Annotated in this window: 49 protein-coding genes, 1 tRNA gene, 1 pseudogene and 1 riboswitch (1 of these 52 running past the window's edge); of the genes and pseudogenes, 20 read left to right on the top strand and 31 right to left on the bottom strand. The window is 63.4% G+C overall.

Going from position 1 to position 57,671, the window contains the following annotated elements; genetic code table 11:
* From ACN0YL_RS13680 to ACN0YL_RS13645, 8 genes are all read right to left on the bottom strand, one after another.
* On the bottom strand, window positions 1–125 hold the start of the coding sequence (locus ACN0YL_RS13680) for a cytidylyltransferase domain-containing protein (protein ID WP_417498354.1). Its footprint begins 559 nt before the window's first position; only the first 125 of its 684 coding nucleotides appear in the window; it begins with the start codon at window positions 123–125; the stop codon falls past the left edge of the window.
* 110 nt (window positions 126–235) lie between these two features.
* Window positions 236–415 carry a hypothetical protein gene (locus ACN0YL_RS13675; protein WP_417490898.1) on the bottom strand — a complete coding sequence of 60 codons (180 nt, stop codon included), beginning with the start codon at window positions 413–415 and terminating at the stop codon, window positions 236–238.
* A gap of 150 nt (window positions 416–565) precedes the next feature.
* On the bottom strand, window positions 566–1,264 hold the full coding sequence (locus ACN0YL_RS13670) for a sulfotransferase family 2 domain-containing protein (protein WP_417498353.1): 699 nt from the start codon (window positions 1,262–1,264) through the stop codon (window positions 566–568).
* A gap of 159 nt (window positions 1,265–1,423) precedes the next feature.
* On the bottom strand, window positions 1,424–2,155 hold the full coding sequence (locus tag ACN0YL_RS13665) for a sulfotransferase domain-containing protein (RefSeq protein WP_417498352.1): 732 nt from the start codon (window positions 2,153–2,155) through the stop codon (window positions 1,424–1,426).
* Between the two features lie 109 nt (window positions 2,156–2,264).
* The gene (gene pgl / locus ACN0YL_RS13660; RefSeq protein WP_417498351.1) at window positions 2,265–2,966 is read right to left on the bottom strand and encodes a 6-phosphogluconolactonase; all 702 of its coding nucleotides are present in this window, start codon (window positions 2,964–2,966) and stop codon (window positions 2,265–2,267) included.
* Window positions 2,944–4,158 (bottom strand): glycosyltransferase, encoded by a 1,215-nt coding sequence (locus ACN0YL_RS13655; protein WP_417498350.1) that lies wholly within the window; start codon window positions 4,156–4,158, stop codon window positions 2,944–2,946. The genes pgl and ACN0YL_RS13655 overlap by 23 nt, the downstream gene beginning before the upstream one ends.
* 39 nt (window positions 4,159–4,197) lie before the next feature.
* The gene (locus tag ACN0YL_RS13650; protein ID WP_417490893.1) at window positions 4,198–5,661 is read right to left on the bottom strand and encodes an ABC transporter ATP-binding protein; all 1,464 of its coding nucleotides are present in this window, start codon (window positions 5,659–5,661) and stop codon (window positions 4,198–4,200) included.
* A gap of 12 nt (window positions 5,662–5,673) precedes the next feature.
* A complete protein-coding gene (locus ACN0YL_RS13645) occupies window positions 5,674–6,387 on the bottom strand; it encodes an ABC transporter permease (RefSeq protein ID WP_417490892.1) in 714 nt (237 codons plus the stop codon).
* Between the two features lie 503 nt (window positions 6,388–6,890).
* Here ACN0YL_RS13645 and gmd point away from each other — a divergent pair.
* The 3 genes from gmd to ACN0YL_RS13630 are packed head-to-tail and all read left to right on the top strand — an operon-like array spanning window position 6,891 to window position 10,488.
* Window positions 6,891–7,961, top strand: a complete 1,071-nt coding sequence (gene gmd, locus ACN0YL_RS13640) for a GDP-mannose 4,6-dehydratase (RefSeq protein WP_417490891.1) — start codon at window positions 6,891–6,893, stop codon at window positions 7,959–7,961.
* Entirely contained in the window at window positions 7,945–8,946 is a 1,002-nt protein-coding gene (gene fcl / locus ACN0YL_RS13635) for a GDP-L-fucose synthase (protein WP_417490890.1), read from the top strand. Before gmd ends, fcl begins: the two co-directional genes overlap by 17 nt.
* 57 nt (window positions 8,947–9,003) lie before the next feature.
* Window positions 9,004–10,488 (top strand): glycosyltransferase, encoded by a 1,485-nt coding sequence (locus ACN0YL_RS13630; RefSeq protein ID WP_417490889.1) that lies wholly within the window; start codon window positions 9,004–9,006, stop codon window positions 10,486–10,488.
* Here ACN0YL_RS13630 and ACN0YL_RS13625 read toward each other — a convergent pair.
* The 4 genes from ACN0YL_RS13625 to ACN0YL_RS13610 form a co-directional block, all read right to left on the bottom strand.
* On the bottom strand, window positions 10,424–11,713 hold the full coding sequence (locus ACN0YL_RS13625; RefSeq protein WP_417490888.1) for a glycosyltransferase: 1,290 nt from the start codon (window positions 11,711–11,713) through the stop codon (window positions 10,424–10,426). The genes ACN0YL_RS13630 and ACN0YL_RS13625 overlap by 65 nt on opposite strands.
* A gap of 18 nt (window positions 11,714–11,731) precedes the next feature.
* Entirely contained in the window at window positions 11,732–12,571 is an 840-nt protein-coding gene (locus tag ACN0YL_RS13620; RefSeq protein ID WP_417498349.1) for a 6-hydroxymethylpterin diphosphokinase MptE-like protein, read from the bottom strand.
* Window positions 12,572–12,668: 97 nt separating this feature from the next.
* A complete protein-coding gene (locus ACN0YL_RS13615; protein ID WP_417490886.1) occupies window positions 12,669–13,238 on the bottom strand; it encodes a D-sedoheptulose-7-phosphate isomerase in 570 nt (189 codons plus the stop codon).
* A 141-nt stretch (window positions 13,239–13,379) separates the two neighbouring features.
* Window positions 13,380–16,562 (bottom strand): FkbM family methyltransferase, encoded by a 3,183-nt coding sequence (locus ACN0YL_RS13610; protein WP_417498348.1) that lies wholly within the window; start codon window positions 16,560–16,562, stop codon window positions 13,380–13,382.
* A 412-nt stretch (window positions 16,563–16,974) separates the two neighbouring features.
* Between ACN0YL_RS13610 and ACN0YL_RS13605 the strand changes: the two genes are divergently transcribed.
* On the top strand, window positions 16,975–19,491 hold the full coding sequence (locus tag ACN0YL_RS13605) for an acyltransferase family protein (protein ID WP_417490884.1): 2,517 nt from the start codon (window positions 16,975–16,977) through the stop codon (window positions 19,489–19,491).
* 75 nt (window positions 19,492–19,566) lie between these two features.
* Window positions 19,567–22,089 carry an acyltransferase family protein gene (locus ACN0YL_RS13600; RefSeq protein WP_417498347.1) on the top strand — a complete coding sequence of 841 codons (2,523 nt, stop codon included), beginning with the start codon at window positions 19,567–19,569 and terminating at the stop codon, window positions 22,087–22,089.
* 37 nt (window positions 22,090–22,126) lie between these two features.
* Here ACN0YL_RS13600 and ACN0YL_RS13595 read toward each other — a convergent pair whose 3' ends face one another.
* From ACN0YL_RS13595 to glmM, 3 genes are all read right to left on the bottom strand, one after another.
* On the bottom strand, window positions 22,127–23,647 hold the full coding sequence (locus ACN0YL_RS13595) for a phosphomannomutase/phosphoglucomutase (protein ID WP_417490882.1): 1,521 nt from the start codon (window positions 23,645–23,647) through the stop codon (window positions 22,127–22,129).
* Between the two features lie 124 nt (window positions 23,648–23,771).
* On the bottom strand, window positions 23,772–25,082 hold the full coding sequence (locus tag ACN0YL_RS13590) for a UDP-glucose dehydrogenase family protein (RefSeq protein WP_417498346.1): 1,311 nt from the start codon (window positions 25,080–25,082) through the stop codon (window positions 23,772–23,774).
* Between the two features lie 334 nt (window positions 25,083–25,416).
* Window positions 25,417–26,787 (bottom strand): phosphoglucosamine mutase, encoded by a 1,371-nt coding sequence (glmM, locus tag ACN0YL_RS13585; RefSeq protein ID WP_417498368.1) that lies wholly within the window; start codon window positions 26,785–26,787, stop codon window positions 25,417–25,419.
* Window positions 26,788–26,897: 110 nt separating this feature from the next.
* Between glmM and galU the strand changes: the two genes are divergently transcribed.
* Window positions 26,898–27,785 (top strand): UTP--glucose-1-phosphate uridylyltransferase GalU, encoded by an 888-nt coding sequence (gene galU, locus ACN0YL_RS13580; RefSeq protein ID WP_417490880.1) that lies wholly within the window; start codon window positions 26,898–26,900, stop codon window positions 27,783–27,785.
* On the opposite strand, the gene ACN0YL_RS13575 is transcribed toward galU, so the two are convergent.
* Window positions 27,782–28,756, bottom strand: a complete 975-nt coding sequence (locus tag ACN0YL_RS13575) for an NAD-dependent epimerase/dehydratase family protein (protein WP_417498345.1) — start codon at window positions 28,754–28,756, stop codon at window positions 27,782–27,784. The genes galU and ACN0YL_RS13575 overlap by 4 nt on opposite strands.
* Before the next feature lie 48 nt (window positions 28,757–28,804).
* Complete coding sequence (rfbA, locus tag ACN0YL_RS13570) at window positions 28,805–29,680, bottom strand: glucose-1-phosphate thymidylyltransferase RfbA (RefSeq protein WP_417498344.1); 876 nt, start codon at window positions 29,678–29,680, stop codon at window positions 28,805–28,807.
* 159 nt (window positions 29,681–29,839) lie between these two features.
* On the opposite strand from rfbA, the gene rfbC reads away from it, so the two are divergent.
* The 4 genes from rfbC (at window position 29,840) to ACN0YL_RS13550 (ending at window position 32,639) form a co-directional block, all read left to right on the top strand.
* Window positions 29,840–30,424, top strand: coding sequence for a dTDP-4-dehydrorhamnose 3,5-epimerase (gene rfbC / locus ACN0YL_RS13565; RefSeq protein ID WP_417498343.1), 585 nt, complete (start codon window positions 29,840–29,842; stop codon window positions 30,422–30,424).
* Complete coding sequence (gene rfbB, locus ACN0YL_RS13560; RefSeq protein WP_417498342.1) at window positions 30,421–31,482, top strand: dTDP-glucose 4,6-dehydratase; 1,062 nt, start codon at window positions 30,421–30,423, stop codon at window positions 31,480–31,482. The genes rfbC and rfbB overlap by 4 nt, the downstream gene beginning before the upstream one ends.
* A complete protein-coding gene (gene rfbD, locus ACN0YL_RS13555) occupies window positions 31,479–32,372 on the top strand; it encodes a dTDP-4-dehydrorhamnose reductase (protein WP_417498341.1) in 894 nt (297 codons plus the stop codon). Before rfbB ends, rfbD begins: the two co-directional genes overlap by 4 nt.
* A 105-nt stretch (window positions 32,373–32,477) precedes the next feature.
* The gene (locus tag ACN0YL_RS13550) at window positions 32,478–32,639 is read left to right on the top strand and encodes a hypothetical protein (RefSeq protein WP_417490874.1); all 162 of its coding nucleotides are present in this window, start codon (window positions 32,478–32,480) and stop codon (window positions 32,637–32,639) included.
* A 145-nt stretch (window positions 32,640–32,784) separates the two neighbouring features.
* On the opposite strand, the gene ACN0YL_RS13545 is transcribed toward ACN0YL_RS13550, so the two are convergent.
* Complete coding sequence (locus ACN0YL_RS13545) at window positions 32,785–33,753, bottom strand: KpsF/GutQ family sugar-phosphate isomerase (RefSeq protein ID WP_417498340.1); 969 nt, start codon at window positions 33,751–33,753, stop codon at window positions 32,785–32,787.
* Between the two features lie 346 nt (window positions 33,754–34,099).
* On the opposite strand from ACN0YL_RS13545, the gene gpmA reads away from it, so the two are divergent.
* From gpmA to ACN0YL_RS13530, 3 genes are all read left to right on the top strand, one after another.
* Complete coding sequence (gpmA, locus tag ACN0YL_RS13540) at window positions 34,100–34,825, top strand: 2,3-diphosphoglycerate-dependent phosphoglycerate mutase (RefSeq protein WP_417498339.1); 726 nt, start codon at window positions 34,100–34,102, stop codon at window positions 34,823–34,825.
* 3 nt (window positions 34,826–34,828) lie between these two features.
* Complete coding sequence (gene ribD, locus ACN0YL_RS13535) at window positions 34,829–35,482, top strand: bifunctional diaminohydroxyphosphoribosylaminopyrimidine deaminase/5-amino-6-(5-phosphoribosylamino)uracil reductase RibD (RefSeq protein ID WP_417498338.1); 654 nt, start codon at window positions 34,829–34,831, stop codon at window positions 35,480–35,482.
* Between the two features lie 64 nt (window positions 35,483–35,546).
* Window positions 35,547–36,848, top strand: a complete 1,302-nt coding sequence (locus ACN0YL_RS13530) for a pentapeptide repeat-containing protein (RefSeq protein ID WP_417467379.1) — start codon at window positions 35,547–35,549, stop codon at window positions 36,846–36,848.
* Window positions 36,849–36,921: 73 nt separating this feature from the next.
* On the opposite strand, the gene ACN0YL_RS13525 is transcribed toward ACN0YL_RS13530, so the two are convergent.
* Complete coding sequence (locus ACN0YL_RS13525) at window positions 36,922–37,398, bottom strand: Hsp20 family protein (protein WP_417467381.1); 477 nt, start codon at window positions 37,396–37,398, stop codon at window positions 36,922–36,924.
* A 232-nt stretch (window positions 37,399–37,630) separates the two neighbouring features.
* On the opposite strand from ACN0YL_RS13525, the gene ACN0YL_RS13520 reads away from it, so the two are divergent.
* Both ACN0YL_RS13520 and ACN0YL_RS13515 read left to right on the top strand, forming a co-directional pair.
* Window positions 37,631–38,593 carry a class I SAM-dependent methyltransferase gene (locus ACN0YL_RS13520; protein ID WP_417498337.1) on the top strand — a complete coding sequence of 321 codons (963 nt, stop codon included), beginning with the start codon at window positions 37,631–37,633 and terminating at the stop codon, window positions 38,591–38,593.
* 5 nt (window positions 38,594–38,598) lie between these two features.
* Window positions 38,599–39,261, top strand: coding sequence for a hypothetical protein (locus ACN0YL_RS13515; protein WP_417498336.1), 663 nt, complete (start codon window positions 38,599–38,601; stop codon window positions 39,259–39,261).
* On the opposite strand, the gene hisN is transcribed toward ACN0YL_RS13515, so the two are convergent.
* The 3 genes from hisN to ACN0YL_RS13500 all read right to left on the bottom strand — a co-directional run bounded on the left by hisN (window position 39,258) and on the right by ACN0YL_RS13500 (window position 41,523).
* On the bottom strand, window positions 39,258–40,058 hold the full coding sequence (gene hisN, locus ACN0YL_RS13510) for a histidinol-phosphatase (protein ID WP_417498335.1): 801 nt from the start codon (window positions 40,056–40,058) through the stop codon (window positions 39,258–39,260). The two genes, ACN0YL_RS13515 and hisN, sit on opposite strands and share 4 nt — an antisense overlap.
* Before the next feature lie 60 nt (window positions 40,059–40,118).
* On the bottom strand, window positions 40,119–40,505 hold the full coding sequence (locus ACN0YL_RS13505) for a helix-turn-helix domain-containing protein (protein ID WP_417467388.1): 387 nt from the start codon (window positions 40,503–40,505) through the stop codon (window positions 40,119–40,121).
* A gap of 121 nt (window positions 40,506–40,626) precedes the next feature.
* Complete coding sequence (locus tag ACN0YL_RS13500) at window positions 40,627–41,523, bottom strand: N-formylglutamate amidohydrolase (RefSeq protein ID WP_417498334.1); 897 nt, start codon at window positions 41,521–41,523, stop codon at window positions 40,627–40,629.
* 116 nt (window positions 41,524–41,639) lie between these two features.
* Here ACN0YL_RS13500 and cpdR point away from each other — a divergent pair, with 116 nt between their 5' ends.
* Complete coding sequence (cpdR, locus tag ACN0YL_RS13495) at window positions 41,640–42,005, top strand: cell cycle two-component system response regulator CpdR (protein WP_417467391.1); 366 nt, start codon at window positions 41,640–41,642, stop codon at window positions 42,003–42,005.
* 141 nt (window positions 42,006–42,146) lie between these two features.
* On the opposite strand, the gene ACN0YL_RS13490 is transcribed toward cpdR, so the two are convergent.
* Window positions 42,147–44,027, bottom strand: a complete 1,881-nt coding sequence (locus tag ACN0YL_RS13490) for an alpha/beta hydrolase family protein (protein ID WP_417498333.1) — start codon at window positions 44,025–44,027, stop codon at window positions 42,147–42,149.
* Between ACN0YL_RS13490 and ACN0YL_RS13485 the strand changes: the two genes are divergently transcribed.
* Window positions 44,011–44,238 carry a hypothetical protein gene (locus ACN0YL_RS13485; protein WP_417490865.1) on the top strand — a complete coding sequence of 76 codons (228 nt, stop codon included), beginning with the start codon at window positions 44,011–44,013 and terminating at the stop codon, window positions 44,236–44,238. The two genes, ACN0YL_RS13490 and ACN0YL_RS13485, sit on opposite strands and share 17 nt — an antisense overlap.
* A gap of 130 nt (window positions 44,239–44,368) precedes the next feature.
* Here ACN0YL_RS13485 and ACN0YL_RS13480 read toward each other — a convergent pair whose 3' ends face one another.
* Entirely contained in the window at window positions 44,369–47,290 is a 2,922-nt protein-coding gene (locus ACN0YL_RS13480) for a TonB-dependent receptor plug domain-containing protein (RefSeq protein WP_417498332.1), read from the bottom strand.
* A 360-nt stretch (window positions 47,291–47,650) separates the two neighbouring features.
* Between ACN0YL_RS13480 and ACN0YL_RS13475 the strand changes: the two genes are divergently transcribed.
* Together ACN0YL_RS13475 and ACN0YL_RS13470 are read left to right on the top strand one after the other, a co-directional pair.
* A tRNA-Val gene (locus tag ACN0YL_RS13475) sits at window positions 47,651–47,725 on the top strand.
* A 150-nt stretch (window positions 47,726–47,875) separates the two neighbouring features.
* Window positions 47,876–48,958: an Mrp/NBP35 family ATP-binding protein gene (locus ACN0YL_RS13470; RefSeq protein WP_417498331.1), complete on the top strand. Its 1,083-nt coding sequence runs from the start codon at window positions 47,876–47,878 to the stop codon at window positions 48,956–48,958.
* Here ACN0YL_RS13470 and ACN0YL_RS13465 read toward each other — a convergent pair.
* The 5 genes and pseudogenes from ACN0YL_RS13465 to ACN0YL_RS13445 form a co-directional block, all read right to left on the bottom strand.
* Window positions 48,955–49,641 (bottom strand): annotated as a pseudogene (locus ACN0YL_RS13465) (ABC transporter ATP-binding protein); the annotation flags it as partial. The gene ACN0YL_RS13470 and the pseudogene ACN0YL_RS13465 overlap by 4 nt on opposite strands.
* Window positions 49,642–49,712: 71 nt before the next feature.
* Window positions 49,713–50,702, bottom strand: coding sequence for a FecCD family ABC transporter permease (locus ACN0YL_RS13460; RefSeq protein WP_417498330.1), 990 nt, complete (start codon window positions 50,700–50,702; stop codon window positions 49,713–49,715).
* Entirely contained in the window at window positions 50,699–51,517 is an 819-nt protein-coding gene (locus tag ACN0YL_RS13455) for an ABC transporter substrate-binding protein (protein ID WP_417498329.1), read from the bottom strand. The genes ACN0YL_RS13460 and ACN0YL_RS13455 overlap by 4 nt, the downstream gene beginning before the upstream one ends.
* Window positions 51,510–53,321, bottom strand: coding sequence for a TonB-dependent receptor plug domain-containing protein (locus tag ACN0YL_RS13450; RefSeq protein ID WP_417498328.1), 1,812 nt, complete (start codon window positions 53,319–53,321; stop codon window positions 51,510–51,512). The genes ACN0YL_RS13455 and ACN0YL_RS13450 overlap by 8 nt, the downstream gene beginning before the upstream one ends.
* Before the next feature lie 202 nt (window positions 53,322–53,523).
* Window positions 53,524–53,719: riboswitch (cobalamin riboswitch) on the bottom strand.
* A gap of 37 nt (window positions 53,720–53,756) precedes the next feature.
* Window positions 53,757–54,650, bottom strand: coding sequence for a WecB/TagA/CpsF family glycosyltransferase (locus tag ACN0YL_RS13445; protein ID WP_417498327.1), 894 nt, complete (start codon window positions 54,648–54,650; stop codon window positions 53,757–53,759).
* A gap of 142 nt (window positions 54,651–54,792) precedes the next feature.
* On the opposite strand from ACN0YL_RS13445, the gene ACN0YL_RS13440 reads away from it, so the two are divergent.
* A complete protein-coding gene (locus tag ACN0YL_RS13440; protein ID WP_417498326.1) occupies window positions 54,793–55,032 on the top strand; it encodes a hypothetical protein in 240 nt (79 codons plus the stop codon).
* Here ACN0YL_RS13440 and mnmD read toward each other — a convergent pair.
* Together mnmD and ACN0YL_RS13430 are read right to left on the bottom strand one after the other, a co-directional pair.
* Window positions 55,029–56,879 (bottom strand): tRNA (5-methylaminomethyl-2-thiouridine)(34)-methyltransferase MnmD, encoded by a 1,851-nt coding sequence (mnmD, locus tag ACN0YL_RS13435; protein WP_417498325.1) that lies wholly within the window; start codon window positions 56,877–56,879, stop codon window positions 55,029–55,031. The two genes, ACN0YL_RS13440 and mnmD, sit on opposite strands and share 4 nt — an antisense overlap.
* The gene (locus ACN0YL_RS13430; protein ID WP_417490856.1) at window positions 56,876–57,445 is read right to left on the bottom strand and encodes an RBBP9/YdeN family alpha/beta hydrolase; all 570 of its coding nucleotides are present in this window, start codon (window positions 57,443–57,445) and stop codon (window positions 56,876–56,878) included. Before ACN0YL_RS13430 ends, mnmD begins: the two co-directional genes overlap by 4 nt.
* Window positions 57,446–57,671: the final 226 nt, after the last annotated feature.

Below are 57,671 nucleotides of genomic sequence, written 5' to 3'. Positions count from 1 at the left end.
CAACCGGCCGCCTGGCAGCGCCGGACCGCACGGCGGATCAGCGGGATGCCGGCCAGCGGCGCAAGGTTCTTCTTCTTGAGCCGCTGGCTGCCCATCCGGGCCGGGATCATGGCAATGATAGTCACTGGAACACTTCACCCGGGCTAAGTTTCTGGGATGTCACTGAAAACTCATCGACAACCGAAAACTGGGCGCCCCTTTTGACAAGGGCAATACACAGCGTCGAGGCGGGATGTCAGGACGCAGGCTGCTGCTTCACGAGCTCGAGGCACTTGGCGTAGGTATTCATGATCCACTTCTTGCTGGCGGAGTTTTCGCCACCGGACAGCGACACGCCTTCAACGGCGGCCATGTGAAGCATCAGGGCATAGGCGACGGCTTCCGGGCAACCCAGACCGTTTGGTTCAAAGCTCATAATTTTCCTCTCTCAGGACCAGAAATTAGTGTTCAGGGACGATCCGGACTGATTAGCGCAATCGCGCCTGAAATCAACCGGAATCATGGCTGAAAAACCAGCCCACACACCAAATAACCTGGTTAACGGCAGCGCCGGAATCCGGATTTGTTATGAAACTACAGACGCCAACAGGGCATCGCGGTAACGATCATACAGCTCGATATCCAGCCGGTTCTTTTCGGTCAGGATCCGCGTGGCCTCGGCGACACGCTCACCGTCGACATCGAATTCGGAAAACTCCTTTGAAACATTCGCGCGCGGGACTTCAAGCTGGGCGAAACCCGTCGCCTCGGCGATCGCCGCCATCGTCGCGTTCATCTCTTCGGTGATCCCGACCACCAGCTTGTCCTGTTCGAGGAATGCCGTCGCCGCCTCAATCGAACCACCGCCAAAGCGCCGCGTGTAATATTCCGACAATTGCCGGTCGAGCGCGTCGTCACGCGCAAAGTCCAGGATATCCATGCGCGAGATGGTCTCGTACAGGGCGTGGGACTTCTTGTTGCGGACAAAGCGGTACAGCGACATGCCGCGCTGAACCGGGTGACGCAGCATGGTAACGATTTTCAACGGCCGGCCGTCAGACTGGCGCAGCCCCTCGATCTGGTTCTTGTGAAAATTGGCGCAAATCCAGCTCAGCTCGCCGGTATTCGTGACCGCCAGGGTCTCGTCGATCTTCGCCTTGTCCGGATGGATGATGTCCAGAAAGCGCTGTTCACCCACATTCTTCAGGATGAACTTCTTGAACGCCGTCCCGGCTGTTTTTGGAATGTGGTTGAAAAGGTAAAGGTATTCGCCATCAACGCTCATCTGTATCCCCCTGGTGCCTGATCGGAAAGGGTGGCGCCCCGGCCCGGCGCAAGTCCGGCCGGGGCGCACTCCCACTTCACGTCCGGGCGGCCGGCGCACAGGGCAGCCACCCGGTATTCCATTACAGGATGCCCCGCAGCAAGCCGGGTGCGGCGCCCGTCAGACTTCGTATTGCAGGCTGGCGAGCGGCCCCGCGAACATCTTGTTCAGCGCCTCGATCGTCGCCGGCTCCAGCTTTTCCTTGTGGTCACCCGGCACGGCCTTGCGCTTGTGCGCCGTGACATCCTCACTGCCATCGAGCTCGAACTGCGCCGCGCGCTTCTTCATCTGCTTGGCAATGAAACCCTTGCGGTTGCGCAGCGGATAGGGCTCGAGGAAACGGGGCAACCAGCCCTCGAAGTCCATGACCATGTCCTCATAGCGCGAGAAGGTCACATTCTCCTTGCCGAGCATATTCTCGATATAGAAGTTGTACCGCTCCAGATACTGGGGCGCCCTGAACATAACGTAGTTATCAATCCCCTTGTCCAACTCATTCAAAGAGTCAGAGGAAGGGTTGAAGCCCTCACTGCTCCGCCGGTGGGAGTATTTGTGGGAGAAATACAATGACACCAGCACGTCCCGCGGATCTCGCAGGTGCAGCATGATATGTGAATCTTCCCAGTCCAGCGGCATGAACGCGTATCGCAAAGTTCCGATCAAACCGGTTACTGTCAGCTTGCTTGGATCGCGCTCGAGTTCTTTCTCGCGTGGAAATCCCGGATGTTTGGGGGCATGCAGCTCCAATCCAGTTCCAATTGCGATGTCCCTCATCAGGGCATCAATAAATCTCGACGCCGCTTTGTGTGTCGTGAACACATAGTAGTTCTTGACGCCCCCCGTGCTAGCCATTCGAATTCTCCAATTGATTGATTCAGGCGAAAGAATATCTGCTTAGACCTCAATGATCAATCGACCGGAGAGGCTGTTAGCGGCTCGTTTCACTGCCACAGCATGAGATTTATGACCCGCGCCGGCCCAATGCCCGGGCACAGGCGGCGTCGACATGGATCTGGACGCTCGGCCGACCGGCGCAGGCGCGCGCGAACGGGCAAAGCACCGGCCCGGTAAGGGCCTCGCGCACGGCCCAGGCCTTCGACTCACCGCACGCCACCACCAGCAGGGATCGCGTTGCCCGCAGCACGTCGAGCGTCACCGACAATCGTTGATCACCGCGTGGCGACTGACCCACTGTCACGGTCCCGCTCGCATCCAGCGCGTCAGAGCCGGGAAAGAGCGAGGCGACATGTCCGTCTGGCCCCAGCCCCACCAGCGCCATGTCGAAAGCCTGAGCGCCGCCAAAATACGCCAGGCGCCGGGCATAGGCGGCAGCGCCGGCCTGCGGCGGGACCGTGCCCGACATTGCGCGGACATCAGCGCCATTCCAGATGCGCCCGAGATGGCGGCGGGCACTGCCGGCATTGCTGTCGGGGTGGCCGATCGGCACACAGCGCTCGTCAATCCAGAACAGGCGCAGGCGGTCGACGGGCAGCCGGCGTTCAAGCAAACGGCGCAACCGGCGAAAGATCAGCGGCGGCGTCGACCCGCCCGACAGCGCCAGATTGAAGCGCCGCCCGGCATGCCGGTTCACGGCCCGGACGATCTCGTCGGCCGCAGCACTGGCCAGCGTGTCGGGCGTGCTATGAATCAGCAGACGTGGCATTGGCCTCTCCTGTCAGCATCTGCAGCCGGTCGAGAATGCGCCGGGCGCTGCGCTCGACCGAGCGTTCGGCAGCGACGCGCGCGGCAAGGCCGGCGTCACACCGGTGCGGCCGCTTGAGCACGGTCGTGATCGCGGCAGCCATGGCCCCGGTATCAAAGGCGGGCACCAGCGAGCCGGCATCGAACCGGGTGATGAACTCCTCGGCGCCGCCGGTCGCCGCGAAGGCGACGCTCCGCGTGCCCGCCAGGGCAGCCTCGATTACCACGCGTGGATAAGGATCCTCGCGCGAGGTGCAGAGCAGCAGGTCGGCGCGGTACAGGACCGGCGCGATATCCGCCATCGCCCCGGGGAAGCTGACGGCATCGCCCAGCCCGGCCGCCTTGATGCGGTCGCGGCAAGGATCCAGCCACTCGCCCTCACCAAGCCAGAGGCCGGCAATGCGTTCGCCGGCAGGTGCGGCTTCAATCGCTCGCCCGAGACTTTCAATGAACAGGTCGGGACCCTTGCGCGGACCAACCGTGCCGGCCCCGACCACCAGGCGGTCGCCCGGCGCCAGGCCAAATTGCTGCTCGACACGGTCGCGTTGCCGCTCCAGCGCCTGAAGATCTGGCACCGCGGCGGCCGGCGGCTCGACCCCGAGGCGCGATGCGGCCACACCGATTTCCGCCAGGTCGGCCCGGCCACGTTCGGACACCGCCAACACCGGGCCATCGCCATGGAGGAGATGGGCGCGCCGGCGGGGGTCCAACGCCCGGAGACTGGGCGCCATCTCCCGGACATGGGTCAGGACCGGCAAATCGAGACCCAGAGGCTCGATCATATCGGCGCAGTGCGAGGTGTTGGCATAGATCGCCTGCGCGCCCCAGGCGCGATAGCGAGCGGCCAGCGCGGCGGCATCCCGCCGTTCGTTGCGGGAGAGGCAATAGGGCCGGTCAGGATTACGCAGGCACTTCAAAGCCATGCCAGGATCGTAATCGCGCAGGAGAGGAAGGACGTCCCCCGGGCCGAATTCCGGCCGCCCCCGGTAAATCGCGGTGGGCGCCACAGCCTCGAATGCGGGCCTAAGAACGCCATCCCGGCGCAGCAGGATTTCGACATCAAGCCCCATCGCGGCCCATTCCCGGGCCAGCAGCAACGCGCTCCGCGGCGCGCCGGTCCGATCTGCGGCATGGGACAACACGAGCAGTTTCACCAACGACTCCCCGGGCGGCGCGCTGGCCTGGCCGCGGCCCTATTCGACATCGGCTTCGTCGATGGTCGAATAGACCTCATAGCTGTAAGGCAGGTTGATATCGCCCCAGGTGAGCAATTCGGAGGTCCGCACGCGGAAAGTCAGGATCACATCCCGCCACAGATAGGGCTTGCCGTCATGGATCGAGATGGTGACGACATAATTGCCCGGCGCGAGCACCATGTCCGGGATCCTCACCCGGCAATGCACCACCCCGGCCTCGCTCTGGTCCTTGAGCAAGTCCTGGTTCAGGGTCGAGATGGTCGCGAGGCGGCCGCTGCCTTCCTTGTGAAACACCAGCGAAACGTTGAGATTGCCGACGGGCTCAGCCAGCCGGAAGCGATACTCGATCTCCATGCTCTCATGCGGCCACACCTCGTTTGTGGGCTGGCCATTGACCAGCAGTGCGGCGGAGAATTCGGCGACACCGGGTTCCGGGCGTTGGCGCCCGTATAATTCATTCACCTCGGTCGCAGTGATTTCCGGCCGGATCCACTCACCGGGCTGTCCCGAGAGATGCAGTTCACGCTCCACCGGACCGAGCGCCCGCACGGACGGCCGGCGGTCCACCGCGTTGAACGCCGTTCCCATGACGCTCTTGATCTTGCTGCCCGCCGGCTCGGCCCGCGTGCCGCTGCGGGCAACCGGTGCGGCATTGCCATCCCTGGCAGGCGCGGGCGTTGCCAGCGAGCTGGTCTGCCTTTGCTCCACAAACTGGAGATATTCATGCACGACTTCGCCGCTCGATCCGCGCGCGCGGATCTGGCCGTCATGGACCCAGATCGCGGAATCGCAGAACTGCCGGATCGAGGTCATGGAATGGGACACCATCACCATGCCGACACCGCGGCGGCGCAATTGCTCAAGATAGAGCAGGCATTTCTGCTTGAAGGACGCGTCCCCGACCGAGAGCGCTTCATCAATCAGGATCGCCTGCGGCGTGGCGCTGATACAGATGGCAAAACCGAGCCGCGCCTTCATGCCGCTGGAATAATAGCCGACCGGACTGTCGAAGAATTCGCCGAGTTCGGAAAATTCCTCGATTCGCGCGATCATTTCCTCACGCTGTTCGATGGAACTCGCCCGCAGGGCGACACCGCTTTCGGCGTTCTGGCGCCCGGTCAGTTTCTGGTTGATGCCGGCCCCGAGGCTCAGCACAGCCTGCACATCACCATTGTGCACGACACTGCCCGTGTCCGGCTTGATCACGCCGGCCAGCAGGCTCATCAGCGTCGTCTTGCCGGCACCGTTGAGGCCGATCACGCCCAGCGTCTCGCCATCGGACACCGTCAGATCGACATCGCGCAGGGCCCAGAACTCCCCCTCGGACAGCGCGACCGATGCCGAGTCGCCCTCAGTCGGACCGACAATCTCGCGGAACAGGGCGCCCAGGCCGCGGCGGCGTGTTTGCTGGTCTCGAAGGGAATATTTCTTGGATATTCCAGTGGCAGAAATGATCGGCATATCGGGAGGATCTCACAGGACAATTCTGAGTGTACGCCGGAAGACGAAAAGCGCGACTGCGAACACAATGATCATGATGGCGAGCCAGAGCCCGGCCAGAACGTAATCCACCCGCCCCACGCCGACAAGCGCATCACGGGCGGTGGAAATGGCCACGGCGATGGGATTGTAAATCCCCAGAAATCCGAACTGGGCCGGGATGGGGATGATGACGCCGGACACGAAGAGAAGCGGGCGCAGAGCAGAGGAAACCAGAATCTTGAGATCCCGGTATATCTCCGCGAAGGGCGCCAGCAACAGGCCGATCGCGACTCCGAACAACGGGGCCAGGAATGAAAACAGGGCGTAGGCGAGCAGATTGACCGGGTCATGGATGCCAAAGGCAATCGCCACCCCGAGCGCGACGACGAGCCGGAAAAGATGGAAGAAGCAGGAAGTCAGGATGACGACCGAGACCACCGAGCCAGCCGACACCTGGGTCGTCTTCAGCAATGGCCGCATCCGGGTGATCGAATTGAGACCGCCATTGATGCCGTCGACACAGGTCTGCCACACCATCAGGCTCGTGACGGCGTAGACCGCATAGGGCAAGGTGATGTCGCCGATCGTGATCATGCCGGAATGGCGCAGAAAGATGAACGCCCCGGCCAGGATGAGCGGTTCGAGCAAGGCCCAGAAAAGTCCGAGCCCCGATCCGGCATATTGTGCGCGGATATCCCGTCTCACGAGTTGAATGGCCGGTTGACCCAAGGTTCACCTATTGCTGGTTGCCGGGGCGTGGGCGATGCGGCGCCGGTGCCGGAGCACCCCGTCCGCGGCCTTCGCGAGACCGGTTTCGATGGATATGGCCGGCCTGAAGCCCCAGCCCCCTGATATTGCCGGGTTCCCGGCGACAAATCTGTATACATCCCCTGTCTGACTGGGCCTATATCTCTTCTCAGCTTCACACGCCAGCACGCGTTCGCGCCAGAGTCGGTCCGGCGGACGGGTTGCCGTCCCGGGCGCCCCGAAGGCCAGGCCCCGGCGAACTGGCACGCCAGAGGCCGGAAACTGCAGCCCTGGCGCGAAAAATATGGGCACGCCTGTTGAGATAAGGGGTTGCGTGATGCCGCCAAGTTTCTTAGACGGTCCGCCACATCTTTCATCGCGCGTTCTGGCATGCGAAACGTGAGGCTGACTGGGCCTTTCCGTGCCTCATCAGGTCGTGCGATCGGCTCCAGGGGGAAGTAATGGGCAAAAAAGTTGCGCTGATCACCGGCATCACCGGCCAGGACGGCGCGTATCTTGCGCGCCTGCTGCTCGACAAGGGCTATATGGTCCACGGCGTCAAGCGTCGCTCCTCCTCCTTCAATACCGGGCGGATTGACGATATCTACTCCGACCCCTTCGCCAAGGATCAGCGCCTGCACCTGCATTATGGTGACCTGACCGACGCGACCAATCTGATCCGTCTCGTGCAGCAGACCGAGCCCGACGAAATCTACAATCTCGGCGCCCAGTCGCACGTCCAGGTTAGCTTCGAAACCCCTGAATACACTGCGAATTCCGACGCCATGGGGGCACTGCGCATTCTGGAAGCCATCCGCATTCTCGGCATGGAGTCGAAGACGCGCTTCTATCAGGCCTCAACGTCCGAACTCTATGGCAAGGTCCAGGAAATTCCCCAGTCGGAAACCACCCCCTTCTACCCGCGCAGCCCCTATGCGGCGGCCAAGCTCTACGCTTACTGGATCACGGTGAACTACCGTGAATCCTATGGCATGCACGCCTCGAACGGCATCTTGTTCAATCACGAGAGCCCGCTCCGCGGAGAGACCTTCGTGACCCGGAAAATCACCCGCGCCGTCGCCGCGATCAAACTCAATTTCCAGGACTGCCTCTATCTCGGCAATCTTGATGCCCAGCGCGACTGGGGCCATGCGCGCGACTATGTCGAAGGCATGTGGCGAATCGTCCAGAACGAGACTGCGGACGATTTCGTGCTCGGCACCGGCGAAATGCACACCGTGCGCGAATTCGTCGAGAAGGCCTTCGGCCATGTCGGCGTCAATATCGAATGGCGCGGCAAGGGCATTGACGAGACCGGCGTGTGCACCGAGACCGGCCGCACGCTGGTTCGCATCAATGAGCGCTATTTCCGGCCGGCCGAGGTTGAACTCCTGCTGGCCGACCCGACCAAGGCGCGCGAAAAGCTGGGCTGGACCCACACCACCAGCTTCGAGGGCCTCGTCCAGGAAATGGTTCAGGCCGACCTGAAGACGGTCGCACTGGAAGGTGACCGCAATGACCGGTTTGAATAGTCCCGATTTCCCCTCCCACTGTTCGCTGAAGGGAAAGCGGATATGGGTCGCCGGCCATCGCGGCATGGTCGGCTCGGCCGTGGTCCGGCGCCTTGAGCGCGAGGCGCCCGGCGAACTGCTCACCGTTGGCAGCAAGTCGGTCGACCTGCGCGACCAGCAGGCCACACGCGCCTGGATGGCGGATGCGCGTCCGGAACTGGTCATAGTCGCCGCAGCAAAAGTCGGTGGCATCCTCGCCAATGACCACTACCCGGCTGACTTCCTCTATGACAACCTGATGATCGAAGCGAACATCATCGAGGCGGCTCACCGCGTCGGTGTCGAGAAGCTGATCCTGCTGGGGTCATCCTGCATCTACCCGAAATTCGCCGACCAGCCGATCCAGGAGGGCGCGCTGCTCACCGGCGCGCTCGAGCCGACCAATGAATGGTATGCGCTGGCCAAGATCGCCGGCATCAAATTGTGCCAGGCCTACCGCCGGCAGCACGGGTGCGACTTCATCTCGGCCATGCCGACCAATCTCTATGGTCCGTTCGACAATTATGACCTGCAGTCCTCGCACGTCATTCCAGCCCTGATCCGCAAGGCTCATGAAGCAAAAATGGCGAAGGCCGACTCCATGGAGATCTGGGGCAGCGGCTCGGTGCGGCGGGAATTCCTGCACGCCGACGATTGCGCCGATGCGATCGTGACGCTGCTCAAGGTCTATTCCGGCGATGAACACGTCAATGTCGGCACCGGCGAGGACATTCGCATTGATGACCTCGCCCGGCTCGTGATGGACGTCGTGGGCTTTGAGGGTTCATTGCGCAAGGACACCAGCAAGCCGGACGGGACGCCACGCAAGCTGCTCGACGTCTCGCGGCTGCGCAGCCTTGGCTGGGAGCCCTCGATCGGGTTCCGCGAAGGGCTGGCGGATGCCTATGAGTGGTATCTCGCCAACAGTGTCGGCGGCAGGGGGCCGAACGACCGCATATCTGGCTGAGCCCCGGCTTGATGTGTAGTATGGGGCGATGACAGGGATAATCAGGTCGAGAGCGGTATGAATCTAGAAAATGTGAATGTGGTCAATGACCTGATCTCCAAGGTCGTTGCGTTCGGGCTGCGGGTCAAATACGGCCGCGTGTCCAGCAGCGCTTCGAGTGCACCCACATCCCGCCGCGTCATGATCTATTCCAGCCATCTGGGCGGTCACCGGCATCTCTATGCCGCCCGCTTTGCCGATGCGCTGCACGCCCTCGGCTTCGAGGTCCATGTCGTCTATTGCGGCGAACAGGATGCAACCTCGCTGCAATGGCTATTGCACGATGCGACCCAGGCGACCTGGAAGGATTTCACATCCCCGAGCATGAAGGGCATTCGTGATCTCGAGAATGTTCGTGTCGTCAGCCTGCGCAAGCAAATGCCGACGGCGACATCCGAGCTCGAGATGATCGTGGAATACCAGAAGAACGAGGACATCGCGGCGACCTTCTTCATGGATGGCGACGCAATGCTCGAGACCTTCCTCGCCCAGGGCCGCGCCGGGAAGCCGAAATTCATCGGCAATACCTACGGTGTCTTCATCCGCTATGATTACCTCTACCGCCGGACGCTCGCCGAGCGCCGCTTCAAGCAGCTCAATGACCGCCGCCACTGGCTGCGCGGGGTGATCTATGAGCACCTGCTTGTCGAGCCGGGCTATCTTGACGGCATCCTGGCCTCCGACGACGTCTACGCCCAGCGCCACACGGAAACCGGTCGGGTCCACCTTATCGAAGAGGTCGGACATTACGAGCCGGAAGAAGTCCTCACCGAGGAAGAGACCACGCTCTACAAACGCCTGGCCGGCCGTTACCAGCAGTGGAAGGGCCGCCACAAGGGCAAGAAGATCGTGCTGTTGTTCGGCGATCTGGAAGTGCGCAAGGGCTTCGATTTCCTGCTCCGGCTCGTGGCCGACCGGCCAGACCTCATCCTGGTCCGCCTCGGCCGCATCAAGCCGGGCTATCAGGTCCTCAACTGGCGCGAGGTCCGCGCCCGCGAAAAGCTGATCGAGGACGACCGGCTGCTGGAGTTCAGCACCTATTGCGGATCCCAGAAATTCATCGACCGGCTGTTCCGCGACGCCCATTACATTCCGCTGGCCTATCGGGACCATGCCCGCACCAGCGGTGTCTGGCGTCAGGTTATGTCCTTCGGCAAGCCGGTAATCTTCCCGTCCTACGGCGTTTGCGGTTTCCGGACCGAAGCCAACCGGGTTGGCCTGACCTATGAACCGAACAATTACGACTCGTTCGTGGCGGCCTTCGACGAGCTCGACCAGAATTATGACGAGTATGCGGCCCGGGCGCAGGAATATTTCAAACGCCGCCTGTCGGACGAAGCCTTTGTCGCGACGCTAAAGCATTGCCTGGCCGAGTCCGGACTGCTGCCGGGAGCACCGGAGCCTGAAGCGTTGAGTGACCTATCGGCGACGCCGGTGGCTAGCTCGCCCCGCCCGCAAGAACAGTCGCGTACAGCTTCTGGAAGCGCTGGCGCTGCAGCTTGACCGAGCACTCCTGATCCATGAAGCGGCGCGCGGCCTTGCCGTGCGCTTTCGCCAGGATCGGATCATCGCGATACGCTTGCACCGCTGCCGACATGGCGACCATGTCGAAGGGCTCGATCACCCGGCCGGTCTCGCCTTCCCTGACGTATTCCGCATTGCCGCCGACATCGAAACACACGGTCGGCAAGGCGCAGGCCCCGGCTTCAAGCAGAACCTGGGCCGAGTTGTCACACCGTGACGGGAAGAGGAAGACATCCCCGGTCGACAGAATGCCGGCCTGCTCGGCCTCGTCGCCGACATAACCCGGGCTGACGATCTGGAGCCCCTCAAAGGCCGGATGCCCTTCGATCTCACCGACATTGCCGACGATGACCAGTGTCGTGCGCTGGCGTTCGCGCAGGCGCCCCACCACATCGGCAAACAGATCGAAGGCCTTGCGATGGTTCTTCGAGTTCGAGAGTACGGCCGAGATCACGAAATTCGCCTTGGAAATGCCGAGCCGCGCGCGATTGGCCTGCCGCGCTGCCGGCCGAAACACGCTCGGGTCCACGCCAACGGGAATATGGGTGAAGGAGGCGGCATCCTTGAGCAGGCTGACCCGGGCCTGTTCGAGCAGCCATTCGGACGGGAAAACCATATGGAAGGGCACGCCCTGGAACGCCTTGCGCCGGGCATTCCACATGATGGCGGAATTATCCCGGTCCGGACGGCGCAGTTCGGCCTTTTCCGGCTCGGTCGTGAGCTGCGGACACGGACCGCAACCCTCACGCCAGCGCTCGCAATCCAGCGAGTAGGCACAATAACCGGTGAAGGCCCACATGTCCGACAGGCGCCAGATGACGGGTTTCTCACGCGCAATGGCGCGCAGGGCGCGGAAGTTGAAGAAGGGGCGGTGACCACCGGCATGCAGCTGGCGTACCTCGAAAATATCGGCCGCCCGCACAAGCTCGGTATCCTTGAGCCCGAAGCTTTCCGGGCTGGCCCAAAGATCGCCGCTGCCGTCGCGCTTCTGATGCCGGCGCGCCAGCGCTTCAAACGCCCGCGCCTTGGCTTCGGGCACTTCGACCAGATCCTTGAGACAGTGAATATAGGGCGTATCCCCCTTCACCGCCTCGCCGACCACGATCTGGGAGTCGATGCCTTTTTCGCGCAACGCCTCATGATGGCGTCGCAATGCTGTGCCGGCGCCGCCGCGGAGTGTGTAGGTCAGGTGGACGATTCGCATCGGAACTCGCTTTGAATTCTAGAACAGGGAATCAAATTTGACGCGCGGGAAGATGTCGAGCTTCGAATTCTCGCCCGCATTGAACACTTCACGGCCGGAGTCGCGGAACACATCGAGCGCTCGTTGATACGCCTCTTCCTGGTAGGACACGTAGGGAATGCCGAACGTGCCGCCGATCTTATGGTAATTGTTGATGAAATGCGCTTCCTTCAGCATTTCATAGACTTCAGGTGTGATCCGGATCTTGCCCGGCGGATAGGCCTTGGCCAGCGGACCATAGCTGTGATCGCAACCGATGATGTAGACCGGGTTGAGACCGAGGAAGAAGGCCAGCTGGAGATTGATGTAGGTGATGGTCGAGCCGAGATAGACAATATTGGCAAAATCCGTCGAGAAGCCCGGATAATGCTCCCGCCAACGGTTTTTCGTCGGATAGCTGTCGACCGCGACATTCGCGAACAGCGTGTCCTCATCGACATCCTTGATCGCATAGGAGTTGTGCAGCCCGTAAATCTTGGTCGGGCCCTTCACCTTCGCCAGCTGGTGGCGCCGGTCTTCAACCTGCTGGATATCCTCCATCGTGAAATAGGTGGTGTGAAAACCCATTTCCTCGAATTTCAGGAAAATACCGTTCGACCCGATCGTGACCTCATCCTTGAGCTTGGTCAGATCCATCTGGCCCAGGCTCGGCCCATTGCCGAGCACAAAGCCGCGCTTGCCCTTGTGCTTGTTCCACAGGCTCGCAATGCGGCCCTGATATCCGGGGTCGCGCGACGTAAAAGGAAAACCCTTGCCGAGATCGAGACGCAGCGTCTCGAAATACCGCGCCCGCGCGCGCCTCACCCGGAGATAGCTCACGAGCCGCTCCAGATGCGAAATATCCGAACTCCAGGATAACACGTCGCCCCCCTCAATCGCCCGGCACCGCTAATGGGATGACGGGTTTGGAGTTTTATCAGGTCACAGGATATTCGGCCCGGCCCACCAGCATGTCGACAACCGCCATGAGCCAGCCCATGTGAATACACTCGACGATATTGTAGGCGCGGCTCTCAACCCAGAAATCAATGTCGGCGATGGCGCGCAGCGGATTGTCAGCGCCGGAGCCGGTGAAAGCGACAATCGGGATGCCCTTGGACTTGGCGTATTCGGCGGCCTTGACGGCATTTGGTGATTTGCCGCTGACGGAAATCAGGACCAGCACGTCTTCCGGATCGCTGTAGAATTCGACCGCCTTGGCGATCCAGTTTTCATAGCCAAAATCGTTCGAGAAGCAGGTGATCAGATTGGGTTCGTTGAAATCGACGGCCCGAACGCGTCCCTGCTTGGTGAAATCGACGGCGCCATGCGAGGAAATCGAGGCGCTGGCGCCGTTTCCGGCAAACATCAGCTTGCCGCCACGCTCGCGGACGCTCAGGCAAAGCTTGTGAAATTCCAACAGCTTGTCATAGACCTGCTCATCGAACATCAGGCCTTGGTACTTGTTGAAATACTCACCAAGCCAGGCATGGTTCACGTCGGACATTTCGAACTCCCGGAAATAGACTTGAGCCAACCCGCGCTCACGACCGATCAGCTAGTTGATCAATGCCACTGCTTGTAGCAATTTTTGGCCGGTTTGGAACGCCCATTCGGGTGATTTGCGCAGTCGGACACAGCATTGCCCCTATCCGCGCAGGCGTTCCAGGCTTTCGCGTTTGATCGCCCAGACGTTGAACGTGCCGACGCCGGCAATATGCGAAATCGGACGATGGGAAGTTGCCCGCAGATAATTGTATGACTTGGACACGCCATAGGCAAAACCGGCGCGTTCCAGCAGGCTCAGCGCCTCGGAGAGTCCGTCCGCAGTCTTGTCCGGATCGATATGCCACTCCATGGTCAGCTGATCGACCCATTTGAGCTTGTGTTCGATCTCGGCCAGCACCATCGGTTCGGCACCCTCGATATCGAGCTTGAGATAATCGACCGGGCCTGTGATGTATTCGCTGAGGCGCACGGTATCGACCGTAATTTCGTGAATCGTGTCGCCAAAGGCGGTCCGCCGCTCGGTGAGCGAGCCAGCCATGGAATGGTCTTCGGAGACAAAGAATGTCTCCTGTCCGCCATGGTTCGACAGGGCCGCGGTATGCACGACAACATCGCGGAAATTATTGCGTTTCGCGTTTGCGCGGATCAGGTCGGCATAGGCCTTGATCGGCTCGAAGGCGGTGACCCGCGCGTCCGGATAGAGCAATTTCCAATAGGTCGTCGACATCCCGAAATTGGCACCGCAATCGAGGATCACCGGGTCCGACTTGTCGCTGTGGAAATAATATTCCTCGTCGATCAGGATCTCATTGACCAGGGTCCAGAGCGAACGGCGATCGATGAACTCGATCTCGGCGTGGGGCAGGCGCATGACGTCGCCCTCGCACAGCCGCTCCAGCATGTAATCGCGCACATCGGTCTCGTGGCCGAAACCACGCTCGGGCATTGGCACAGGAGAGGCAAGTTCCTCAAGCCTTTCCTTGCCATACAGGCGCTCCAGCGACCGCCAGACATGCGCCGCGCGTCCGGTGAAATCGAGCAGTTTGCCCTTTCCCTTCCACGGCTGGTCCAGCAGGTTGGAGAGCACCGCCGGTGAACCGGCAAGCTTCGCGGCCAGGGCCGGCTCCTCGCCCAGGGCCGCCTGCACACTGTTTCTGAAGCGGCCGACGCGAAGCAGGTTCGGGACCGATTTCAGGAAGGATTCGTGATCGGCCACGGTCTTCAACACTTCGGTGGTCAGTATCCGGGCGACATATCGCTCGTCATCGTGCAGCGCCTGTTTCGCCGCCGCGATCAGGACATCGCCGGCGATGCGACGCGCAGCCGGCTTGAGCACCATATCGTCGTCGGCAATCGACTCGATTATCGCTTCGGTCAGCAGCCCTCGCGCATAATCCGCATCGCCGGTCATCAGGCGCCGGATCGCCGACTGGACACCGGTGGCGCGGATCGAGCCTGCGGCCACGGCCACGAAGGCCATCGTGTCGCGGGCCTTGCCCAGAACTGCCTCGTCCAGCAGGCCACGGCTATAGCTTGCATCCTCGAGCAGCGCGGCGCGAACCGCTTGTCGGAACACCGGTTTTCTAATCAGCGTGCCGGCCCTGGCTTCGATGGACGCGTGACCGGCAACGAGATCCGCTGTCCGCTCATCAAGCAATTGATCGCCAAAGCCCGGTCGCCCGGCGACCGCATCACGGATGACTGTCAGTACCTGGTCATCATCAAGACGGTCGGACAACAGCGGGCCGAGCGCGGCCCCCTCTGTGGCCGCACGCAGGATGTCGGGGTCCAGAATCCGGTCGCGATAGCGGTGATTTTCCAGCAGGCGCCGGCGGATGGCATCGACGATCGGATCGGCAGCGATCCGTCCGGCCGCGAGCTCGACGAAAGCCTTGGAATCCGCCATCGCCTTGAGCGTCGTCCGGGACACGATGCGATCGCGCAGGTCCCCGTCCGCTTCAATCGCCGCGCGGATGGCCTTGACCAGATCATCACTGCCGATTTCCGCAATTGCCAGTTTCCGGAAGGCAGGCATCTCGCGCAGGTGCTCGAGCAGGCCCGGATCGATAATGCGCGAGCGATAATCTGCATCGGCACCAAGGGCCGCCCGGACCGCATCGACCAGAGGCTCTTCACCGACGAGCCCGGCCGCCAGCTCGATGAAGTCCGGCTCGGATGACAGCCCGGCGAGCGCCTCCGGTGACATGATCGAACGCGCATATCCGGCATCGTCCTGCGCGGCCTGGCGCACGGCGGCAACCATGGCTGCCTCGCCTGTCACCGCGGCAGCGGCATCGAGGAAGACCGCGTCGCGGGCGATAAGCGCCAGCGCCTTCGGCGAAATGATCGACCGTGCGAAGTCGGGATCGCCCTTCGCGGCGCTCCGGACAGCCTCGACGACCGGCGCAGCGCCAATCATGCCGGCGGCGGTCGCCAGGAACAGGGCATCCTCCCGCGCCGCATCATAAACGCCCTGGTCCAGCGTTGCTGCGCGGTAGGACGCGTCCGTTGCGAGGCGGGCCGTGACCATTTGCGTGATCGCAGGGCTATCGAGACGCTCTGCGACGAGGGTGCGGAAATCCTCACCATCGACGAGATGACGCAGCGCGCCGAGGCTGATCAGGCTGCGGGCGATCGCCGGATCCTGCTCGGCGCGGCGGGAAGCCGCTTCGACAAGCACCGGGTCATCGATACAGCTCGCGGCAATTTCGAGGAAAACCGGATGATGGCAAACAGCCATCATCTGATCGCGGGTCAGCACGCTGCGCGCATAGGCGGCATCGCTGGCCAGGCGGAGCTTGACGGCATCGCGGACGGCCGGTCGCGACAGGCTGTCCGCGGCGACAGCGTCAAAACGGCTGGCCTCGCTCAAATTCTTCAGGACCCGGTCATTCACCAGCTGCCAGGTGAAGGCCATGTCCGCTTCCATGCGCGCGCGCATGGCCTCGACCATCGCCGGCCGGCCGGCCTGGCGGGCGAGCTGGGCCGCAAAATCCGGACTGCTCACAAGGCTCTTGACGAATTCGGGGCTGGCCAGTTCGGGCGGCACCGCACCGGTCGCCGACATCCGGGCCTGCAGCGCATGCGCCAGGACCCCGTCAGACGCATGATCGATCACCGCATCTGCAAGGCCGGACACATCTGCGGCGCGGGGCAGACGCGCGGACCTTGCCAGCAGGGTGGCCGCCCGCTCGGGATCGGCCGTTACCGCCTGGTCGAAAACCGGTTGCCCGTCCGGACCCTCGAGAAATTTGAGGAGGGCGGACCGGAAGCCCGCCCACTGCGACAGCAGTCCAAGAATACGGGTCAGAAAGTTTTGCATAATTGCGTCGTCATTCCATTCTGCCGGGAAACCCCTGTCCGGCACATGCCGCGGGCACATTCACCGAACGCGCACGCCCGCAGGTCCATTCAAGCCAGACCTGCACCCTCAAGTCGAACACACAACGCAGCCTGCAGCATCATTTCCGGGACGGTGCTGCCGAATTCATTCATCCCCGGCGAGACCCTGCGAATGCAGGATCGACGCCATACGCGATGCACTCTTGATGATGGAAAAATGTCCGCAAAACTTTTGCCAATGCCGACCTCTTGCCCCAACAATAGTCGTCCGATTTTCGCGATGCGCCTCACATTGACCGGCGAAACCGGTCAGTCCATAAGCTCATGAACCCGCTATGATCATGAAGCTTTCATCGCATGATTTTCCACTACTATCATCTGGGCAACGGCAAATGAAGCTACTCGCGACAGTCCGCGAAGGTTACCGGGCAGATATCGACGGGCTCCGCGCCCTGGCGGTACTCTCGGTCGTTCTGTTCCACATCGACAAGAGCTGGGTGCCCGGCGGCTTCATTGGTGTCGATATCTTTTTCGTCATTTCCGGTTTTCTGATTACCGGCAATATCGCGCAGGAAATTACCCGCGGAACCTTCAAGATCACCGAATTCTACCGGCGCCGCATCCGGCGGATCATGCCGGCGCTATCGGCTGTTCTTCTGAGCTGCCTGGTCGTCGGACAATTCCTCTTCCTGCCCGAAGACATGCTGGACCTGGCCTTCAGCGCCCTGGCCTCCCAGCTCTCCGTCGCCAACTTCTATTTCCTGTTCTCGATCGACACCGGCTATTTTGCCGATGATTCCGCCCTGCACCCGCTGCTGCACCTGTGGACGCTGGGCGTGGAGGAGCAATTCTACCTGCTCTGGCCACTCGCGCTGGCCGCGATCGGCGCCTTCCGCTTCAACCGAATCCTGGTCGCCGTGCTGGTCCTGGTCGCAGCGGCAAGCTTCATCGCAGCCCAGCTGATCGCGCCGGAAGCGCCGATGACCGCCTATTACATGCTGCCGACCCGCGCCGGGCAATTGCTGGCCGGCGCCCTGTGCTATTTCCTCGTGCGCCAACCCGAGACGATCAGCCCGGTACCGGGCTGGACCCGTGAAGCCATGGGCTGGGGCTCGATGGCGCTGATCGCCGCCAGTCTTGTGTGGATCGATGAGAGCATGACCTTCCCCGGCCTGCTCGCCATCCCCGTGACGCTGGGCTCGGCCGGGCTGCTGATGACCGGGGCGCTGGGTGGCTCCTCCCTGTCACGCGCCCTGACCTTCCGTCCCTTCGTCTGGATCGGCCTGATCTCCTACTCGCTCTATCTGTGGCACTGGCCGGTCCTCGCCTTCGCCCGCTACGTGATCGGCGAGCTCAACCTGGTGCAGCAGGCGCTGGCCTTCTTCGCCATGGTGGCGCTGTCATGGATGTCCTTCCTGTGGGTCGAAGGACCGCTGCGCCGCACCCGGGCCAGTTTCAAGAGTGTATTCACAACCCATTTCCTGCTGCCCACCGCCTGCCTGGCCGTCGCTGTAATCGGCATCCGCGCCACGGACGGCTTCGGGCTCTGGCAGTTCAATGCCGGTTATGCGCAACGCCTCGCCCAGCTTGAGCAGGACAATCTGCCCAGCACCTCCGCGAGCTATGTCTGTCAGGGCCCCTATCTGGACCATGACGATGTCACGCTGCCGGCGTGCCGCATCAACAGTATCAACGAGCCACGTGCGCTGCTCTGGGGCGACTCCAATGCCGGCCACTATGTCGGCACCATCCGCGAGATCGCGGAACATCTCGGCTTCGGCTTCCGCAATATCGCGCACTCGGCCTGCCCGCCCCTGCTGGAACATGCACCGGAATTCGCCAATCCACGCACCGCCGACGGTTGCGCCCAGTCCATCGCCGCGACTCTGGAAGTGCTCGACCAATACCCGTCGGTCATCCTGGCCGCGAACTGGGAAAACCACTTCAATCAGTGGGGCGACCGCTTCCTCGGCGAGGTTGGCGCCACGATCACCGAACTGCGCTCGCGCGGTGTCGATGTCCTGGTGGTCGGACGTTTGCCGCAATTGCAGGCCGTCGACCATGATTGCGAGCGCAAGCAGTTGCGGCTGCCATTCATGGATTGCGGTGCCCGCGCCGTCATCAATCGCTCACGGCCGGACCGGGTCAATGCCGCGATCCGCGAAGTGGCCGAGGCCGCTGGTGCCCGCTATGTCGATTTCAATGATCATCTCTGCCAGGACGGCGTCTGCCACGGCACGCTCGACGGCCGGATAGCCTATTACAATGTCGGCCATCTCAGTGAACGCGGATCGGAACGCCTCGGCGCGCTCGTCGTCGCTGACGACGCCATCCTCGACGTCTTCCGGCCCATCACCGCGATCAGTCCGACCGACATGCCGGCCCGCAGCGATGGTGCAGTGATCGACGGGAGGCCGTCTGTGGTCAATCTGATGGACCCCGCCATCTGGTCGAACGGACGCGCCACGCCGATCACCTCCGGCCTTCTGTTTCGCGACGAATCCGAAACCGCTTACCAGTCCAGCTATATCGAACTGGACGCGGCAGCCCTGCCGGCTTCCGATGCCCACTCGTTGACGATCACCGCGGTCTTCCGGCGCCTCGACACGAGCCGTCCCGTCTTGCGTATCACCACCACAGACCCTGACGGCCGCTCTGATTTCCTCGCCAATGAAGACGGTGATGGCCTCGGCCTGCGCCGAGGGCGGCTGGACGACTGGTCGGCCACGCTCGAGGGCGACATCATCACCCTGACCGCCACCATCCCCTTCGAGCCCGGCAGCAGCACGCTCCGGATCGACCTTCTCCCGGCCGCCGCCCTGGCGTCAGAGACCGAGTATGCGGTAGCGGCGACGGGCAGCATCGTGCTGTCCGACCTGGCGATTGCCGACCCCGATGCGACCCCATGACCCCTGCCGGATCGCCCCACTGATCCCCTCCTGCTGCGATAGCGCGGCCTGGTTTCAAGCCAAAAGAGCAGATTGATGACCTACCCGCACTCCGGAACCACGTCGAACTACCGGCCTGATATTGACGGTTTGCGCGCGATTGCCGTGATGGCCGTCGTGCTCTTCCACATCGACAAGAGCTGGGTGCCCGGCGGCTTCATCGGCGTCGACATCTTCTTCGTGATTTCCGGCTTCCTCATCACCGGCAATATCACGGCCGACATCGGCAGGGGCAGTTTCAGCATTGCCGGCTTCTATCAGCGCCGGATCAAACGCATCGTGCCCGCGCTGATGGCACTGCTGTTCGTGACGCTTTTGGTCGGACAGCTCGTCATGCTGCCGGCCGACTTCAAGGACCTCACGCTTTCCTCGGTATTCTCGGCGCTGTCGCTGGCCAATTTCTACTTCCTGTTCTCGGTTGATACCGGCTATTTCGCCGATGATTCCACCACTATTCCGTTGCTGCACCTGTGGACGCTCGGCGTCGAGGAGCAATTCTACCTGCTCTGGCCACTGGTGCTGGCGGCCTGGGGTTCGCGGCGCTATGGCCGCTTCATCCTCATCGGGCTCGGAATCGTGGCGCTGGTCTCCTTTGTACTGGCGCAACTGGTGGCACCGGCCGCACCGATGACGGCCTACTACATGCTGCCCATGCGCGCCGGCCAACTGCTCGCCGGCGCGATCTGCCTGCTGGTCGTCCGGCACCGTTATCGCGACGTCCAGCTGCCGCGCCTGCTGCGCGAAGCCCTCGCCCTGATCTCGCTGGCCCTGATTGCCGGCAGCCTGGTCTTCATCCATGAAGGCGACACCTTCCCGGGCTTCCTCGCCATCCCGGTGACGCTCGGCTCCGTCGGGCTGATCTATACCGGCAGTGTCGGCGGTTCGCTGGTCAACCGGGCGCTGTCCTTCCGGCCGGCGGTCTGGATCGGCCTGATCTCCTACTCGCTCTATCTGTGGCACTGGCCGGTTCTGGCCTTCACGCGCTATCTGACCGGCGATCTCGATCTGCAGCTGAAACTGCTCTGTTTCGTCGTCATGATCGCCGCCTCCATCCTGTCCTACCGGCTGGTCGAGCAGCCGCTGCGCCGGACCAAAGCCCCGCTCTCGCGGATTTTCACCATCTATTTCGCCGCCCCGACCGCCGCGCTCGCCATCGTCACGGCAGCCGTCTTCGCGACCGGCGGTTTCGGCCTGTGGCGCATCGATTCCACCTATGTGGCACAGGTTGAACAGATGTTTGCCGAGTCCGGCAAGTCCACCGATGCCGGGTATGTCTGCCAGCGTTTCATGCTGCGCGACACGATGTTGACCGACCCGGCCTGCCGCATCAATGCAGATGAAGAGCCTCCCGTCCTGATGTGGGGTGACTCCAATTCGGGACACTATGTCGGAGCCGTTCGCGAGATCGCCGATGAAGCGGGATTCGGCTTCAGAAACGTCTCGATTTCGTCCTGTCCTCCACTCCTGACCAATCCGGGCCGCTTCGCGGCGGCGCGCTTCAGCAATAGCTGCGAGGCGTCCGTGGACATGGTCCGCGATATCCTGCCGGATTACGATCACATCATCCTGGCGGCGAATTGGGAAAACCACCTGTCACGCAACGGACAGGCCTTCCTTGGCGCCCTGAGCGACACGATCCGGGCGCTGACAGAGGAGGGCGCGGCGGTCATGGTGATCGGGCGCGTTCCGCAACTGGCGCAAACCGATCCGACCTGCCCGATCAAGGCGTTGCATTTCCCCTTCCTGCGCTGCGCTGACAGGTCGGCCGCAGACCGTGGGGTCGCTGACGAGGTCAACACCGTCATACGCATGACAGCGGAATCGCTGGGCGCGCGCTTTGTCGACTTCAATGACTATCTTTGCGAGGGCGCGACGTGCAGAGGCGTAATCGACGGCGAGTTTTCCTATTACGACCGCGACCATCTCAGCTGGCGTGGCTCGGAACGGCTTGGCGAGGCCCTGCGTGCCGACGCGGATATTATCGCGCAATTCCGCTCTTTCATTGGATCCGACGGTGCGGCCTCACTGCAGGCGCAAGCCCCCGAGCTTGCCCTGACGATCGAGCCGCAGCTCTCGCTGCTTGATCCGGCCGGCTGGGAGGGCGCCGGACTGTATGGCTCGGCCGCCGGGCTTCTGGCGAGCGACAGCGCCGAAAACTCCTACCAGACTGCCCGGTTCGAAATCGCCGCTTCCGTCCTCGAACTGCACCCGAATGCCGATTCGGCAACGCTGGAATTCGTGCTGGATCGGCCACGCGCCAGCCTGCCGGTCATCCGGATCACGGTTGATCCCGCCGACACGAAATATGATTTCCTGGTTGATGGAGCAGCCGGACGGGTCATCGCCCGCCGCAGCGCCAGACAGCTCGAATGGTCCGCAGACTTCACCGAGAACAGTGTGCGCCTGACGATCCCCTTCAACCTGCCGCCCGGCACAGGCCGCGTTCTGGTTGAACTACTGCCGGCGGCCAGCGAGCCAGGCGCCGACCATGCCTATTCAAACGAATATATGGGCTCTGTCACCATCCGCGCTGCCGCGCTCGCGTTCCACGAGCGCTGATCGCGGCAACCGGAAGTGGGGGATCGAAGCGGGAGGATCAGAGCTTCTGGTCGAACTCGCCGACTTCCGGATAGGCCGACAGAATATCTTCGATGGCCGCGAACACCGAGGCGACATCGGCGGCGGATTCGGTGCTCTCGATGACCACAACCAGATTGGGCGTGTTGGAACTCGCCCGCACCAGGCCCCAGGCCCCGCCCTCGAGGGTGAAGCGGACGCCATTGACGTTGTTGACATCGATGATCTTGCGCCCGGCAACCTTTTCGCCCGCCGCCTGACGCGCCTGGATATCGGCGACGATCCGTTCGACGACGCCGTATTTGACCTCGTCACCACAGGCCGGCGACATGGTCGGTGAGCCAAAGCTGACCGGCAGGGCGCGGCGCAGGTCGGCCATCGAGCGGCCGGGGTTGCGGTCGAGCATTTGCAGGATGGCGCGCGCCGCGACGAGGCCGTCATCATAGCCGCGGCCGATCGGGGGCTGCAGGAAGAAATGCCCGGACTTCTCGAAACCGGCCAGGGCGCCCAGCTCGCGCGAGCGGCGCTTGATGTAGGAGTGGCCGGTCTTGTAGTAATCGGTCTTGCAGCCATGCTCGGCCAGCACCGGATCGATCGCGAACAGGCCGGTCGACTTCACATCGACCACGAAGGTAGAATTGGGATAAAGCGGCGCCAGGTCGCGCGCCAGCATCAGGCCGATCTTGTCGGCGAAGATCTCCTCGCCCTCATTGTCGACAACACCGCAACGATCGCCATCGCCGTCGAAACCGAGGCCGACATCGGCCTTGTGCTCGAGCACGGCATCGCGGATCGCGTGCAGCATCTTCATGTCTTCGGGATTGGGATTGTAGCGCGGGAAACTGTGATCGAGCTCGCAATCGAGCTCGACCACCTCGACGCCCATCGCGCGCAGCGCCTGTGGTGCAAACGCGCCAGCCGTGCCATTGCCGCAGGCCGCGACGACCTTGAGCGGGCGGGATATTTTCGTACCGTCCGCGACATCGGCGAGATAGCGTTCCGCCACACCGGTTTCGCGGACATAGCCGCCGCCGGCGCGCGATTTTCCCTGCCCGCCCAGAACGATCTCCTTCAGGCGCGACATCTCGTCGGGGCCGAAGGTCAGCGGGCGCTCGGCCCCCATCTTCACCCCGGTCCAGCCATTGGAATTATGGCTGGCGGTGACCATCGCCACGCAGGGCAGATCCAGGTCGAACTGGGCAAAATAGGCCGTTGGCGACAGCGCCAGCCCGATATCATGGACTTCGATCCCGGCATCCATCAGCCCGACTTCCAGCGCCTGTTTGACGCTCAGCGAATAGCTGCGGAAATCATGCCCGACGGCGATTTTCGGTGCGACGCCAAGCTCATGGATCAGCGTCCCCAGACCCAGCCCCAGCGCCTGCACGCCATAGAGATTGAGGTCCGGCGCGACATCGGAGCCCGGATGGCCGAACCACCAGCGCGCATCATATTCACGGAACCCGGTCGGCTTGATCAGCGCTTCATTTTCGAACGCGGAGGTGTTCGGTTTCAGGCTCGCTTTGGGGGTCTGGCTCATCATGGGCATCCATCTGAAAGTTTGGAGCACCTACCTATGGCATGGCCGCAATTCTGCAAACCCCGGGATCGGATCCCGGGTTGGGCGGCATGCTTCCGGCGGCGCAAAACAGAGCCCCCAGGCCTCAGGCCGTTGGCCGTCCGACGCTGGAATAGGCGAAACCGGCAGCGATCATTTCCTCAGGTGAGTAGATATTGCGCAGGTCGACAATCACCGGTGCCCGCATCACCGCCTTGATCCGGTCGAGATCAAGCGCGCGGAACTCGTTCCACTCGGTGATGATCACCAGCACATCGGCGTCCTCGGCGCAGAAATAGGGTCCCGAGACGAACTCGACGCCGGACAGGAGCTTTTCCGCTTCCAGGGTTCCGGCCGGGTCAAACGCCTTGATCCGGGCGCCGGCCTTTTGCAGGGCCGGCACGATTTCCAGGCTCGGCGCGTCGCGCATGTCATCGGTGTTCGGTTTGAAGGTCAGGCCGAGCACGGCCACCGTCTTGCCGGACACATCGCCATCACAGGCCTCGACGACCTTTTTGGCCATGGCGCGCTTGCGGGCGTCATTGACGTCGACCACGGTCTCGATCAGGCGCAGCGGCGCGCCGGCTTCCTGGGCCGTGCGCGTCAGCGCCAGCGTGTCCTTGGGGAAGCAGGAGCCGCCATAGCCCGGTCCGGCATGCAGGAATTTGCCGCCGATGCGATTGTCGAGGCCGACGCCGCGGGCGACTTCCTGCACATTCGCGCCCACCGCCTCGCACAGATCCGCCATCTCGTTGATGAAAGTGATCTTGAGGGCGAGGAAGGAGTTGGCGGCGTATTTGATCAGTTCCGACGTGCGCCGGGAGGTGAAGACGATCGGCGTCTCATTGAGGAAGAGCGGCCGGTAGATATCGTGCATCACGGTACGCGCCCGCTCGTCATCAGTGCCGACGACGACACGGTCGGGATGCTTGAAATCATCGATCGCCGCGCCTTCGCGCAGGAATTCAGGATTGGAGACGACCGCGAAATCGGCATCGGGCCGGGTTTCGCGGATGATGCGCTCGACCTCGTCGCCGGTGCCGACCGGGACGGTCGATTTGGTCACGATCACGGTGTAGCCATTCATGACCTCAGCGATTTCCTTCGCTGCCGCGTAGACATAGCTCAGATCGGCAAAGCCGTCGCCGCGCCGGCTCGGGGTGCCGACGGCGATAAAGACCGCATCGGCATCGCGCACGGCTTCGGTCAGGTCCTGGGTGAAGCTCAACCGGTTTTCGCGGACATTGCGCTGCACCAGAAGATCCAGGCCCGGCTCGTAAATGGGAATGCCACCGGAGCGGAGCGTCTCGACCTTTTCGACATTCTTGTCGACACAGATGACCTCATGGCCAAAATCGGCAAAACAGGCACCAGAAACCAGGCCCACATATCCCGTTCCGATCATTGCTACGCGCATGTCGATTTACTCCTGCTTTGATTGCGTCCGGTATCGCTGACCCAGCGTGCCTGCGCAAGGAAAGATTGCCGCTAATCCGGCCGGACCGGGGCCGGATTCGGCGCGAGGCGGCGGATAAGCTTTTTCCCGGCCCGCAACATTGGACGTTCGAGCAGATAGTGGTTCAGCCGCGCCAGGAAGAAGCGCGGCCTCGGCCCCGACACTTTGCCGTAGAGATGGCGGATGATGAAACCGGTATGACGAAGAAGACGTCGACGCTGCTGAATCTGAAACAGGCAAAGCTTTCCGGCAGCGGATCACCGAGAAGATGCCTCTCGGTCTGATGACAGGGCCGCTAAGCAGCCGCGCGTTCGATCGCCGAACGGACATCGTCAACCACGCTGCGGATCAGCTTCATTTCGCCCTCGGCCATCACCCGGATCACCGGTTCGGTACCCGACGCCCGCACCAGAAGCCGGCCATCGCTGCCCATGCGCTGCTCCGCCTCGGCAATCGCGGCTTTCACCGCCTCGCTGGTGAGCGGTGACTTGCCCTTGCCGACACGGACATTCTCGAGCAATTGCGGCGCCGGCTTGAAGACGCGGAACACCGAGCTGGCCGGCTCGCCGGAATCGACCAGCACGCGCAGGACCTGCAGCGCCGCGATCAGCCCGTCGCCGGTCGGCGAGAAATCCGGCATCACGATATGACCCGAGGCTTCGCCGCCGAGATTGATCCCGGTCTCCTTCATCCGCTCGGAGACATAGCGATCACCGACCTGGGTGCGTTCAAGGGCAATGCCCTCGCCCTCGAGAAAACGCTCAAGGCCGAGATTGGACATCACCGTCGCGACAATGGCCGGCTTGGCCAGCTCGCCGGTCCGGTTCCAGTGACGCGCGAGCATGGCGAGGATCTGGTCGCCATCAATCACACGGCCCTTTTCATCGCACAGGATCAGGCGGTCGCCATCGCCATCGAGGGCAATGCCGAGATCGGCGCGGTATTTCACGACTTCCTTGGCCAGCCGCGCCGGCGCGGTCGAGCCGCAATCCTCATTGACGTTGAAACCATTCGGTTCGACGCCGATCGGGATCACGTCGGCGCCCAGCTCCCACAGCGCTGTCGGAGCCACCTTGTAGGCCGCGCCATTGGCACAATCGATCACCAGGCGAAGGCTGGACAGGCGCTGGGTGCGCGGGAAGGTGGATTTGACGATCTCGACATAGCGCGCCTGGGCATCATCGATCCGCTTGGCGCGGCCAAGGTCGGAAGGTGCTGCCAGTTCCTCGCTGAGGCTGCCATCCATCAGCGCCTCGATCTGCAGCTCGGTCACATCGTCGAGCTTCTTGCCCTCCGGTCCGAACAGCTTGATGCCATTGTCATGATAGGGATTGTGCGAGGCGGTGATCATCACACCGAGATCGGCGCGCAAGGACCGCGTCATCAGTGACACCGCCGGGGTCGGCAGGGGGCCGAACTGGAACACATCCATCCCGACCGAGGTGAATCCGGCGACCAGCGCCGATTCGATCATATAGCCGGACAGGCGCGTATCCTTGCCGATCACGACCGAGTGGCGGCCATTATGGCGCACGAAATGCCGCCCCGCCGCCATGCCGAGCCGCAACGCGGTCTCTGCTGTCATCGGGAAAGCATTGGTGAGACCGCGGACACCGTCCGTGCCAAAGTATTTCTTGCCCATGCGCGCATCCAGAAACTGGTTTATGCAAACCATATAGGAGCTCGACCCTTACGCGAAGTGAATGCGTAAGCTGGACGGCAGTTGTTTGATCCGATAGGCGTTTGCCAACGATAGAGACATGGAGAGCGCCCGTCATGAAGCGAGTCCGCAAAGCCGTCCTGCCGGTTGCCGGCTTGGGAACACGCGTCCTGCCCGCCACCAAATCCATCCCGAAGGAAATGCTGCCGGTGTTCGACCGCCCGGCGATCCAGTATGTCGTCGACGAGGCGATCGCTGCCGGCATCGAGCATTTCGTCTTCGTCACCGGGCGCAACAAGGGCGCGATCGAGGATTATTTCGACCGCGCCTACGAGCTCGAGGCCACCTTGCAGGGCAAGGGCAAGACGGACATTCTCGAGATCCTCGACCAGACGCGGGCCACCCCCGGCTCGATGAGCTTCGTGCGCCAGCAGGCGCCGCTCGGTCTCGGGCATGCGATCTGGTGTGCGCGCGACATTATCGGCGATGATCCCTTCGCCATCCTGCTGCCCGATGTTCTGGTGCGCGCCGAGCCCAGCTGCCTGGCACAGATGGTCGCCGCCTATGAGGAGACCGGCGGCAATATCATCGCCGTCGAACAGGTCGCCCCGGAGAATGTCGACAAATACGGCGTCATCGACCCGATCGAACGCCAGGGCAATCGTATCCGCATGCGCGGCATGGTCGAGAAGCCGGACGTGGACAAGGCGCCGTCAAATCTCGCCATCACCGGCCGCTACATCCTGCAGGGCTCGATCTTCAAGTATCTCGAGGACCAGGCCGCCGGTGCCGGAGGCGAAATCCAGCTGACCGACGCGATGGCGCGCCTGATGCAGCACCAGGACTTCCACGCCGTGGAGTATGAAGGCAGCTCATATGATTGCGGCGACAAGCTGGGCTATCTGCGGGCCACGCTCGCCTTCGCCCTCAATGAACCCGAATACGGCCGCGCCGCGCGCAGCGTCGCCGAGGCCGTCCTCAAATCCGAAGGGACCCCGGGTTAGGCTGACCGGCTGCGCCAGTCCCGATACCAGTCGGCAAAGCGCGCCAGACCGTCCTCGATCCGGATGCTCGGCTTGTAGCCGTAGACGCGCTCCAGCTTGCTGGCGTCGGCATAGGTGCGCGTGACATCACCGGCCTGCATCGGCAACATGATCTTCTCGGCCGTCATGCCCAGGGCGCCTTCCAGAGCCGAGATCATGTCCATCAGCTTGACCGGCGAGGCGCCGCCGATATTGAACACGTCGTGATGGCCGCGCGCCGGGCTGTCATCGAGCACGCGCAGGAGCGGCGCGATGATGTCGTCGATATAGGTGAAGTCCCGCTCCATCTCGCCATTGTTGAAGACCTTGATCGGCCGCCCTTCGAACATGGCGTCCGAAAACAACCAATAGGCCATGTCGGGCCGGCCCCAGGGGCCGTAGACGGTGAAGAAGCGCAGGCCCGTCGCCGCGATACCGTAGAGACTGGCATAGGCCGAGCTCATCAATTCATCCGCCAGCTTGGTCGCGGCGTAGAGCGAGGCCGGCTGCATGGTGACATCATCCTCGCGAAAGGGCACCGCCGAGCGCTCGCCATAGACCGAGCTCGACGAGGCGTAGACCAGGTGTTTCAGCTCATCGCCAAGAAAGCGGGCCGCCTCGAGGATGGAAAGATGGCCGTGAAGGTTCGAATTGGCATAGGCGAAGGGCTGGTCGATCGAATAGCGCACCCCGGCCTGGGCCCCGAGATGCAGGATACGGTCGGGGCGCACCCGTTTGACCAGCGCCAGCACGGCCTCATTGTCCGCCAGCTCCATCTTCTCGAAGTTGAATCCGTCGCGGGCCTGCAACAGCTCGAGACGGGCCTGTTTCAGGGCCGGGTCGTAATAGGTGTTTAGATTGTCGATACCGACAACCGCCTCACCGCGATCGAGCATGGCATTGACCGCATGAAAGCCCACAAAGCCTGCAGCACCTGTCACTAGAACCGTCATTCAATTTCCCCACATCGATCCACCGGCCGAACCTGGCGGCGGACATCTCTAATCATCTTCAACATCCAACAGTTTGGCCAAGTATTTGCCGTAGTCGGAATTAGCGAATTTCTGTGCCGAAAACCGCAGGGCGTCGCGGTCTATCCAGCCGTTCACAAAGGCGATTTCCTCAAGGCAGGCGATCTGCAATCCCTGCCGCCGCTCCAAAGACCGGACATATTCCGATGCCTCGAGCAAGGCCTGCGGCGTGCCGGTATCAAGCCAGGCAATGCCGCGGCCCAACTTCTCGACATGCAGGTCGCCGCGCTCCATGTAGGCGCGGTTCACATCCGTGATCTCAAGCTCGCCGCGCGATGACGGGCGGATCGACCGGGCAATCTCGATGACGTCATTGTCGTAAACATACAGCCCGGTGACGGCGAGATTCGAGCGCGGTTCGCGTGGCTTCTCGTCAATGGCAACCGGTCGGCCATCGCCATCCAGCACGACAACGCCGTAACGCTGGGGCTTGTTGACATGATAGGTGAAAATCGTCGCTCCGCTGGTCAACCCGGCAGCCTTGCGCACCAGGTCATCGAAGCCGTGTCCGTAAAACAGATTATCCCCGAGGATCAGCGTCACCGGCTCGTCGCCGATGAAATCCTCATCGAGCAGGAAGGCCTGCGCCAGGCCCTGCGGGCTGGGTTGCACGACATAGTTCAACTGAACACCAAACCGGCTGCCGTCGCCGAGCAATTGCCGAAAGCGGTCCTGGTCCTCGGGCGTGGTGATGATCAGGATTTCCCGAATACCCGCCAGCATCAGCACCGAGAGCGGATAATAGATCATGGGCTTGTCGTAGACAGGCAGCAATTGCTTGGACGTGCAGAGCGTCAAAGGCCAAAGCCGCGTCCCGCTGCCCCCTGCAAGCACAATTCCTTTCACGTTCCACCCCAGTCAGTTACCGCGCACGCCCCAGACGGACGCTTACACGCATACAAGACCTCAGCCGGTCTGGGAACCGCGCGAAGGCGGTTCCTGCCCGGCCAGACTTGAGTTGGCCTGCAAACCTGCGCATATCCCGATAGAACAGGGAGCGCCGACATGCAGATTGAACGCCTCGCCATTCCCGGAGTGGTGCAATTCACCCCGCCGCGTTTTGGCGATCACCGCGGATATTTCTCTGTCACCTATAATCGCGATGAACTCGCGGCGCTGGGTATTCACTCCGACTTCTGCCAGGACAATCAATCCTGGTCTGCAGCGGCGGGAACGGTGCGCGGGCTTCACTTCCAGCGGCCGCCGGCGGAGCAGGCCAAGCTGGTCCGGGTGGTCCAGGGCCGGGTGATCGACGTGATCGTCGATGCCCGGCTTGGCTCGCCAAGCTTTGGCCTGCACACGAAATCGGAACTCTCGGCGCAGAACGGAACACAGGTTTTCGTGCCGCGTGGCTGTCTGCACGGATTTGTAACGCTCGAGGCCGATACCATCGTCCAGTACAAGGTCGACAATGACTATGCGCCCGGCCTGGATGGCAGCCTGGCCTGGGACGATCCGGAGCTCGGCATTGACTGGGGCATCGAGCGCAGCGCCGCGACCCTGTCGGAGAAGGATGCCAATGGTCTATCCTGGGCGCAATTCGAGACGCCGTTCCGGTTCGGCGCACAGAGCGGAGACGTAGCAAGGTGAAACTTCTCATCACAGGCGGCTGCGGCTTCATCGGTTCCGCCGTCGTCCTCGCAGCGCTGGAACGCGGCCATGAGGTCGTCAATCTCGACGCCCTGACCTATGCCGCCAATCCCGCCAATCTCGCCAGCGTCGAGAACAATCCGTCCTATCGGTTCGAGCAGGCCGACATTCGCGACGGCGCGGCGCTGGAGGCGATCCTTGCACGGCACCAGCCTGATGCGGTGATGCACCTCGCCGCAGAGTCCCATGTCGACCGCTCGATCGACGGACCGCAGGTTTTCGTCGACACCAATGTCGGCGGCACGGCCCAGTTGCTGCGGGCCAGCGCCGAATATCGCAAGACGCTGGCGCCAGACCGCGCCGATGCCTTCCGCTTCCACCATGTCTCGACCGATGAGGTCTATGGCTCCCTCGGCGCCACCGGGCGCTTCACCGAGGACAGCCCCTACCGGCCCAATTCCCCCTATGCCGCCAGCAAGGCTTCGGCCGACATGATGGTGCGCGCCTGGCACGAGACCTATGGCCTGCCGGTCGTGATTTCCAACTGCTCCAACAATTACGGGCCGCGGCAATTCCCGGAAAAGCTGATTCCGGTGGTCATCCTGTCGGCGCTCAAGGGGGCCCCGATCCCCGTTTACGGGCGCGGCGCCAATGTGCGCGACTGGCTGCACGTCGAGGATCATGCCGATGCCCTGCTCGCGATTCTCGAACGCGGCCGGATCGGCGAGACCTACAATGTCGGCGGCGATGCGGAGCGCAGCAATCTCGACCTGATCCGGCTTCTGTGCGACGAGCTCGACCGTCAATGCCCCCGCCAGGGCGCCTCCAGCGATCTCATCACCTTTGTCGCCGACCGGCCGGGCCATGATTTCCGATATGCGATCGATGCCAGCAAGCTGCAGCACGAACTCGGCTGGTCGCCGCGCTACACACTGACCGACGGGTTGGCGCAGACGGTTCGCTGGTATCTCGATCATGACGACTGGTGCCGCCAGTCGCTGGCGCGTGTCGGTGGCGAGGCCTCGCTGCAACGGCTCGGGCTCGGATCGAAACCATGACCGCAGAGATTATCCTGCTCGGACGCTCCGGCCAGGTCGCGACGGCGATCGCGGCCCTGGCGGCCACGTCAGGGCGCACGATCCGGCAATTGGCCCGCCCGGACTTCGATTTCGCCAAGCCTGACAGTATCGCGCCCGTGCTCGAGCCGGTGCTGGCCGCCGCCACGCCGGGCAGCGTGGTCGTCAATGCCACCGCCTATACCGATGTCAATCGCGCCGAGGTCGAACCGGAGCTGGCGCACACGATCAATGCCCTGGCCCCGGGCATTCTGGCCGGGCAGTGCGAACAGGCGGTCCTGCCGCTGATCCACCTGTCCACGGACTATGTCCATGACGGGACCAAGGGCGAGCCCTATGTCGAGACCGATCCGTGCAATCCGCTTGGCGTCTACGGCCGCACCAAGCTCGCCGGCGATGAGGCCGTGCAGGGCAGCGGTGCCCGCCATGTCATCCTGCGGACCGCCGCCGTCTATTCAGCGACCGGGAAGAATTTCGTGCGGACCATGCTCGAACTCGGCCGCCGGCAGGATCGGGTGCAGGTGGTTTCTGACCAGAGGACCAACCCGACAGCGGCCGCCGATATCGCGGTCGCCATCCTGGCCATCGCCGACCAGCTGACCTCGCAAACTTCAGATAGCGGCCTCTTCCACTTTTGCGGCGATGCCGCGGCAAGCTGGGCTGACTTCGCGACCGAGATCTTCGACATCGCCGCAGGATTGGGCGAGCGCCCCGTCCAGGTCGAGCGCATCGCCGCAAAGGACTTCCCCAGCCCGGCAAGGAGACCTGCCTGTTCAGTCCTCGATTGCGGCGCGATTGCGGACCGGTTCAGTATCCCGCAACCGGATCATCGCGAGGCCCTGGTCCGCGCGATCACCGGGATCCTCGCCTGACCCGCCACCGCCCGGCCCGCACCGGAAACGCAACCAAAGCTTGCTAAAAGTGTTAATCTGCCGGATACTTGCCTTGTTGTTGTTACAAGCGGGTGGGCTTGGGTAGTGGTTAATCTTGTGTGCAGTGTGGTCACTTGGGGGCTGCTCGGTATCTTCGCCGGCTTCCTGGCATACGGGACCGTGGTCGCCACCTTCACCCTGTTCCGCTTCTATCAGGGCCAGTTCGCCAAAATCACCGGTAACCGCGCCTCAACTCCGTTGAAATAGCTTAACAATCGCGCCAATTGCGGTCGCCCGTCGGAGGGCAATACAGTCCCCTGCGCCCCGGCCAATACAACCATATCGGGCACCACCTCCTGCGCCCATCGGAATCAATGCCAGAACCGGGCGCGTCCTCAACCGTCAACGATGTCTATTTCAGGCCGGCGCGCAGCAGGTCGTGCAGGTGGATGATGCCTTGTGGCCTGTTGTCGGCATCGACGATGAAGAGCTGCATGATCTTGGCCTTGCCCGCCGTCATCTCGCGCAGGGCGTCAGCGGCGAGCATGCCCGGGGACCCGGTTTTCGGGTCCGGCGTCATGATCGCATCGGCGCGCTGCTCGACCAGCGCGTCGCCCATATGCCGGCGCAGATCGCCATCGGTGATGATGCCGACCAGGCGGCCATCCTCGTCGGCAATGCCGGCGCAGCCAAAACTCTTCACAGTCATCTCGATCAGCACATCGCTCATCGGCGCGCTCCGCGCGATCAGCGGCATTTCCTCGCCGCGATGCATGATGTCGCCCGCCGTGGCGAGGGCCGCACCGAGCGCGCCGCCCGGATGAAAGGTCTTGAAGTCCGCCGCGGTGAAACCACGATGCTCGAGCAGGGCGATGGCGAGGGCATCACCCAGCGCCATCATCAGCGTGGTCGATGTCGTCGGTGCACTGGTCTCGCCGCAGGCTTCCGGCGCATCGGGCAGGATCAGTTTGTAGTCGGCGGCCCGGGCCAGCGTGCTCTCCGCCTGGGTCGTCATGCCGATCAGCGGTACGGAGAAGCGGCGGCAATAGGCAATCAGGTCGCCCAGTTCCCGGGTTTCGCCGGACTTGGACAGGGCGAGCACGGCATCGTCCGGCGTGATCATGCCGAGATCGCCATGGCTGGCCTCGGTCGGGTGGACGTAATAGGCCAGCGTGCCGGTCGAGGCGAGGGTCGCGGCGATCTTGCGCGCCACATGGCCGGACTTGCCGACGCCGGTACAGATCAGGCGTCCATTGACCCGGCGCAGTCGTTCGATCGTGGCGGAAAATGCGCCGTCAACCGACTGGAGCAAGGCGTCCAGCCCGTCTCGTTCAAGCGCGATCACGCGCCGGGCGGATGCGACGGGGTCAAAATCAATCATGCCGGGTTCCTGAATCGCGAGGGCATAGGATGCGCCTCCATAACAGAACCGCGCACATCCCGGAAAGGGAGGTGCGCGGCTGGTCTGGCGAGAACGGTTCCGGCACTCCACAGGGGGGCGCGCAATACCGGACCAGTTTTCGCCACCAAGGCCGGTTTCGCGGGAATCTCTTGCGAGCTGTTCCGCGAATCCGCCCCTCTGCTCTTGCGCGAAAACAGATAGCACAACTCGCCTGGAAAGTGAATCGAAATCGGTCTGTGCGACGCCCGCGACAGCGACCGATCCTTGCCCGCAACCTCACGCCGGGCTATCGCTTCGCCACCGTTATGCGCAAGGAGATATCGCGATGCCACAACTCGCCCTAATCCGCCACGGCCAGAGCGAGTGGAACCGGGAAAACCGGTTCACCGGATGGGTCGACGTTGATCTTACCGATGAGGGCATCGCGCAGGCGCGCCGCGCCGGCGACCTGCTGGCAGAGGCCGAATTCAAGCCTGACCACGCCTTCACCTCGGTCCTGACGCGGGCGATCCGCACGCTGAATCTGTGCCTGGAAGGCCTGGGACGCAACTGGATCCCGGTCGAGAAATCCTGGCGGCTGAACGAGCGCCACTACGGCGCCCTCGCCGGTCTCGACAAGGATGAGACCCGCGCCAAGCATGGCGATGCCCAGGTCAAGGTCTGGCGCCGCTCCTTCGACACGCCGCCGCCGCCCCTGGCCGAGGACGATCCCGAGCATCCGGCGAAGGATGAGCGCTACAAGAGCGTCCCGGCGGCGCTGCTGCCCAATTCGGAATCGCTCAAGATGACGCTCGAACGTGTCGAACCGGCCTGGGAAGGCCTGATCGCGCCGCGCCTCGCGGCCGGTGAAAACGTGATCATCGCGGCCCACGGCAACAGCCTGCGCGCGCTGATCAAATTCCTGTTCGAGGTCAATGACCAGGACATCATCGACATCGAGGTCCCGACCGGCAATCCGCTGTTGATCGACCTCTCCGAGGATGAGCTCAAGCCGGTCGCCGCACGTTATCTCGACCCCGAACGCGCCCGGTCACTGCCGCCCCTGCCCTGAGCCATGTTCAGTCCGGCCGATTTCCGCTTCATGGATACCGCGCTGGCCCTGGCGCGGACGCAACTGGGCCGGACCGCCCCCAATCCCGCCGTGGGATGCGTGCTGGTCAGCGGCAACAGCATTGTCGGCTGGGGTGCGACCGCCGATGGCGGCAGGCCCCATGCCGAACGCCGCGCCCTGGAGATGGCCGGCGAAACGTCGCGCGGCAGCCGCGCCTATGTGACACTCGAGCCCTGCGCCTTTCACGGCCAGACCCCGCCCTGCGCCGATGCGCTGGTCGGAGCGGGCATCGGCTCGGTCGTGATTGCCTGCCTCGACGAGCATCCGAAGGTCGCCGGTCGCGGCGTCGTCCGGCTTCGCGATGCCGGCATCGCGGTCGAGACCGGATTGCGGGCGCACGAGGCCGCGGCGCTCTATGCCGGCTTCTTCCACCGGCTCCGGACCGGTCAGCCAATGGTCTATCTCGACCCGGAACCGGCGCAGTATGATGCCATGCTGACGGTGGCATCGATGAGCGAGCTTTCCCTGCATCTCGACCGGCTCGGCGATGCTGGCATGAATCGGGTCAACCTGGCCCCGGAACACCCGCTGGCGGCCCGCCTGCTCGAGGCCGGCCAGGCGCAATATCCGGGCTCCCCGTCTCACACCGGGCGTTAACACTCCATCGCTAGCCTGATCCGTCAGAGTCCGCACTGACCTGTGCGGCTGACAGAGGTGACGCATGGCCGGGCAGAAAATCGAGCACACGCGACTCGACCAGGGGCAGGTCGACCAGATCTGCGACCGGCACGAGCGGCTGTGGTCAGGACGCTCGGGCGGCGCCCGGGCCAATTTCGCCTATTCGATTCTTGAAGACCTCAACCTCTCCAACCGCGAACTGTCGGATGCGGACTTCAGCGGTGCGGTCCTGCGCGGCAGCAATCTTGCCGGCGCAACACTCAACAGCGCGGTGTTTTTCGCTGCCGACCTGCGCCGTGCCTCACTCGAGGGTGCCTGCCTGCGCCGGGCAGATCTGCGCGGTGCGATCATGCGCGGCGCCAATCTCACCGGGGCCGACATGACCGAGGCCGATCTGCGTGAAGGCGCGATCGCCCAGGTCGACAAGGAAAAGGGCCTGGCGATCCTCACCCATACGGCGCAGCAGAATGATGCCGGCAAGGCCAATTTCACCGGGGCCAACCTGTCGGGTTCGAAAATGGCCGGCATGACGGCCCAGACCGCCGACTTCACCGACGCGGTCCTGCTGGGAGCCCGGATGATCCGGGCCAATCTTCGCGGCTCATCCTTCCACGGCGCCAATCTCGAGGGTGCCGACCTGTCCGGGGCTGACCTGACGGGCGTCGATTTCACGAACAGCGTGATGATCGGCGTCAAGACAACAATGGCCAAGACCGAAGGTATGAAAACCGACGGAGCCCTGACCAACGAACCGGTCGGCATAGACCCCAACGGGCTTGAAAATCCGGTCGCCGACCAGATTGCTGCCCATGTCCTGTGGTGCGAAACCGAAGGCCGCGAAGGCAAGCCCTCCCTGTTTGACGGCATGGATCTGCGCGGCCTCCATTCGCTCGCCGGCAAGACCTTGACCGCCTTCCACGCCCGCGGCGCGACGCTTTATGGCCTCGACCTCGAAGGGGCGCAGCTGCAGGGGGCCCGGCTTGAGCGCGCCGACCTGCGCATGGCCTGCCTGCGCGGCGCCGATTTGCGCGGGGCCGACCTGACCGGGGCCAATCTGTGTAATGCCGACCTGCGCGACTGCCAGTTCGGGCCCCTCGTTCTCGAGGGAGATCGTATGCTGCCGGCATCGCTGGCAGGCAGTAAGGCACGCTATGCCGACCTGCGCGGGGTCGACCTGCGCCAGGCGAAGGCGACCGGCGCCGATTTTTCCTATTCACGGCTTGATGGCGCCAATGTCCGCAAGGCCCGCTTCAGCGGCTCATGCTTTACCGGCGCGACGCTCGACCGGGATTTCCTCGACCAGGCCGAAGCGGTCGACGGTGCCGTCGATATCCAGGCAGCCTGATCCGAAAAAAGGGCGGCGAACCCGGGTTCGCCGCCCAATTCGGAGGGGTAATGGCTATCGTGTGCGACGGCGATCAGGCCGCCTTGGTCTTGCTTGATTCGATCAGGCGCGCCTTCGGCTTGCCGGAGACATCCTTGATCGTGATCTTTCGCGGCTTGGCCGCTTCAGGGATCTCGCGCACCAGGTGCACCGTCAGCAATCCATTGAGCAATTCGGCGTCGGCCACCTTGACGTGGTCGGCCAGATGGAAGCGGCGCTCGAAGGCGCGCTCGGCGATGCCGCGATGCAGGAAGCGTCGCGTTTCAGCCTCATCCTTCTCGGTGATCTTGCCGGCGATGGTCAGGACATTTTCCTGGACCTCGACGGTCAAATCCGATTCACCGAAGCCGGCGACAGCGAGTTCGATAAGATACTCGTTCTCATCGACATGCTGGATGTTGAAAGGTGGATAGCCCTGCGACTCGATCTTGGTCGCGGAATCCATCATGTCCGCCAGCCGGTCAAAACCGACGATGGAGCGGTAGAGCGGGGTAAAATCAACTGTTCTCATCTCAACTTATCCTCTTTTGAGCGACAAGGCCTGCTGGCAAACCACTTGCCAGAGCTGAGCCAATCCGGGTCGCGCCATCTGGCCGCGACCGGATCACGAACCCCTTGAAGGCGGCTCGTATTTTTCAGATGGGAACTGATTATCGCCGCCGCAAGCCCCGCCGGGCGCGAGGGTGATTGCCTTGCCGCCGGGCCTTCTCTAGGACTATCCCTCCCGTTGCCGGAGAGAACCGATGAATCAGAATATCCTGTTGGGGGCCACCATGGCCTCGCTCATGCTCGCCACTGCCTGTAGCGAACCGGCTGCCCCGCCGGCAGACACGGCGCTCACCGGCGCTGATGCCCCTGACGGCACCGAAGCGGCAGCGGCCGAAGTGGTCCAGCCCGAGGCGCCCCGGCTCACGGAACTCTCCGATGTCCTCGCCGGTGACTGGCGTGAGGCAGATGCTGCGCGCGATGCCGACCGGCATCCTGCAGAAACCCTCGAATTCTTCGGCATTGACCCGAGTGGAACCATTATCGAGATCTGGCCCGGCAGCGGCTGGTATACCGACATTCTGGCACCCTGGATCGCCGCCAATGACGGCCAGTATGTTGCCGCACACTTTCCGCTGAGCGCCGAGAGCGCCTCGCGGCGCAGTTCCCGCGCGTCATTCGAGGACCATGTCAGTGATCGCGCCATTTTCGGCAATGTTCGCATTGTTGATTTCGGGCAGAACAGCCAGGCGCTCGTCGAGCCGGGTTCCGCCGATGCCGTGCTCACCTTCCGCAATGTCCACAACTGGATGATGTTCGGCTATGCGGAGCGGGCCTTTGACGATTTCTACGCCGCGCTGCGCCCCGGCGGCCTCCTCGGTGTCGTCGACCACCGCCTGCCCTCCACCCGTGAACAGGACCCACAGGCCCGCACCGGCTATGTGCAACAGGCCTATGTCATCGCCATGGCCGAGGAAGCCGGGTTCGAGCTGGTCGGCACCTCCGAGATCAATGCCAATCCCGCCGACACCGCCGACCACCCCTTCGGCGTCTGGACCCTGCCACCGGTGCGCCGTTCCGCATCAGGCGGCGAGGAAGTGGCGGCCGATTTCGACCGCGCCGGTTATGATGCGATTGGCGAGAGCGACCGCATGACCCTGTTGTTCAGAAAGCCTGTCGCCGATGACGCCGCGGCAGCAGCCGCGCCAGGCGAAGAATGACAATGATGCGATCCCTTCTCGCGGCCATCCTGTCCGCGGGCCTTCTGGCCAGCGGCGCAGCGAGCCAGGGCGAACTGCGCGAGATCGGCCCGTTGATGCGGCTATTCCCACATTGGCAGGCCTATCTGGACCTGCCGGCCGAGGATCGCAGCCGTTTCACTCTCGCCTACCATATCAGCTCCAGCCAGGGCGTGCCAGCCGAGGAAATCCGGATCCGCTATACGGCGGGAGACATCAGCGGCACGCTGGAGCTGGATCCGCATGGACGCGTCCTCAATCCGCCCGACGCGGCCCTGATCGAGGCGGAACCGGTCGCAGCCATCAACCAGCCGGCCGGCAGCATGGCGGCCCGGATGGCCTTCGAGGCGCGTTTTGATGATGTGATGCGGGTCGATCCGCACGACGCCGTCGCGGCACTCGACCAGGCCAATCAGGCCATGCGCCGCGTCGGCGGCGTCGCGGCACTGTTCGCGCCGTCCTTCAAGACGGTGATCTTTGTCTTCGATGGCCCGGCACCAGAGGCCTGGGCGATTCAGGATGGCCAGGAACGCACGGCTCTCACGGTGCAGGAAGACCGCGTGATCTACCGGCCGAATGACCGCGATATGCGCAATGTCAGCGAGGTCGTGCTCGGCCGCGCACCGGCCTTCATCCTGATCGACAGCTAGAGCGCCGCCGGTTTGAGCAGAGCGAGGGCTTCAGCGTGTAGGGCGTGATTGGCCGCGGCGATGACCTGGCCGCCGCCACTGCAATCACCGCCGGACCAGTTGGTCATCACCCCGCCAGCGCCCTGGACCACGGGCATGATCGCCTGCACATCATAGGTCTGCAGCCCGCTCTCGACCACGAGATCGACGCCGCCCATGGCCAGCATGGCATAGGCATAGGCGTCATAGCCGTAGCGGCATAACTGCACCGTCGCGCGCAGCCGCTCAAACACACTGGCCTCGCCTCCCTGGAACAGGAATGGGTCAGTCGTCGACAGGATCGCATCCGGCAACGCCGTGGTCTGGCTGGTGTTGAGGTTTCGCGTCTCGCTTCCGCGCTGCCAGCGCGCACCGCCCGGCCAGCCGGTGAAGCGCTCTTCGGTCAGCGGCTGGTCGATCAGGCCAATGCGTGGGCAGCCGTGATCGGACAGGGCAATCAACACCGTCCAGCTCGGCAGGCCGGCGATGAAGGCACGGGTTCCATCAATGGGATCAAGCACCCATTGGCGGCCATTCAGACCCGGTTTCGCGGCGAATTCCTCGCCGAGAATGCCATCCTCCGGCGCCATTTCAGCCAGCACAGCGCGCATCGCAGTTTCAGAGGCGCGATCGGCGATCGTCACCGGATCGAAGCCGGCCTGCAGCTTGTTTTCAACGGCCAGGGGCTGCCGGAAATGGGGCGCAATCGCAGCCCGCGCGGCATCAGCCATGCGGGCGGCGATAATCAGATCGGTCTGGTGGGTATCTTCTTCAGACATGCCATGCGCCTAGCATGGCGCCGCCAGCCGCACCAGACAGGATGCGGCTGCAGCCCCGCCTCAGGCGGCGTCGTTCGCCGCTTCTTCGGGCTCGAGCGACTTCGCCAGTTCGAGCAGTCGTTTGCGCGGGCGTTCGCCGAGCCGGTAATAGGCGCGGATCAGATCCACTGTTTCCTTTTGCGAGAGCACATCGGCGGCAAGGTGGCCCTCGCCGGCAATCTCGTCGCGATGCGACAGGCCCTCATAGAAATACTGCACCGGAACGTCGAGCGACTCTGCGAGTTCGAAGAGCCGGCTGGCACTCACGCGGTTGGCGCCGCATTCGTACTTTTGGATCTGTTGAAACCGGATGCCGACCGATTCGGCCAGCTGTTGCTGGGTGAGCCCCAGGAGCCGGCGCCGCCGCCGCAGACGCTTTCCAACGTGAAGGTCGATATCGCTTGTCATAATCGTGTGCCGCCCATTCTTCGCCTGTTGATGTGCGCCGCTGTGGGACGCTCACCTGAGAGGAGAGCAAAGCGCGTGCCGCGCGAAGCGAGACCATGATGCTCGCCTTATGTGGGCATGATTATGACGGTGACAGGCAGGCCCAGTCATGATGGGCGGTTTCGTAGATAAAGCGTTGTATTTTTTCACGAAACATTTCAAACCCGGCGGTCGGTGTGACACGGGGCTCGTGCAGGTAGAGCCCGCGATTGATCTCGATCTGGATCACGTGCACGCCTGTTGCGGGCTTGCCGTAATGCTCGGTGGTGTAGCCGCCGGCATAGGGAGTGTTTCGAACTGCAACGTATCCCTGCCCGCGCAAACCCGCCTCGATTGCCATCGTGACGCGCGGATCGCAGGACTGACCGAAACGGTCCCCGAGGACAAAATCGACACCGGGCGCACTGTGTTCAGGCATGGAGTGCATATCCATCACCACGGCAAACCCGAACACCTCCCGGGTCTCAGCGATCAGCTGCGCCAGGGCCGCATGGTAGGGCGCATAATAGGTCGAGAGGCGGCTGCTGGCCTCCTGCGACTGCAAGCGTCCGCGATAGAGCGCCTGCCCGTCTGCCCCGACACGCGGGATCACGCCCAGCCCGCAGGCGACGCGGCGCGAGGCTGGATCGACCTGCAGTCCGGCGCGATCACGAAACATAGCGGGGTCCAGCTCGCCGCGCGCCCGGTTCGCATCGATGAAGACGCGGGGAAATAACGCACAGACCAGACTGGCTCCGCTGCCCGCCGCGCCTTCGATCAGCTGGTCGACATAGGCATCTTCGGAACGCCGAAGTTGCTCGACAGGGACACGGGTCGCGGCGCATAATTCGGGTCGATAATCGCGTCCTGAGTGAGGCGAGGCGAGGATGAGCGGCCGCGGGGCGGCGTCATCAGGCCGCACCACCCGAACCACGCCGGGGACACTGGCAGCATCTGCCCTTGCGGGTGTTGTCGGCAGGATCGTGGGGGTCACTGTCATCGGGTGAGAGTGGGCGGGTGCAGTTCGCGGGTCAAGCGGCAGCGCGTTCAGCGGGCTTTTACCTTAGCGGTGTATGTTGGCGTCAATATCGGTTTTCCTGAGGGTGGGACCCAATCATGAGCAAAATACTCCTGGCTGAAGATGATGATTCAATGCGGGACTTTCTGGCCAAGGCGCTGAAGCGCGCCGGCCATGACGTCACAGTCTGTTCCGACGGTGAGGAAGGCCTCGACGCCATCGGCGAGACGGCAGCCCAGTTCGACCTGTTGCTGACGGATATCGTGATGCCCGGCGTCGACGGGATCGAGCTGGCGCGCCGCGCGGCGGAAGTCGATCCGGCGTTGAAGATCATGTTCATCACCGGCTTTGCCGCCGTCGCGCTCAATCCGGGCTCGGGCGCGCCGACCAATGCGAAAGTGCTGTCGAAACCCTTCCACCTGCGCGAGCTTGTCGACGAGGTCGCCCGGGTAATGGCCGCCTGATTCTGGCCACGGCCCGAATTGAAGACAGAAGACACCGCCCTTGAGGCGGTGTTTTTTTGTGCGCCCTGCAAAACGGGCATCGCGATAAAAAAAGCCCCCCGGTTTCCCGGGAGGCTCTTCTTCAGGTCTGTCGCCGTTAGACTAGAGTCCGCCGGGCCCACAATCCTCGGTGAGGAAACGCTCGATTGCCGGAAGCGTCTCCATCTGGTGCCGTGGATACCATGGCATGCTGTGGGGCATGTCTTCCACGACCAACAGCTCGGCGTGTACCCGGCCACGGACCGCATTGTAGAAGTCGACCGAGTGGAACAGGGGGACGCGGACATCACGATTGCCGTGGAACAGCATGATCGGGATGTTTGCGCGTTCGGTGTTCTGCATCGGATCCATGCCGGTAACGGTCCAGCCTTGGACCGCGCGCTGAACGCGGTTTTCGCTCCAGTTAGTGCCGATACGGGCCAGATTGCTGACCCCGGCGCCGGCAATGGCGCACTGGTAGGGGCTGTTGTCACGGACCACGGCTGCTATGGCTGCAAACCCGCCATAGGAATAGCCAAAGATGGCGATCCGGTCCGGGTCGGCAAAGCCCTGGGAGACCATCCAGGCCGCGCCGTCATCCTTGTCGTCCTGCATGGACAGGCCCCATTGGGCATCGCCGGCGCGCCAGTGATCAAGGCCCCAACCCTCGGAACCGCGATATTGCGGACGCAACACGGCATAGCCGCGTGAAGTCAGGAAGGGCACCCAGCCGCTACCGTCCCAGCCAACGCCATCGCGAGCCCATGGTCCGCCATGCGGGTGGATAATGGTTGGCAATGGACCGTCGGACGGCTCCCACCCTGCCGGCAGGCTGAGAATACCGGGAATCTCACGACCATCGCGAGCCGTGTAGTGGATCAGAGTCGAGTCAGCCAGGTCCTCCGGGTCAATCCACGGACGTGAATTGCCAAGCAGCGTAATGTGGCCATCGCGGTAGACATAATAGACCGTCGGCATCGCGCCACTTCCGACCGCGAACAGCACCGTGTCCATTCCATCAGTGTAATCAAGAATGGATACGCCGGCTGTCGGGAAGAGGTCCTCCAGCGTCGTCTGGGTCGCCGACATCACCGGGTCAATCCAGTAAACGTCATTGCCGCCAGGGCCGCTATAGCGGAAACCGAGAACCTCATTGAAATTGCTGGGTGTTCTGCCCAGGATCAAGTTGGTCACGCTATAATTCGGATGCGCAAGGATCGGGCCATCCGAGTAGCGCCGGCTCACCGCATCATACGCATAGACCTGGGCAAGGTCGGAGAACTGGTCCGTGATCACATAATACTGGCCCGTCGCCTCATCGCGACCGACCACCGCAACGGTATGGCGCGCGCGCAGCTGATAGGTCAGCGGATCGTGGATTTCGAACTCACCCGTCGTCTCGTTCCGGATAAAGGTCCGGGCCTCATAGTCGTTGCCCTCAATTGGCTCGAGGCTGTTGCGCACCAGAATGTCGCCGGTGCGTGGATCGATCACCGAAATTTCTGTCCGGCCATTGGCGCGGTACATCATTCGGGTTTGGCCTGTGCGCAGATTGTAACGATAGAAGCTGGCTGCGAGGGTCCCGACATTGACGCGGCGAATGATGACATTGTCCGGGTCAAGCGGCAGAAAGGCCGCGACGGAGGCCGTACCCGCAAGTTCGAAACACCGTTCCGTATCACGGCTGACACCGATCGTGCGGCCATTGCTGGCGAAGGCCTGCTCGAAATCCGTTTGTTCGCGGTCAGTCAGATAAACCTGGGTGACGAATGTCGCGGTCGCGCCGGTCGTACGACCTTCACCGCAACCACCGAGCTGGCCGGTCCACTCTTGGCGGCCCAGAGCCAGGATTTGGCCGGCCTTGAGCGCGGTCACGCCAATGAATTTCATCCGGTCGCCACTGGGCGTAACGACGGGCGGTTGGGAAAGATCGTTCAGATTCCAGGTCGCGATGGCAGTTTCCTGGTTGTCCGACCCTGGCGCGGCGATGAGCGCCGAGATCATGTCGCCTTCAGTACTCATGGTGACAGAGGCGATGTTGGGGATCCTGGCGAACGAATCGGCAGGAATGGGGTCAATTCGCATTTCGGCAGTCGCTGCCGACGCGATCCCCAATCCAATGGCCAGCGAGATCATTGTTCGCTTCAACATGACTGCAATTCTCCTTCTCTCGCGCAATCAAACCGGCGCGGTAACTGTTCCACGGACACACTAGGCGAAATCGTAACAATATCCTAGCGGGTCTTGCCCTGCCCGTCCGCAGCCTGATCGCAGAAAACACGGGTTGCAAAGAAAAGGGGCGATGGTTGCCCATCGCCCCTCATCACTACTGATATTACAAAACCTTAGAAGGTTTTGGTTGCACGGACGAACAGGGTCCGGCCACGCAGGTCGTACTGGGTTGCCGACAGCGCGGTATTGCCGCGGCGAGTCGCCGTACCGGTCGAGACCGTTGGCGGCTCTTCGTCCCACATGTTGGACAGACCGGCCAGGATGGACAGGGTGTCACCCTGCCAGCGGACCGACACGTCATGATAGAGCGTACCTTCGATATTCACGTCGTAGAAGGCATCGGCCTGGCCATAGTAGGAAGCCGTATTGCTCGTGTAGATGCTGTTCGACGTCCCATCGATGTAGTTCATGAACCAGGAATAGGTCCAGTCGCCACGACGAAGCTCCGTACGCATGTTGGCGACGAATTCAGGATCGCCAATGCTGCCATTGAAGTCGTTGGTGTCATAACCAGACTCGAGGGCCGGATCGAACAGGAAGACTTCGTCATCCATGGTCCAGGTACCCTGACCTTCAATCGTCAGGTCACCAATGGCGAGCTCGTGGGTATAACGAAGCGTCAGGTCGAAACCGGACGTGTTCTGCGAGTTGACGTTGATGTAGCTGTCCCGGACTTCCCCGATGCGATACGGGGACACCGGATCGGTCGCAGGGTTACGGTCGAACAACGTACAGAACACGTTCGGATAGTTGTTGGCACCGTAGCAGCCACCAACGATGGCGCCGCCGCCCAGCTGGGCGACCTGGTTTTCGATTTCGATCTGGAAGTAATCAACCGCCACGCTGAGCGCAAACCGCTGAGGGGTGTAGACGAAACCGATCGTGCTGGCTCGCGAGGTTTCCGACTCGAGGACACCAGCGCCACCACCGGAAACGATCGTCGCGGACGAGCCGATACCGGTATAGCCCATCGGGATACCCGCTGCGGAACAGTTGGCCCGGATATTCGCGTTGGTGCTGTTTTCCCAATCGATACAAGGATCGATTGCGGTCTGGCCAAGGAATGAAGTCTGGTCACCCAGGAAGAGCTCATACAGCGCCGGGGCACGGTAGGAGGTACCTTCGGTAGCACGCAGACGGAAGGTTGGAGTGATCTGCCAGTTGGCACCGACCTTCCAAACCGAGTCAGAACCGGCGGACTCATAATCAAAGAACCGGGCCGATCCATTCACCGTGAAGGATTCGATGAGCGGCACGCCAGCAATCACAGGGACTTCGACTTCGGCGAAGAGTTCGTTCACCGTGTCGTCACCGCGGGTGACCTGGGCGCTGGACGAACCCCAGAGGTCGCCATCCTGAGCGGCCTGATCCGGGGTGTCGTCGATCGAGAAGGTGCGGTGTTCGGCACCAATCGCCATGCCGACAGCACCGGCAGGCAGATCAAACAGGTCACCAGTGGCAATCGCCCTGAAGACGGTCTGTTCGTAGATCGTCTCACCAACCGTGTTGACCGTCAGGTGATCATAGACAGCGTCGGAATAGTTGCCGCTGAGGAATTCGGCAGAGAAGGGATCGTAAACAGGCGAGTTGTCATCGTACTGAACGTCGCCAGAATTCGATGCCAGAATGCCGTTGCCTTCGTACGTGCCTTCCGAACGCGAATACTGCATATCGAGAGACCAGGCCCAATCGCTCAGGAAGCCCATGCCGGAACCGAAGCCGCCATCAAAGCCCGTATTGAACGAGAAGTAGTCAACCTCGATACGCGAGTTGGATGGCCAGAGCGCGACCGGCTGAGACAGCTGGAGTGGCCCGTCATACGTCGGATCGTTGTCATAACGATAGGCCGTAGAACCGGTCCACAGGGCTGCTGTCGCGCCACCGATGAGCGGGAAGAACTGACGCCAGCCATCGGATTCAGTCGTACGGCGCGTGAAAAGCGCGTCGGACTGCCAATCCACACCGCCGAGGAAATCGAGCGAGAAGTCGGCAGATGCATAAAGGCTCATCCGCTCCTGGCGGTTGATCGCATCGCGGCTGAGGACGCGGGCGTCATTCAGCACGTCTTCATAATAGGCTTCGCCAGCTGGATCATCATAGCGACCATTGGCGCGCGGGCGGTAACCCGGGATCACGCTGCCAGCGGAAAGACCATCTGGATCCGGGATGTAGCGATCACCGAAGAAGGCATCAATGATGGTGTTGGCATAGATGTTATTACAGCCAGCCAGCGAGGTGCCGGCAAGAACCGAGCGGTCTTCACGGTCGATGATGCTGCCACCGGCCGAGTCACGCACGAGATCCTGTGGGCAGCTCAGATATTCACGATCACCGATGTCGAGTTCTTCGCGGAGCTGGTATTCAGCGCCAAGAACGATGCTGCCGCGGTCGAAATTGAAACCGTAAGCACCGCTGATGCCATAGGTTTCGCCACCACCGGCAAGCGGGGCGTTCATCGTGACGGTGACTTCCGGACGATCAATCTGGCGGCGGGTGATCACGTTGACCACACCGGCGACGGCGTCGGAACCGTAGATCGAGGACGCGCCATCCTTCAGGATTTCAAAGCGCTGAACGATCGAGGACGGGATAACGTTGAGGTCGAACGAGCCGACCTGGCCGCGCGTACCGGCTGGACCAGGGCGGTTGCCGTTGACCAGGACCAGCGAGCGCTGGGCGCCAAGACCACGAAGCGAAATCGAGTTCACGCCGACGCCACCCTCGACGACATAGCCGCCGAACTGGTTGTTCAGCTGAACCGAACCGGAGGCCACGCTGGCACCCTGGAGCATTTCAGCCGGGTCAACCAGGCCTTCAAGAGTAGCAATCTCGGCGTTGACGACCTGGATTGGAGAGATGGAGGTGAATTCGCTACGACGAATGAGCGAACCCGTAACGACGATGACTTCTTCGTCGGCTTCTTCTTCAGTGTCTGCCGGCTGTGCATAGCTTGGCGAAATCGCCAGACCAGCCGCAGCGAACCCGGCAAGAATTGTCGAACGCAGCAAGCGTTCGCGATCCCAGATATTGCTCACGATCATACCCCTTTTGTGTCTTCGTGGTGGGCGGTGCGGTCCGTTTTCGGCTTTCACACCTAGCCAGATTACCCTGACTGATAGGCCCATAAGAAGGAAAAGGGGCGGCTTCGACAAGCGCCGGTCGCGGCTTACACATCTTTCGTCGACATTTGTTGCAAAAAAGCCATATTCCGGCCGGCTTGTGACAAACCTGCCATTTCTCGCGACAAGCGAACTTGTCCAGAGACGAGCGGTCGCGTTTGAGCACAGCCGAACGGGCCCTGGCTGCGGCCAGATGCAGATCAGCTGAAATGCACTGGCATTTGTGCCTTGCCTCTCCAGTCAGCGAACGCTAGATACTCGGCTCCTTGCACGGATGGGCGATTAGCTCAGCGGGAGAGCACTTCGTTGACATCGAAGGGGTCACTGGTTCAATCCCAGTATCGCCCACCATCCACTTCCTGACGGACCGCCGGTTTCGCGCCGGCCTGCGCACCGCCGGGAAGCTGCACAGCCGCCCCTCACGACACCGCCAACATCAGCGATCAGGCTTTCGGCCCGGGTCACAAAGGCCTATCTCTGCGTCAAATCGTGGAGGACCAGATGGACGATCGCCTGCGCAAAGCCCTGACCAGCGTCACCGAGCGCCAGTCCGGCCGCAATATCATCGATGCCAACCGTGTTGATTCAGCCAGTGTTGCCGGCGATACGGCGACCATTGTCCTGACCCCGCCCGTGGCCGGCGATCCCGATTTCGAGACCCTGCGTCCGCTGATCGAAGCCGCCGTGACGGGGATCAAGGGGATCAACCGCGCCCGCATCGTGATGACAGCCCATCGCGACCAGCCTGCCAAACACGCCCATCCCCATCCGCCAAAGCCCGCTGCCCGGACAGTGAAAAAACCGGCCCGGCGCATCATCGCCGTCGCCTCGGGCAAGGGCGGCGTTGGCAAATCCACTGTCGCCGCCAATCTCGCTGTTGCCCTGGCGCGCGACGGCATGAAGGTCGGCCTGCTCGATGCCGATATCTATGGCCCGTCAGCGCCGCGCCTGTTCGGCATTACCGACGCGCCCGGCCTGCGCAAGAATGATGCGGGCGTGCAGCCCATCACCGCCCATGGCGTCAAGCTGGTCTCGATCGGCTTTGTCATCAAACCGGGCGCCCCTGTCGTCTGGCGTGGCCCGATGGTGCAGGGCGCGATCCGCCAATTCATGACCGATACCGATTGGGGCGAGCTCGACGTGCTGATCCTCGACATGCCACCGGGCACCGGCGATGCCCAGCTCGCCATCGCCCAGGACCTGCCGGTCGATGGCGCCGTGATCGTCTCGACACCGCAGGACCTCGCGCTCGACGATGCCCGCAAGGCGATCGGCATGTTCGAACAGACCCACATCCCCATTCTCGGCATTGTCGAGAATATGAGCAGTTTCATCTGCCCGCATTGCGGCGAGCACAGCGATATCTTTGGCCATGGCGGCGCCAAGTCCGAAGCCGAACGGCTCGGCGTTGCCTTCCTCGGCGAGATCCCGCTGCATCCGCAACTGCGCACCTCCTCCGATGAAGGCCAGCCGGCGGCGCTGGACGACAGTCCCGTCGGACGCGCCTTCCTCAAGGCTGCCCGTTCGGCGCTGGAGGCGGCCGATCAGGCGTCCAAGCCGGCACCGGAAATCGTCTTCGATTAATCGCCCAGGCGCAGCGGCGTCGGTGCAATCCCGCCCGGCGCCACCACGCCGAAGACTTCAGCGATGCGCGATTCCGACAAGCTCTGTTCCGGCGGCGCGTCGGCGATGATGCGGCCGGCCTGCATCAGGATCGCCCGGTCGGCATAGCGCGCCACCAGGTCGAGGGCATGGGCGGCGACGATCACCAGCGCCCCGCGCCCGGCCTCGGCGCGCAGGATTTCCATCACGCCGAGCTGGTGCCGCGGATCAAGCGCCGCCGTCGGCTCGTCCAGCAGGATCAGATCGGCCTGCGTCGCCAGGGCGCGGGCGAGCAGGACGCGGGCGCGTTCGCCGGAGGAGAGCTGGTCGAAAGGTCGCTCAGCCAGACCGGCAATCCCCGCACGGTCGAGCGCGGTATCAATCGCCGCCTCGTCATCAGCCGTCAGCCGCCGCAGCGGTTGGAGATGCGGCACCCGCCCCAGCGCCACGATCCGCCGCACCACCATCGGCCAGGCCGAGGCCCCGTCCGGCGGGAGATAGGCAATGCGGCGCGCCCGTTGCGGCGCCGGCAAGGCATGGATCGAGACACCGTCCAGCACCGCCGCTCCGGTGGCCGGCTCAAACAGACCGGCGCAGAGCCGCAGCAGGCTCGACTTGCCGGCCCCGTTCGGCCCCACCAGGGCGATCAATTCGCCGCCCCCCGCCTCAAGCGAGATTTGCGACAGGGCCGGCCGGCCCTGATAGCCGAAGTCGAGCGATGACAAGTGCAGCCGCATCAGACCGCCCTCCCCGGCAAGCTTCGCACCAGCCACAGGAAGAAGGGCGCCCCGATCAGCGCGGTGAGGACACCGAGATAGAGCGGCATGCCCGGACCCGACAGCAATCGCGTCGCCAGATCGGCCAGCTCGATCAGCATCGCACCGCCCAGCACCGAAGGCAGGATCAGCGCGCCGGGCCTGTGGCCGACCAGCGGCCGCAGCAGATGCGGCACCACCAGTCCGACAAAGCCGACCGCCCCGGCAACCGCGACACCGCCGCCGACGGCCAGCGCCGTACCGCCAATCACAATCAGCCGCAGGCGTGCCATATCGATGCCGAGGCTGCGCGCGCTTTCCTCGCCGAGGCTGAGCGCATCCAGCGCCCGCGGCGTCAGCGCCAGCAGGGCGAGGCCCGCCAGTATGATCGGCGCCGCGAAGCGCAATTCGGTCCAGCTGGCATCCTGCAAGGACCCCATCAGCCAATAGGCAATCTCGGCCAGGGCCCAGGGATTGGGCGCGAGATTCATCAACAGGGCCGTCAGCGCCGTCGCGATCGAGCCGATCGCAACACCGGCGAGAATGAGCGTCGTCGCACTGGCGCGCGGCCCGGCGAGCAGCAGCAGGCTGGCAACGCCAAGCCCGGCGGCCGCGACCGCCGCGAAGGGCAGCACCAGAACCCCCAACGCCGCAGCGCCAAAATACATCGCGGTCACCGCGCCAAGCCCGGCACTGGCCGAAACCCCGATCACGCCGGGGTCGGCCAGCGGATTGCGAAAGAAGCCCTGCAACACCGCCCCCGATCCACCCAGCCCGGCGCCGACCACCAGGCCCAGCAGCGCCCGTGGCAAGCGCAATTCGCGCATCAGCAGCGCTGGTAGATCCTCCGAGCCGGCCAGTGCACCGGCGAGACTGGACAGACCGAGCCGTGCATCGCCGAGAAACAGCGAGGCGGCGAGGCTGAGAAACAGGCCGCCGGCGAGCAGGAGATTGAGATGCAGCGGCTTCATGAGCGGCCCGCCCAGGCATCGAGCGCATCAGCTATCGCCTCTGCGGCATCGATCAGGCGCGGTCCGGCACAGGGCCAGTCGGCGCTGGGAATATCGACACGCTCGCCATGGTCGAGCAGGCGCCGATAGGCAGCGTGACGCATGGCGCGGTTGAATGTACTGGCGAAGCCATCGGTGAAATAGCTGGTGACGATGATGTCGGCCTCCAGGCTCAGCGCCAGTTCCGGATCCGAGCGTCCCCAGCCAACAACCCCGCCCTGCGTCGCATTGTTCACGCCGCCGGCCGCCGTGATCGCGGCGTCGACATAGGTGCCGGCACCGGCCGAGCCGCCCGAGGCGCTGAGATAGACCACACGGGGCACCACGCCGCGCGCCGCCGTGCGCTGCTGCAAGGCTGCCAGCCGGCGATCCAGATCGGCAATCGCGGCCTGCGCCACATCGACCCGCCCCAGCGCCTCGCCCAGCGCCAGGAGATTGGCCCGCACACCGTCGAAATCCTCGCTCCAGGCGAGTTCGAGCGTGCGATAACCGCTGCGCTCCAGCATCGCCGCTGCACGTCCACCCTCGCCGGCGCCAAAGACAGTCAGGCCGGGATCAAGCACCAGAAGCCGCTCGGCATCGGGCCAGGCGCGCGGCAAATGACGCGCCCAGTCCGGTGCCGCCGAGACCGGCTGGTCGACCTGCCAGGACAGGGCCGCGATCTCGGCACGCGGCTGCAGCGCCAGCAGATAGGCATCGGCACACAATGAGGCCGACACGGCCCCGCCCTGCGGCGGAACCGTCTCCTGCGCCTGCACTGCTGCAAGGCTAGCCATGGCGAAGACGCAGGCCGAGATAAACACCGCGGCCGGGCGTGTGATAGCCAAACACATCCTGATAGTCCTCATCCAGCAGGTTGTCCCCGCGCACATAAAGCTCGACGCCCTCGCGGGCCTGCCAGCGCAACTGCCCACCGAGCAGCGTATAGGCCTCCAGCGTCACGCTCTGGAAACTCCCGAAATCGGTATCGAGCTGCTCGCCGGTATGATCGATCGTCATTGAGGCCGACCAGCTGGCCTGCGGATGCCAGTCGAGCGTCAGCGAGGCGAGCCGTTCCGGGCGACGGATTTCCGCGGCCCCGTCCTGCTCGCTCTGCATGAAGGTGGCCGAGCCGAACACGGCGATGGCATCGCTGACATCCCAGCCCGCCTCCAGCTCCAGCCCGGAGCGGTCGGAGCGGCTGGTGGCATTGCGCGCGGTTGCCGGGAAGACACCGAAATCGGTGTAGATCTCGTCGGTCAGCTCGGAGCGGAACCAGACCGCCGACGCATGACCACGGCCGCCGGCAAAGCCCTGTTCCCAGCCCAGTTCCCAGCCGCGCGAGCGCTCCGGTTTCAGGGCCGGATTGCCAATGAAATACGCCGGGTAATAGCCAAACAATTCAAACACGCCGGGATTCTTGACGCCCTCGCCGCCGCTCAGCCTGATCCGTCCGCCGAGACTGTCAAACGCCCAGGCGATGCCGGCGCGCCAGGTCACCGCGTCCTCGAAACGCTCATTGCTTTCATGCCGCGCCGAGGCGGTGAGATCGAGCGGACCGTGGCCGAGCCCGTAATCAAAGGCGAAGGCGGTGCTGGAAAGCTCCTGGCTCTGATTGGCCAGCGATCCCGCGCCGGCATCATTGCGGGTGCGGTCCTGCTCGTATTCGACCAGACCTGTCAGCCGGTGCGCGGTCTCGCCGGTCGTCCATTGGCCGGTCAGCTGGTAGTGCGCCTGGCTGCGCTGCCCTTCGGACAGGGCGGTGCGCACGGCATCATCAAAGCTGCGCGAAACATCGTCGGTGTATTGCGTCGCCATCTCATGAGTCAGCGCCACGCTGTCGATCTGTTGCTCAATCGTCAGTGCGGCCCGCGCCAGAATCTGGTCGCCGCTACGCCAGTCATCCGTGTCATCAAGCTGGCCGTCATAATCAGTGTCGGCATCGGAGCGGGTCTGATAGCCGACCCAGCGCACGGCCGTCTCGATCCGGACCCCGGCGCCGAGATCATGGCCAGCGAGGAAATTGGCGGTGTGATTGGTGTAGCCATCGCGCTCGCCGCCAAGGCCGGAGACATCAATGCCGTCGGTCTCGAAGGCACCGAGCCCGACGGCGAGATAGCCATCCTCGAATCCCTTGCCGAGACGGGCGCTGAAGCGGCGGCTGCCGAATGAACCGGCCTCGGCCCGCAGCGACAATTCGCGTCCGGCCTCCGGCACGGCGGTGCGCAGCGCGATGACGCCGCCGATCGCATCGCTGCCCCACAGCGCCGATTGCTCGCCGCGTGAAACCTCGATCGAGGCGAGATCATCAAAGGCGTAGTGAGCGAAGTCGGCCTCGCCGGTGAAAGGGCTGGCTGCTTCAATACCGTCGATCAGGACGAGGACGTGATTGGCTTCCGAGCCGCGGGCGCGGATCTGGGTCAGGGCGCCGGAGGTTCCCGAACGGGACACGGCCAGTCCGGGAATGGTGCGCAGGATGTCCGCGACGAAGACGCCGCCGCGGGCCTCGATCATGGCCGGGTCGAGTGCGGAAATGCTGACCGTCGCATCCGCGGCAGCGAGCGGAATGCGGGCGGCGGTGACATAGACGGTCTCGGCCATTTGCCTCTCCTGCGCCATCGCGGCGGTGGAAGTCGCCAGCAGCGCAGTGGCAGAGAATAAACCGGTGAGGAACGGGTGGGGATTACTTCCAGGCATGCACGTCTCCAGAGCTTTGGAGCCGGCGCATAACGACGCCGGCACGGATTGCAGGAGTCGTCAGAAAACGGATAGACCGCGTCAGTCTCGTGTACCACCGCACGAGCAGACAGACGACGGTGATGGCAGGTCTTCCGGCTTGCGGGTCGTCACGAACGATGCGCCTTCCCGGATTTCACTCCAGTGGCTGATTGCATCGCCGCTCACCGCCTACGGCTGCGGGTACAGCGCCGGACTGGGTGTTTCCACCGTACCGGCTTCCCGATTAATCCCTTGCGGGAACCATCACGACCGCGAAGCTAGACCCGCCCGAAACGGAACACAATCCCGGCATCTGGCTCAGTCGGGTTTGGGGGCCTGGAGCAGGCCTTCGAGCGCACGGATGCGCTGATGCAGCGCCCGCTCGCGCATTTTTTGCGGATCGGACAGGGATTTTTCCAGCGCCCGCAGCTCGCGCTGGGTCTTGCGCCAGCGCCGCCACAGGAAGAATACCTTCGGCCCGTCAACGAGATAGCGGCGCCACATCCGGCGCGGCTCGGAGGCCAGACGGTGCAGCCATTCCAGCCGCGAACGCTGCATCCACACCGGAGCGCGCTCGACCTTGCCGCCGAGAAAGTCCAGCGACGCGCCGACACACAGGCCCAGGCCAGTGCAGTCGCCACGATCGAGACAGGCCTCGGCGACCATTTCCTGTTGCGGCGAACCGACGCACATGAAGATGAAGCGGGCCGGGTTCTCGGCGACGAAGCGGGCACAGTCCTCCAGCGCCTCGCGATTATGGCGCAGCCCCATCGGCGGCTCGTGCCAGCGCACATCTTTCAGGCCGTAGCGCGCAGTGACAGCGTCGATGACCTCCCGTGATGCACCAATCACGGTGACGGTCTCATTGGGGTCGATCTCGGTCTCGAACAATTGCGCCGTCAGATCGGAACCGGGCGTGACATCAATGGTCTCGCCGGAGAAACGGCCGATAAGTTCCAGCACCCGGCTGTCGCACACGGTCAGCCAGGCCTGGGCGTACAGCGTCGCCAGCACGGTATCGGTCTCGAGCCGGACCAGGTGATCGACATTCGGGGTCACGACAAAGGCGAACGGCTTCTGCGGGTCACGCTCCGTTATCCGCTTCAGCGCGATATCCAGCCCGATCCGGTCAAAGGCCGAATTGAGGAACCACACATGTCGCGTGCCGGAACGGCGATCCTGGAATTGCGTGCTGCTGGCCTGTTGATTCATCGGTTTTCGTCCCGTTTCGCGTCACAAGCGAAGTCTCTGGGAGAATTTCTGCAAATCCCGGGCCGAAAAAAGCGGCGGCGGGTGCATCCGAACAGCGCCCCGGCGGCATCCCTGTCATGTGGACAGATGTGGGACCCTGAAGATGATCATCAAGCCAATCCTGATCGGTGTTGTACTGGCCGCGCTCGCCAGCGCGCCCGTCGCTGTGCCGATGGCAGCCGGTGTGCCGGTCGCCCTGGCCATCGGCCCGGTGGCGGTGACCTATGACCGGGAGAACGCGCTCGACCTTGATCTCGACATTGCCTGCCTCAGCACCGAATGCCCGGTGATCGAGCTGCGCTATGGCGCCGCCGGCCGGGAGAGCCTGCGGATCGGCATCTAGTGACTGCGCTTGAGCCGGCGCCAGGCAAAGCGCGTCGATTGCAGGCATTCCCGCCCGCTTCGCTCCAGCGCCCCCGGCTCTCCGCCCAGATCGCCCGCCAGCGCCTCGGCCAGCAGCGGTGCGTGGGCAAAGCCGCGCGAGCCGAAACCGGACAGGATGAATTGTCGGCACGGGCCCGGCGGTCCCGGCTTGATCCGCGGCAGACGCCCGGTTGAGTATTGCAGCCAGCGGTCGTTGAACGCTCCGCCCGGCAGCGGTCCGGTGACGGGCAATTGATCCGCCGTCACCGCCCGGATGCCCGACCAGGTCTGCAACACCTCATCACCCAGCCTTGCTGCCAGATCCGGTTGATGCGCCGCGAGCTCGGCCCGCAAATCCGGCACGGCACTGCCCGCCGCTCCGGGATCGGTGCCGCGGACATGGGTTGTGCCCAGCATCACCCCGCCGCCGGGCGCGGCGCAGGCATAGCCGCCCCAGACCACAGGCCGCACCGGCGGCTCACCCTCGATCACGGCGAGCTGGCCGGCATTGGCGGCGAGTGCATCGAACACAGCGCTGGCGCCCCAGCCATTGGCGTGGATAACCAGATCAGCAGCGACAATCTCGCGGCCATAGGCGTCCAGCAGGCAGACCCCGTTTTCGCGTTCCTCGACTTGGGCGACCTGCGCAATGATCAGCGGCGTATCGGCCAGCAATTGCGTCACCAGCAAGCGCGGCTCGATGCGCGCGGCCAGGGGCTGCCACAGGCCCTCGCCATCCCAGACATGATCGTCATCCAGGCGGCTGGCGATCAATTGCAGGCGCTCGCGATCCGCCTCATCGCGCGGCAGGCGCAACACGCCATCGGGATGAAAACCGTCCAGCCCCTGATAGGTGCGGCGGGCGAATTCATAGGCGGCGAGCGTGGCGCGGACATGCGGCCGGCCGGTGCGTTCCAGACGCGGGGTCAACAGGCCAACCGGCGCGCCCGACGCGCCGCCGGACGGACCGATCGCGTCGATCACCAATGCCTCGCGGCCACGGCGGCGGAAGGCCAGCGCCAGACTCGCCCCGGCAATGCCGGCACCGATGATCGCGACCCGGCCCAAACAGGGCCGGGTGCGCTCGACCGGTGAGATCGCGGGCGGGGTGGCCGCGCCGGCATAGACGGCTTCGAGCCGCTCGCGCTTGCGTCCGAAACCGGGGCGTTTCTCAACCGCGAAGCCGGCCTGCTCCAGCCCGCGCCGTACCGCGCCGGCCACCGTGAAGGTCGCGACACGGGTGCCGCGGCGCGACAACTTGCCAATGCCGTCGAGCACCGCCTGTGACCACATCGCGCCATTGCGATCCGGCGCGAAGCCGTCGAGGAACCAGGCATCAATCCCGGCCTCGATCTCGCCGAGGGCGCGTTCGGCCTCGTCCTGGAAGACGGTGATGGTGAAGCGATCGTCCGGGAAGATCAGCCGGTGGGCGCCCTTCAGGGCCGAGGGCCATTGTGCCAGCAATTGCGCACTGAGCCCGGCCAGCGACGGCCAGGCCTCGAAGGCGCGGGCGGCATCGGCGCGCGACAGCGGATGTTTCTCGATGCTGACGAAATGCAGCCAGCCGGCCGCCGGCCCCTCACGCCGCCACAAATCCCACAGCGCCAGCGCATTGAGCCCGGTGCCAAAGCCCAGCTCGCCCACGGCATATTGCGACCGGCCCTGCCAGTCGCGCGGCAGGTCACAGCCCTGCAGGAAGACCGCCCGGCTCTCTTCCAGCCCGTCCTCGGCGGAAAAATAGATATCGCCATAATCCGGCGCCCGCGGACCGGAGTCTTGCGACCAGTCCAGCTGCGGCGGCTGACAATACAGCCCGTCCGCGCTCATGCGCCCGGCGGTGTCAGGGTCGAGAGGAAATTGGCGAAAGCCATCATGCCCTCCGGCCAGGGCCCGTGACCGCTGGCGGCGTTGAAATGGCCCATATCACCGGCGACAACGAAGCTGGCGCCCCAGGCTTTCGCCCAGGCTTCAGCCCGTTCGACATCGCAGTTCGGATCATTGGAGCTGGCCAGCAGCACCGCCGGAAAGCCGAGCGGTTGAATCGGCACCGGGTCGAAACCGTGTTCGCCATGCTCTTCAGCGATTTCCGGCCGCTCCCAATCGGGAACCCCGACCATGAAGGCACCGGCGACCTTGTGTCTGTCCAGCAATGGCGCGGCATGAACCAGGGTGAGAATGCCGACCGAATGGGCGATCAGCACCACCGGCTTCTTCGCCCCGGCAACGGCGGCGACCAGGGCATCGACCCAGGCCTCGCGCTGCGGCTTGTGCCAGTCGGCCTGCTCGACGCGGCGCGCTGTCGGCATCCGCGCCAGCCAGCGTCCCTGCCAGTCATCATCAGAGGCATTGCCCAGACCGGGCACGATGAGCAATTCGGTTTCGCTGATTTTCATGGCGGTGTTCTAGCGCCTGGGGTCTCGGATTGGCCAGCCCCAAACGCAAGCGCGGGCGTGCGGGGCAAATGGTGACCGGCGCCAATCATTCAGATCACACCTGCACGAAAATCTCCACGCGGCTCGCCGCTGGAGGTTTGAGTGGCCCTCCCCGTTTGGGAGGTGTGCGGGACGCGGCGAATGCCGTTTAGCGCAATAGTTAAGTGAGACATTCGAAACGTCCCGC

This window comes from Maricaulis sp., assembly GCF_048269565.1.
In the GTDB taxonomy this organism is placed as follows: Bacteria; Pseudomonadota; Alphaproteobacteria; order Caulobacterales; family Maricaulaceae; genus Maricaulis.
Note: the sequence above shows the minus strand (reverse complement) of the source record. Positions and strands in the feature narration are given on the sequence as shown.

Coding starts and splice junctions, on each gene's coding strand:
- ACN0YL_RS13665 (WP_417498352.1), bottom strand. CDS start 2,155: ATGGCTAGCACGGGGGGCGTCAAGAACTACTATGTGTTCACGACACAC.
- ACN0YL_RS13500 (WP_417498334.1), bottom strand. CDS start 41,523: ATGACAGTGACCCCCACGATCCTGCCGACAACACCCGCAAGGGCAGAT.
- ACN0YL_RS13530 (WP_417467379.1), top strand. CDS start 35,547: ATGGCCGGGCAGAAAATCGAGCACACGCGACTCGACCAGGGGCAGGTC.
- ACN0YL_RS13470 (WP_417498331.1), top strand. CDS start 47,876: ATGGACGATCGCCTGCGCAAAGCCCTGACCAGCGTCACCGAGCGCCAG.
- ACN0YL_RS13455 (WP_417498329.1), bottom strand. CDS start 51,517: ATGGCTAGCCTTGCAGCAGTGCAGGCGCAGGAGACGGTTCCGCCGCAG.
- rfbC (WP_417498343.1), top strand. CDS start 29,840: ATGCAGATTGAACGCCTCGCCATTCCCGGAGTGGTGCAATTCACCCCG.
- ACN0YL_RS13625 (WP_417490888.1), bottom strand. CDS start 11,713: ATGCGAATCGTCCACCTGACCTACACACTCCGCGGCGGCGCCGGCACA.
- fcl (WP_417490890.1), top strand. CDS start 7,945: ATGACCGGTTTGAATAGTCCCGATTTCCCCTCCCACTGTTCGCTGAAG.
- gmd (WP_417490891.1), top strand. CDS start 6,891: ATGGGCAAAAAAGTTGCGCTGATCACCGGCATCACCGGCCAGGACGGC.
- ACN0YL_RS13600 (WP_417498347.1), top strand. CDS start 19,567: ATGACCTACCCGCACTCCGGAACCACGTCGAACTACCGGCCTGATATT.
- ACN0YL_RS13590 (WP_417498346.1), bottom strand. CDS start 25,082: ATGCGCGTAGCAATGATCGGAACGGGATATGTGGGCCTGGTTTCTGGT.
- hisN (WP_417498335.1), bottom strand. CDS start 40,058: ATGTCTGAAGAAGATACCCACCAGACCGATCTGATTATCGCCGCCCGC.
- ACN0YL_RS13675 (WP_417490898.1), bottom strand. CDS start 415: ATGAGCTTTGAACCAAACGGTCTGGGTTGCCCGGAAGCCGTCGCCTAT.
- ACN0YL_RS13430 (WP_417490856.1), bottom strand. CDS start 57,445: ATGAAAATCAGCGAAACCGAATTGCTCATCGTGCCCGGTCTGGGCAAT.
- ACN0YL_RS13630 (WP_417490889.1), top strand. CDS start 9,004: ATGAATCTAGAAAATGTGAATGTGGTCAATGACCTGATCTCCAAGGTC.
- rfbD (WP_417498341.1), top strand. CDS start 31,479: ATGACCGCAGAGATTATCCTGCTCGGACGCTCCGGCCAGGTCGCGACG.
- gpmA (WP_417498339.1), top strand. CDS start 34,100: ATGCCACAACTCGCCCTAATCCGCCACGGCCAGAGCGAGTGGAACCGG.
- ACN0YL_RS13650 (WP_417490893.1), bottom strand. CDS start 5,661: ATGCCGATCATTTCTGCCACTGGAATATCCAAGAAATATTCCCTTCGA.
- ACN0YL_RS13520 (WP_417498337.1), top strand. CDS start 37,631: ATGAATCAGAATATCCTGTTGGGGGCCACCATGGCCTCGCTCATGCTC.
- ACN0YL_RS13610 (WP_417498348.1), bottom strand. CDS start 16,562: ATGCAAAACTTTCTGACCCGTATTCTTGGACTGCTGTCGCAGTGGGCG.
- pgl (WP_417498351.1), bottom strand. CDS start 2,966: ATGCCACGTCTGCTGATTCATAGCACGCCCGACACGCTGGCCAGTGCT.
- ACN0YL_RS13450 (WP_417498328.1), bottom strand. CDS start 53,321: ATGGCCGAGACCGTCTATGTCACCGCCGCCCGCATTCCGCTCGCTGCC.
- cpdR (WP_417467391.1), top strand. CDS start 41,640: ATGAGCAAAATACTCCTGGCTGAAGATGATGATTCAATGCGGGACTTT.
- ACN0YL_RS13575 (WP_417498345.1), bottom strand. CDS start 28,756: ATGACGGTTCTAGTGACAGGTGCTGCAGGCTTTGTGGGCTTTCATGCG.
- ACN0YL_RS13515 (WP_417498336.1), top strand. CDS start 38,599: ATGCGATCCCTTCTCGCGGCCATCCTGTCCGCGGGCCTTCTGGCCAGC.
- ACN0YL_RS13440 (WP_417498326.1), top strand. CDS start 54,793: ATGATCATCAAGCCAATCCTGATCGGTGTTGTACTGGCCGCGCTCGCC.
- ACN0YL_RS13615 (WP_417490886.1), bottom strand. CDS start 13,238: ATGTCCGACGTGAACCATGCCTGGCTTGGTGAGTATTTCAACAAGTAC.
- ACN0YL_RS13525 (WP_417467381.1), bottom strand. CDS start 37,398: ATGAGAACAGTTGATTTTACCCCGCTCTACCGCTCCATCGTCGGTTTT.
- ACN0YL_RS13595 (WP_417490882.1), bottom strand. CDS start 23,647: ATGAGCCAGACCCCCAAAGCGAGCCTGAAACCGAACACCTCCGCGTTC.
- ribD (WP_417498338.1), top strand. CDS start 34,829: ATGTTCAGTCCGGCCGATTTCCGCTTCATGGATACCGCGCTGGCCCTG.
- ACN0YL_RS13545 (WP_417498340.1), bottom strand. CDS start 33,753: ATGATTGATTTTGACCCCGTCGCATCCGCCCGGCGCGTGATCGCGCTT.
- mnmD (WP_417498325.1), bottom strand. CDS start 56,879: ATGAGCGCGGACGGGCTGTATTGTCAGCCGCCGCAGCTGGACTGGTCG.
- ACN0YL_RS13605 (WP_417490884.1), top strand. CDS start 16,975: ATGAAGCTACTCGCGACAGTCCGCGAAGGTTACCGGGCAGATATCGAC.
- ACN0YL_RS13670 (WP_417498353.1), bottom strand. CDS start 1,264: ATGAGCGTTGATGGCGAATACCTTTACCTTTTCAACCACATTCCAAAA.
- ACN0YL_RS13485 (WP_417490865.1), top strand. CDS start 44,011: ATGAGCGCCGAGATCATGTCGCCTTCAGTACTCATGGTGACAGAGGCG.
- ACN0YL_RS13445 (WP_417498327.1), bottom strand. CDS start 54,650: ATGAATCAACAGGCCAGCAGCACGCAATTCCAGGATCGCCGTTCCGGC.
- galU (WP_417490880.1), top strand. CDS start 26,898: ATGAAGCGAGTCCGCAAAGCCGTCCTGCCGGTTGCCGGCTTGGGAACA.
- ACN0YL_RS13505 (WP_417467388.1), bottom strand. CDS start 40,505: ATGACAAGCGATATCGACCTTCACGTTGGAAAGCGTCTGCGGCGGCGG.
- ACN0YL_RS13460 (WP_417498330.1), bottom strand. CDS start 50,702: ATGAAGCCGCTGCATCTCAATCTCCTGCTCGCCGGCGGCCTGTTTCTC.
- ACN0YL_RS13490 (WP_417498333.1), bottom strand. CDS start 44,027: ATGATCTCGGCGCTCATCGCCGCGCCAGGGTCGGACAACCAGGAAACT.